Here is a 57671-nt window from a genome sequence, read left to right as displayed (position 1 = left end):
CGTGCCCGGGCGCTGATGGACGGCCTGGCCAAGAAGAACTTCCTGGTGAAGCACCAGGACGCCGAGCGGCGCTGCCACTTCGCGCTTGCCTCGACGGTGGGGGCCGCTTAGAAGCCCCCCTTTAGGCGACCGCCTCCCGCGTGCTAGCAAGGTTTGCAGGCCGGCGCTACACGCGCGGGGGCGGTCTCATACGACTCTCGGCCGTACCCCCACGTTACCGGTTCCTGGACGGGCAAAGGGTGGTTCGGCCTGCTTTTCGCCCGATCGGGAGGTCGAACCCCATGCACCAGACGCATCATCAGATTACTCCGGGCCGGATGATCCGGACGGGAACTAGCCCTCGCTACCGCGCCGATGCGCGGGAACTGGCTGGTGGCGGGCACCGTCGTCACCCGTCGGCCATTTCGTGTGCTGCGGCCAGAGCATCTCTTCGAGACTCTCCTCGAGGCTCGCGAGCGTAAACATGTCGGGCCACACAGTTCCAGCGAGGATGTTGGAGATGACCTGCCGGTTGACGCCGGAGGCGGTCGCCAAGGCATTGGCCGACAAGCCTCGCCGCTCCATCGCTTCCGACAGCGCCCGGGCAAGCGCCTGCCCGACCTGCGCCTGCCGGACGCTGTCCATCACCGCGTACGGCCATTCGCCGGCCACGGCGTAGTCGCGCGGCTTTTTTCCACGTCTTGTTCCTCCGGGCATGCGACCAGTGTGACGGACGGGATGCCGACTTGCGCACCCCGAACCACCATGAGTTGCTATCAGAGTAGCAACCATCGGGATGTGCGCCCCCTCTCTGCTGAAAGGTGTTGTGTCTAGTGTCGACTCGACAGGCGGGAGCACCACCGGTCACCGGCCGAGCCCGGCTGGCCCCCGGGGAGCGGCTGATGCCGGCGCCGAAACTGCCGGCGGACCAGTACCTCCTGGTGCTCGTTGCGGCCTGCTCGGCGGTCAACCCGGTAGGGGCGGCCGAGCTGGCGGCGGCTACCGGAGTCATCGCCAAGAACTGCGGGCTGGTACCGGTGTTCGCGATGGACTGTGGCCTGCTCGTCAAGGGGCACCGGCGGGCGACGTATCTGCCCAGCGGCAAGGGCCGGCACATCGCCCGGGCTTTCGAGCGCAGCGAGAGCGAAGGGCGGGCCGCGGTGCGGAACAAGTGGAAGGGCCGGTGGTTCGCACGGGCCGTGAGGGAGCGCTGCCGCTACGGACCGGTCTCACGCGAGGGTCTGGTGGCCAAGCTCATGACAGCCGCCCGTGCCGAAGAAGGGCGCATCAAGCAGGCTCACGTCCTGCTCGACCTGATGGTCGCCGTCGGCCTGGTCACCGTGGAGGAGTCCGGTGAACTCCACTGGTACGAGGGAGCCTCCCACTCGGATTCCACCCCCGGCCCCCCCGGCACCGACACCGCGCGCGAAGAGGCCACACAGGACGGGGTCCAGGAAGAGCTGCCCCAGGGAACGGACCCGCCACAGACTGAAGGGACAGACCCCGGCGACCGCAGCCAGGAGAGGCACTCCTATCAAGGCGAAGGTTCCCAACCGCCCGCGTCAGAGGTTCCCCGCCCACGCGGCAACGTGCCCGGCGGAGAACAGGCAGCCGAGGACGCAAACACTGAACAAGATCTTCTGTCTCTGCTGCTGCCGCCGATCCTTCTGGCAGACCTGACCCGCCTGACCTCGACGGAAGTCCTCGAGCTTCACCGCCACCTGAGAGCCGTCACAGCCCTCACCGCCAAACTCCGGGGCCATCGCATCACCTGAACCCGGAAGACAGAAAAGTCCGGCAGCGCCAGCTTCCTTGGCCGGTGCGGCGCTGCCGGACTCCCACCTCCACCCGACAACCCGCCCGGCAGAGCCGTGCGGGAAGGGAGCTTCGGCATGTCCTCACACAAGGCGAGGAACACCCACGGTAGCGCGGCCGATCACGTGCCCGCCCACGTTCACTTCAGTTCCGGACCCCTTCAGGAGGTGGTCCACCATGGCTAGGGCCACCATCCACCGGGCTCTGCTGGAAGTCAGCCGTCAGTGGCTGCAGCAGGCAGCCGACGGCGACATGGCCATCGAGACCGTCGACCTCTACATCCAGATCAGTGAACGGTTCGATGCCTTCGCCGCCGCCCACAGCATCCACCGAATGGATGACGTCACCGGACAGGTGGCCGAACTCTTCATCGACGCTCCCGGCCGCGACCGGCGCGACAACATCACCCTCGTCCCGACGGGCAGCACCCGCCGCCAGCGCCGCTCCGCCCTCGCCTCGCTCTTCGTGCACGCCCGGGCCCTCGGTATGACCCAGGCCGCGCCCCTGCTCGACTCTCCCCCCATCCCACGACCGCCTCGCAGCACCGGCGCCGAACTGAGCGACGCCGAGATCGAGGACCTCCAGTTCCACTCCGAACGCGGCATGCCTGTGACCCGGCATGCCGCCTTGTTGGCCTTGCTGCTCTCGGGTCTCGGCAGTGCCGAGACCTCTCAAGCAACCCCCGGCGATCTGGATCTCGCCCAAGCCACCGTGACCACCGAAGGCAGCACATACACAACCCCCAGGACCTGCTCGCTCAGCCCCTGGTCCGTGCGCGCCCTCCGTCTGCGCGCCGACTACCTGGCCGAGCACCGGCCCGGACAGAACCGCCTCGTCACCAGCGACTCCTCCACCCGGTACACAGCGCAGGCCAGCGTCGGCGCCGGCTTCAACGACATCGCACGCCTCTCGGGCCTCGCGACCGCCGCCCGGAGGGTCGAACCCCGCGACATCACCCGGTACGTCGCCCGCCAGGTGCTGCTGCAGACCGGCCAGATCTCTGAAGTCGCCCGACGGCTGGGCCTCTCATCCCTCGACAACGCAGCCGAACTCGCCGGACTGGCCTGGAAGACCGGCGGAGACCCGCGATGACAACCCGCAGAGCTGCACGCCCCAAGCCCACGTCCAAGGCCTCCCCCAAGCCCACGAACTCCCCACTGTCCTACGTCTACGGACCCGTCCCCGACGACGCCTTCGGAGCGAAGAGCGATCCACCAGAACCGCACGGGCCGCAAGCCCCGCACCTGATCACCGACCACCGTTTCGCCTACCTGATCAACAACCCGGACCTCTACACCGCGGCCGACACCCTGCCCGGGCCCCGACCGGTCGGGCGGCCCCCGCACCATCCGCCCGTCGTCTATCTGATCTTCCTTTGCTCGATCTCCGTCTTCGGATCCGCCCGCGCCACTGCCGCCCATTTTCAGGACGAGGACTGGTGGAACCGCGTCCGCTCAGCGATCCGCACGAACCTGGGCGACGAGGCCGCGGACGCACTGCGGCCGACCGGCCCCACCCGCAGCAACTGGAACCACTACTTCCGTAAGTACCTCAAGCCTGCTCACGACAAGATTCGTGACATCAGCGGCGACTTGTGGGTCGAACAGGCCCTGGCACACGGGATGCTCTGCGAAACCAGCAGGAGAGCCAGCCGCGTCCGCCCAGAGCGCCAGCAGGTCCTCCACGGCGACGCCACCGTCGCACGGCCCCCCTCCGGGCACTCCGAGCACGAGACGCCCGACAAAAGGACCGGCGAGATCCGCCGACACCGAGTGGACGAAGACGCGGGCATCTGCGTCGAAGGCGGTGGAAAGCAGGTCTACGGCAACAAATTCCTTTCCACAGCCGTACGCCTGGCCGCCACCCCTCACAGCCGCGTGATCCTCGCCCTGGAGTCCATCCGCCACAAGTCTCCGGCGGAAGACCCCCACCGCGAGTCAGAAGGGGTCGCGCTGGTCGCCATGGTCAAGCGCATCCTCAAGCGCGCCCGCGGCACCAAGGCCGTCACCTACGACGTCGCCCTCCGCGGCAGGCACCGCGCCCCCCTCATCGCCGAGGGCCTCGTCGTGTTCACCTCACAGCACGACGGACTCACGCCTCAATCCCTCATGCGCTACAAGAAGGGGACGTGCTCCCACGACCTCTACGTGGCCGAGGGCAGAGTGTGCGAACGGCGCCTCACCGACGGCAGCAAAACGCTCTACACGCCTCTGCCGGTCGAAGAGCTCGAGTGCCGTGGCGGTAAGAACAGCACGCGCTTCTACCACCGCATCACCATTCCCTGCCCCGCCGAGACTCACCAGCTCCGGGTTCGTGTCGACGAGACCGGCGAAGACCGGCAGGTCGACCCTAAGACGAAGAAGCAGCGCTTCAACCGCACCGAGCATCTTCGCCAGGTACCTCCCGACACCCCGGCCGGCCGCCGCCTGAAAGGCTTCCGCCAGGACAGCGAGTCCATCCACTCACGCTTCGACCAGGCCTACCCCCACGAGCGAGTCCCGGCATACGGCGCCAAGGGAGCCCTACTGATCTACCTGGGCTACGCCTGGCTGAACAACTCGATCACCCGAGCACTCAACCCCCTCCACCCCTGACACCCCAGGCCCCCCTGCACACCAGGACGCCCGGGCCAGATCCCCCAGCAAGCCACGCACCCATACGTCCAGCACACCACCCGCTACACTGGCGGCGGCGAGCAGACCCTCACCGGTCGATCACCAACCTGTCCAAAACATGTCAAAAACTGACTCCATACATGGCGTCTTTTTAGACACATTTTTGGGCAGATCCCCGCCTTCGTAGCTCAGGGGATAGAGCACCGCTCTCCTAAAGCGGGTGTCGCAGGTTCGAATCCTGCCGGGGGCACACGTACGACCGAGCCGACCTGGGGCTTCCCCTCCAGGAAGGCCCTGTGGCCGTCGGCTTCACTCTACGGAGTGGAGTCGGCCGCTCGCGGGGGAATGTCGGCCTCGCCTGCTTCGGCTCCATGGCGGCCTGCCCAACGATGAGCGCATGTCACTGCACCGTCTGCGTTCGCTCACCCGCCGCGCGGTTCCCGCGCTGCTGGTCGTCCAAGTCGCCCTGCTCCCTCTCCAGTCCGCCTCTGCCGCCGAGCACGGGGCGCCCCCCTGCCGGTCGTCCGACACCTGTGGTTCGGTCATCGTCGCCCCGGTCTCCCAGGCGGCTCCGGACGAGGGTGACTGCACCAGCCCGGAGCCGGTCGTGTGTCTGATCCGGAGTGAGACCCCACAGGAGCGCGAGGTCGCCCGGGATCAGCGGATGCGGTATCACGAGCTTCTTGAGGACATGGAGCGTACGGAGTGCGCGATGCGCGCCGAAGGGCGCTCGGAGGAGGAGATCGCCCGCACCCTGGTGCAGATGCGCAACGACGCCAAGGACGTCGTCCGGGCCGGTATGACCCCGGAGCAGGTCGCGGAGCTGGAGGCGCGTAACCAGAAGAAGTACGGCAACCCGCTCGGCCCGACGGCGGACCAGCTCCATCTGAAGTACGGCTCCTGGGAGAAGGTCACCGAAGCCGCCACGCGTTCGAGCGCGGCCGTGGACCGCGAACTCGGTCTGGAGTTCCGTCACTGCCCGTGTGACGTGCTCCAGGCCGCCTGACGCGACCCGCACGTCGGGTGGTCGTACGGGAGGGAGTGCCGCTGCGGCCCGCCCCCGCCTCGGCGAGGGTGGGGGCGGGCCGCAGCGGTGTGTCAGCCGTTCGGGGTGTTGTCCACCTGGAAGTTCATCTTGACGGTGCCGTTGACGGCCGAGGTCGCGGTGACCGTCACGCCGTACTGCTTGCCGTCCGCGGCCAGTTGGCAGCGGATGGTGGCGTTCACCCGGGCCGGCAGGTCCTGGGGGCAGGAGAAGGCGTCGGGGGCCTGGCCCGTCTGTGCCGTCAGGGCGGCCTTGCCCTGACGGGCGACCTCCGCCTTGTCCACCGTCTGTGTCCCGCCGCCGGCGCTCGGGGTGCCGGAGGGGTCGGGTGCCGCGGAGCCGCCCGCGCCGGGGGCGTCGTCGACCTTGAAGTCCATCTTGACCTTGTCGTCGTCGACCGACGTCGCGGTGGCCGTCATCCCCTGCTTCTGGCCGCCCACGGTCACCTCGCAGCGCGTGGTCTCGCCCGCCTCGGCCTTGAGGTCGCTCTCGCACGTGACGTCGTCGATCTCGCGGCCGATCTTCTTGCTCAGGGCCACCGACGCCTGCTTCGCGACCTCTTCCTTGCTCACCGCCTTGGGGCTGCCCACACTGACCGAGCAGCCTGCGACCAGCAGCGCCGCCAGCACCCCCACCGCCGCTCGCGCCACGATCCGGCTCCGTGCCGTCTGCCGCATCGCATTCCCCCGAGATATGTTCATGTCAATCGCTTGGGCGGCCAACGTATCACTCGGCTCCGGCCGCCCCGGCCCTTACGTGACGGCCTCCTCGATCACCCGCGCCGCGATCCGCGCCATCACCGGATGCGACTCCCGGTAGTGCGCGAGCTCCATCAAGGCGATCGACAGCGCCCAGCCCCGCCCCCGCGTCCAGGTCGCGTCGTCGGCCGCCACCGCCGTACGGAAGGTCTCCCTGGCCCCGGCCGTCAGCAGGTACCAGGCCGCGATCAGGTCGACGGCGGGGTCGGCCAGGCCGGTGCAGCCGAAGTCGACGACCGCGGTGAGGCGGCCGTCCGCGACCAGGACGTTGCCCGGCTGGAGGTCCCCGTGCACCCAGACGGGGTCGGCCGTGAAGGGCAGGGCGGCCAGGGACGCGTTCCAGGCGGCGGCGGTGTTCTCCCGGTCCACGACCCCGTCCAGGGCCGCCAGCGCCTCGCGGGTCGCCCGGTCGCGGGAGGCCAGGGGCTCGCTGCGGTAGGCGGGCGGGGCGTCCGCCGGGTCGATCCGGCGCAGCGCCAGCACGAACTCCGCCAGGTCCGCCGCGAGCAGCTCGGAGGACGAAGAGCCGTCGCCGGGGCCCGGGTTCGTGCCCTCCAGCCAGGTGCAGACCGACCAGGGCCGGGGGAACGCCTCGCCCGGAACGCCTTGGGCCAGCGGGAGCGGTACGGGGAAGGGCAGGCGTGGGGCCAGCCTCGGCAGCCAGCGGTGCTCCGTCGCCACATCCGCCGCGCTGCCTTCGGTACGGGGCAGCCGTACGGATTTGTCGGCGCCCAGGCGGTAGATCGCGTTCGCGGTCCCGCTCGCCTCGACCGCCTCCACGGGCAGATCCGCCCACTGCGGGAACTGGGCGGCGATCAGGCCGCGTACGAGCGACGGTTCAATGATCATGCGGCGATCGAACCAGGCGCGCCCGGCCCGCACAACGTGCACCACATCGCCGGTAATTCGGTGGGGCGCGGCGCACCCCGTACGGGAGGATCAGCGGCCATGACCCGCCCCCCGCGCACCCTCGTCCTTCCGCCCCGCCTCACCGCCTCCGCACGGACGTTACGTACCACCGCGCTGCGGCGCGGGCTGCGGATCGTGGAGGCCACGGCCTCCGCCGTCTCGGAATCGAAGGCGGAACTCGGAGGCCGTTCCGTGCATCTGCACGCCGGACCCTCCTTCGCCGACGTCGTGGCCCCCACGCTCGGCATCGCCCTCCTGGAGGCTCCCGCCGACTGGCTCGCCCGGCTCCCCCGGGCGCTCACCCAGCGGGACGTCCGGGCGATGCCCATCGGCGACGCGTACCGGCTGCGCCGTCCCGCCTTCGTCAAGTCGCCCAACGACAAGAGCATTTCGGCGCTCGTGTATGCGGACGGGTCCCGGCTGCCCGGACCCGATGCCGTGGACCCGGCGACCGTGGTGCTGGTGAGCGACGTGATGACGTTCGCCGTCGAGTACCGGCTCCATCTGCTCGACGGGGCCGTCCACGCGGCCGGGCAGTACGCCGAGGCCGGCCGGCTCCGGCTCGGGCCGCCGGACGGTGACGCGCTCGCCTTCGGGCGGGAGGTCCTCGCGGCCGCCGGGGCGAGCCTGCCCTCCGCGATCGTCGTCGACGTCGGCCGGGACGACGAGGGACGCTGGGCCGTGATCGAGGCCAACGCCGCCTGGGCCAGCGGATGTTACGAGGCCGAGCCCGGCCGCGCCCTCGACACCGTCCTCCGCGCCGCCGGGCCCGCCGCCGACCTGTCGCCGCGCGACCGTGCCTTCGTGCGGTGAGGGGCCACGGGCCCGTCGCCGCACGGCCCTTCGCCCTCGCGCGGTGAAAGCCCCGTCGCCGCTCAGTGGCAGGTCGCCCGCATCTGCGCCGCCGCGTGGTGCGCGCCGACCCGGCCCGCGTCGCCCCAGTCCCGGCCCCGGTCGATGAGCTGCACCGCGAAGACCTCGCCCTTGACCGGGTAGCTGCGCACCGGGACCGCGCTCCCCCGGTGTTCCGTCTGGCGTACGGCGAAGCCGGTGTAGGCGGAATCCGCGTCGTCCGGGTCCGAGAGCACCCGGTAGACCGTCGGGTCTCCGGCGGCGTCGCGCGGGCGGCCGCTGTCGGGGACGAAGACGGTCAGCGCGCACTCGCTGAACCCCCGGCCCAGCCGCCAGGCCCAGACGGCGGTGGAGCCCCGGTCCTCCGTCGGGCTGCCCGACATCGGGACCGCGCTGAACCGGCCGTCGCACCCGCCGCCGTCGAAGCCGCCGTTCTCGACCGTGTACCAGGCCGCGTCCCCGCTCTCGAAACGGCCGTGCTCCGTGTACGTACCCGCCGAGCAGCCGGGGCCGGCCCACTGCGTGAAGCGGTCCCCGTCGGCCGGGGGCTCCGACGAGGTCCCCGAGGGGGCCGGGGCGTCCGGACCTGTGCCCGGGACCGGGCCCGGCCCCGGGGCGATCCTCGTGGGGGCACCGCCGCCGATCCGGTCGGGCAGCGCGCCCGCCCGGCCCGCCGCGTCCGTCCGGCTGCCGCCCCCGCCGACCAGCAGCGAGGCGACGGTGACCAGGCCCCCGGCGGCCACCACGACGCCCGCCGCGATCAGGGCCTTGCGCCGGCGCGGCAGTGTGGAGATCCGGCCCGTCAGCGTCTCGCGCACGACCCAGGAACCGTCCATGCCGGGCGCGCGGGACGTACCCGCCCCACAGCCGGGGCAGACCATTCCGGGCAGCGGGCCTCGCCGCCCGCCGCCGCAGTGTTGGCACCTCATGGCAGGACACCTTGCCAGGGCGCCGCCCGCAGAGGGAGAGTCCGTACCCGATGGCCCGTACACGGGACGTACGGAAACGGCGCGACCAACGCCCTTTCCGTACCGGCCCGTTCGCCTTCGAAAAGCGGAATGCGGAGTGCGGAGCAGTCAGCTCAGCTCTTCGGGGCAGGGCGTGCCCGGCTGGAGCTGGTACGGGGCCGCCAGCCGGTACACACCCGGTCGTGGCGCGAGCAGTTCGGTCCACTCGTCGCCGTACGGGCCCTCCTCGACCTTGTTCAGGCAGCCGTGGGTGTTGACGTACGTCTTCGGCGCGGTCTCGTCCACCGCCGACCGCTCCTTCGACTCCTCGGTCTCCAGCGGGCGCTCCACGCTCTTGCCGTCCTCGTCGACGAGGGCCAGCCACCGCGTGTACGGGATCCGGATCAGCACCCGGCCCGCCGACTTCACGGTGATCGTCAGCTCGTCGGCGCCCGCCCGCTCCACCGTCGCCGGCGGGTCGGCCAGCGGCACCGGGTCCAGCACGCGGAAGAGCTTCCAGTTCGCGTCGCCCCAGATCTGGCGCAGATACGGCTGCCCCTGCTCGACCAGCTCCGCCTCCTGGACCGCCCCGTTGTCCGGCCGGTCCTTCGGCAGCACCACGTAGTGCACGGCCCAGCGGTCCAGCCACTCCCGGTAGTTCACCGGGTCCAGCGTGTCGTCGTAGAAGAGCGGGTTGCGCTTCATGTCCGCCTGGCGGTTCCAGCCGCGCGCCAGGTTGACGTACGGGGCGAGCGCCGATGACTCGCGGTGACTGCTCGCGGGCACCACCTCGACCCGGCCGCGCTCCGCCTCCACCTGCTGGAGCTGGTTGATCAGCGGGGCCAGTTCGCGGTTCCAGGACGCGGCGGGCGCGGTCCGGACGATGTCGTCCACGCCCTTGAAGCCGATCCAGAAGTTGAGGCCCACGAAGGCCAGGACCAGCGCGTACCAGCGGCGGCTGCGCGGCGCCGTGTACGGCAGGGCGGCGAGCAGCGCCACCCCGGCGAACAGCATCGCCATGCGCGTGATGTTCGACCCGATCTGCGAGTCGATGACGTACGTGAGGAGCGTGCCGAGCCCGTAGACGGCGGCGGCGGTGCGGACCGTGCTCCAGTCGCGCGGCACGAGGAAGAAGACCAGCACCGAGAAGATGAACGGCAGCGACAGCGTCCCGAGCGACATCGGCTGCGTACCCGAGAACGGGAACAGCCAGGCCGACAGACCGACCACGGCGACCGGGGCGAGGCCGATCGCGTACGCGCCGGGGCGTCGTTTGTGGAGGAACAGCGCCGCCGCGACGACGCCCAGGAAGAGTCCGGCGACCGGGCTGGACGCGGTCGCGAGGGCGGCGAGCGGGGCGGCGACGGCGGCCTTGGCCCACCGCTTGTACCGCCACCGGTAGGGCCAGCAGAACACCGCGGCCACCGCGCCGACGGCGAACATCATGCCGAGCCCGAACGTCACCCGGCCCGACAGCGCGTTGCACAGGAACGCGAAGACCCCGGCGAGCGAGCAGGCCAGCGGATTGCGGACGGCCGGCACCCGGACCAGGATCAGCGCGGTCAGCGCGGAGGAGACCGTACCGACGATCATCATCGTCGTACGGACGCCGAGCAGCGACATCAGATAGGGCGAGACCACGCTGTACGAGACGGGGTGCATGCCCCCGTACCAGGCCAGGTTGTACGCGGTGCCGGGGTGCCGGCCCACGAACTCGGCCCAGGCGTCCTGCGCGGCGATGTCACCGCCGGTGTTGGCGAAGAAGAAGAACCAGAGGAGATGGAGGACGGCGGCGGCCGCCGTCGCGACGGTGACCGGGTGGCGCAGCAGCCGGCGGGCCCGGACCTGCGGCGCCCCGGCCTCGGTGAATCCTGCGGCCGGTCCCTCGGCGGGAGATTCCGGGAGGCGGGGGGACGGCACGCGGACGTGCAGGGCGTCGCCCTCGGCACCCGTGGTCCCGTCCGCCTCGCGGCCGGGTTTCGGCTCCGCGGTGGTCACTACGGCTCTCCCCGTCTCCGCCGGCCCCGTACCTCCTCTTGGACGCGTCCCGGCGTCCTTGAGTTGTCCGGGGACGCTAACACGTACCTCCGACACGTTTCTCTGTCATAACCGTCGCAGGACGGGGAGGGGCGGGCGACGTCGCCCGCCCCTCCCACCTGGTGTCTCAGCCGATCCTGGTCAGCTTGTCGCCGAAGGCCGGCTGGGCCAGGTCGGACTGCAGCACCACCGGCGCCGTGACCCTCCCGGTGCCGGTGCCCACGGTCACCGAACCGACCTCGCTCCCGGCCTTCGCCTCGCGGTCGATGCCCTTGCCGTTGTCCGTGACCTTGAGCTCGACCTCCAGGCCGGACCAGCCGACCGCCTTGAGGTTCTTGGTGGCGATCACCGGGGTCTGCCCGCCGAATCCGTTGTCCACGTACCCGACGACATCGCCCTTCTTCACCACCGTCGCCGAGGTGGCGGCCTCCTGCGCGTCCTTGATCAGCTTCAGGCTGTTCTGGAGCGACAGCTCCAGGCTGTCGTAGACCCGGCCGGTACCCGCCTGCTGCCCCATGACCGCGCCGTAGATCCACAGCATCTTGCCGTCGACCTTGGTGTTCGCGGACCAGAGCAGGTTGCCGCCCGCCGGGGTGGAGGAGCCGGTCTTGATGCCACTCACGCCCGGCTGCAGCAGCAGGTTGTTGTTGTTGTAGATCTTGCCGTCGATGCCCTCGATCTCGACCTCGGGCATGTCCACGATCTCCCGGAAGACCTCGTTGCGCATGACCGCCTGCGCCAGCTTCAGCTGGTCGGTGGCCGTGGAGACGGTGGTCTTCTCCAGGCCGCTCGGGTCGGTGTACGTCGAACCGGTCATGCCGAGGTCCTTGGCCGCCTCGTTCATCTTCTCGAGGAACGCGTCCTCGGAGCCCGCGTCCCAGCGGGCGAGCAACCGCGCCGCGTTGTTCCCCGAGGGGATCATCAGCAGCTGGAGCATCTGCCGCTGGGTGAGCTCCTGGCCCTTGGTCAGCGGGGCCGTCGACTCGTCGGGGCGCTTGGACTCGTCCTCCGCCTTCTGGTCGACGGTGATCTTCTCGCCCTCCTCGTCGCCCTTGAGGGGGTGCTCCTCGAGGATCACGTAGGCGGTCATGACCTTCGCGACGCTCGCGATCGGGGCGGGCTTCTGCGCACCCTCGGAACCGAGCGAGCCGACGCCGTCCACCATCACGGCCGACTGCCCCTGGCCCGGCCAGGTCAGCTTCGTCGCCCCGCCCTCGAAGGTGTACGTCGGCTTCGCCGTGAGCTCCAGCGAGGGCTCCGGCAGCGGGCGCATCACCTGCACGATCGCAAAGACGATCAAGAGGAGGAGCACCAGCGGGGTCCAGATCTTGACCCGTCGCACCGCGGTCCGGACCGGGGTCTCCGGGGGCGGCGGGGTGTTCGTCAGCTCGGCGAGCAGGTCGAGCGGCGGCCTCGGCGGCAGCGGCTGCTGCCGGGTCCGCTCGGCCGCCGCCCAGGAGGGGGCGGCGGGCGCCGGAGCGGCCGGAGCGGAGGTCTCCGGGGTGCGCGCGGACGCGTCGGGCCGGGCGTCGGGCCCGGTGCCGGGTCCTGCCTCGGACTCGGACTCGGGCTTGCGGGGTGCGGGGGCCGGTCGTAGGTCGTCGGAGCGCAGCGGCACGAACGTGCTCGTGCGCTCGGCGTCGCTCTCGGGCTTGCTCCCGGACTCGTCGTCGGGCTTGCCCTCCGGCTCGCTCTCGCGGGGCGGGAGCTTCAGCGCGGTCGTCGCCTGGTCGACGCGCTCGGCCGGCTTGACCGCCTTGAAGATGGCCGTGGGCTGATCGATTCCTCGCAGGTCGGAGGCGTCGGCGGCGGCAGGCTCGGCCTCCGCGTCGGGGCCGGGCTTCGCCTTGTCGTCCGGCTCGCCGTCCGGCTCCGGCTCCGGCTTCGCGTCCGCCTCGGGCTTGGATTCCGCCTCGGGCTCGGCCTTCGTCCCGGCCTCGGGCTTCGGTTCCGCCGTCGCGGAGGGCGCATCCGTGCCGACGGCCTCGGACTCGGGCTCCTCGTCGGAGTCCGCGGCGTCCTCGGAATCCGCCGCCGGCTCGCCCTCGGCCGCGGCATCGACCCAGGCGGCCACCGCGGCCCGCAGACGGCCGTCCCCGGCGTCCGCGTCCACGTCGGTGTCGTCAGCCGGCCCCTTCGCCGATTCCTCGGCAGGCGCCTCCGCGCCAGGCTTCTCCTCGCCGGACACCCGCACGCCGGACGCCCCCGCGTCCGTGTCCGGGCTCGTACGGCCCTCAGCGGCTCCCGCGCCCTCCGGACGCGTGGTGGCCTCCTCGGGGGCCTCGGAGGCCGTCACAGCCGCGCTCTCCGGCTCGGGCTCGGGCCGGGCGGCGTCCCGCGGAAGCCGGGGCCGGAACACCGCGGTCGCCGTGTCGGACGTGGGCCGCGCGCCAGCACCCGAGCCCGAGTCCGTATCCGCACCCGAATCCGCACCCTCGTCCGCTGCGTCCGCGTTCGCGTCGGCGTCGGCGTCGGCGTCGGCGTCGGCGTCGGGGTCACGGAACACGGCGAAGCGCGGGTCGCGTTCCTCCGCAGCCGTCCCCGACGACTTCCGCTGCTCCGTTTTGTCGGGGGACTCGCCCGCCACCGATGCCTCCTCATGCGCTGCGGGGCCACCCCGCGCTGTCCGAACCATCTACCAGTGTCCTGTGTGAACCCCTGGCCGAGCTGCTAGACGAGAACGACATAGCTACTGGTTCCCGTACAAAGCAGTCAGGCACTCTCGACAGATGAATGTGAGAGGGGTCACCCTGTCAGACATCCACGCGGGGAGGCATGGATGGGCAGGAGCCGCAGAACAATCCCGGAGGAGCTTCTGTTGCTCGCTCTGGACCCGACCACGGGTACCACAGCGCAGCCGCAGTCGCTCGACCTCGGCCTGGCCGGGGCACAGCTAGTGGAGCTGGCTCTGGCAGGACGGATAGCCCCTGACGGGGATCGTATCGCCGTGGTGATGCCACGGCCGACAGGAGATCCGACTCTGGACTCCGCACTGGAACTGCTGCGCCGTCGTGGCAGTCCGGTCCGGGCGGTCCACTGGATCGGCGGACCCCGGCTGGGGCTGCGCCAGATCTATCTCGCTCATCTGGAGCGGTGCGGCATGGTTCATGCCGTGGCGGGCCAGATGTGCGGAGTGCTGCCGACGACTCGCTACCAAGCGACGGAGACGGCGATCAGCCGGGACATCAGGAACCGGCTGGACAGCGCGATCCGCACCGGCGTACCGCCGGACCCGCGGACCGCGGCGCTCGCCGCACTGGCCCACGCGGTCGGACTCGGCAAGCACCTGTACCCCGGGAACGAGGGGCGCTCATCGCGCTCCCGGCTCCGGGATCTGATCAGGCACGACCCGATGGGCGGTCTCGTGGCGCACGCCGTGATGGACGTCCAGAACGGAGTGGCAGTCCAGCCACGCCGTACGCAGCAGGCAGCGGGTGTTCCGTTGCAGCCGCAAGCGCAGGCCCGCCGAGGCAGCATGGCGCACACCGCCGCGAGCTGACCGCACGGACCTGCGAGCAGCACACAACAGCACACCGCCGTACCGTCGTCGGTCATCACAGGACCCGGTCCGGGAGCCGCACCACGCACGGGGCAGCCGGTAGTCACCATCACCGGCTGCCCCGTGCGCTTGCGCGCCGTCCCGCGCGCCGGTGCGCACGCCCCCGTGGCCTGCGTGTGGCCGTTTCCCAGCGCGGCCGGGGCAAGGGGTGGCAATCTGCTGAGCAGTAGATACGCACAGCTACATAGCCGGAGGTGCCGTTTCCGTGCCGTCCAACGTCAATCCCACTGTCAGGCGACGCAGGTTGGGCCAGGAATTGCGCCGCCTGCGCGAACTCAAAGGCATGACGGCCGAGGAAGTGGCGGAGCGGCTGCTGGTCTCGCAGTCGAAGATCAGCCGCCTCGAGAACGGCCGCCGCTCCATCAGCCAGCGCGATGTGCGCGACCTCTGCGGGGTGTACGAGGTCGAGGACCACCGCATCGTCGACTCGCTCATGCAGATGGCGAAGGACTCCCGTCAGCAGGGCTGGTGGCACGCCTTCGGCGACATCCCGTACAGCGTCTACATCGGCCTGGAGACCGACGCGGAGTCGCTGCGGGTGTACGAGCCCCAGATGATCCCGGGCCTGCTCCAGACCCGGGCGTACGCCGAGGCCCTGATCAGCGGCGCGCTTCCCGAGGCGCCGCCGTCGGACATCGAGAAGCGGGTGAACGTACGGTCGCGGCGGCAGGACCGGGTCAACGCCCCGGACAATCCGCTGCGGCTGTGGGCGGTGATCGACGAGTCGGCGCTGCGCCGGGTGGTCGGCGACAGGCAGGTGATGATCGACCAGCTGGAACACCTCGTCGAGCAGTCGCATCTGCCGCATGTCACCGTGCAGGTGCTGCCGTTCGAGATGGGCGCGCACCCGGGGATCAACGGCCAGTACGCGATCCTGGAGTTCCCGGACGCCGCGGACTCCAGCGTCGTCTACATCGAGGGCGTCACGAGCGATCTCTATCTGGAGAAGGCGAACGACGTGCAGCGCTACAGCGTGATGTACGAGCATCTGCGGGCGCAGGCGCTGAACGTGGAGCAGACCCGGGAGTTCATCAGCAAGATCGCCAAGTCGTACACGAGCTGACACGTCGCGCACGGGCCGGCATGTCGCCGTCGTGGCCGCCGTCGGTGGCCGCCGTCGTGGCCGACATGCCGCCGTCGCATACGAGCCAATCCGGGAGCGGCTGGAAGTGATGGGGCGGCGGGATGGTACACCGCCGCCCACTCTCCTCGGAAGGCGTACCAGGGAAAGACCATCCGGTCGAGTGAACGGCCATCTCATGGACGGAGCTTGGCGAGTAGCGTCGATCACGCCAATCGGAATCAGGTTGGTGCGACTCACCCAACTCTCTGAACCGGAGTGAACATGGCAATTCTTCAGGGTGCTACGGACCAGTGGACGAAGTCGTCGTACTCCGGGGGCAACGGCGCGTGCGTCGAGGTCAAGTCCCCGGTCGCGCTGTCCATCGCCGTACGTGACTCGAAGGCCCCCGAGGGCCCCTCGCTGACCTTCGTCCCCGGTGCGTGGAACGCCTTCGTGCGCGATGTCGCCACCGGCGCTGTCGACGCCTGATCACACATCACCGCAGCACAACAGCGCAGAGCAGCACCACTGCACCACCTGATGGAGCCCTCTCGACCGGTTCGCCGTCCTGGCCGAGGGGGCTCGGCACGATCCGGCACCGCGCTCCGGCGTCACCGCAGCCGGTCGACGTACAGATCCGTCCCCGGCACCGTCGGCACGAACGGGGCGACCAGCTCGACCCTCCCGAGCCCGGCCTCCGCGACCGCCGTGTCCAGACCGGTGAAGCGCTCCTCCCAGCAGGTCCGCGGGTCCTCCTGGAGGAACCACAGCAGCGTCAGCCGACGGTCGACCCCCTCGACCTGCTTGACGTACGTCATCCGGTCGCCGGGCAGCGGCGTCGGCCGGAACACCGTGACCATGGCCGCGGGCGACCCCTTCAGCCGCTTCGGGAGATGGCGCGATCGCAGCCATTCCAGCAGCTCCGCCCGCTGTTCGGGCCCCTCGGCGTCGACGACCTGGAGGACGAGACCCGCGTACGGGTGGTCCAGCGCGTGGAAGTCCCGGGGGCCGGCGGCCCCGTCGCGGTAGACGGTCGCCTCGTGGTCCTGGAAGGCCGTGAAGACATGGGTGCGGTCCTGGTAGACCCGGCCGTCCCGGTTCAGCCGCTTGTTGATGGCGACGGTCCACTTCATGTGGTCGTCGTAGCGCCCCTCGGTCACCCAGTACGTCGACAGGTAGCAGCCCGCGGAAACCGGCCGGGCCACCGCCGACTCCTCCGGATAGCGCAGCTCCTGGAGCTCCTTGGTGGCCACCCAGCGCCGCCCGGCGAACATCCACGGCATCGCCGTCGCACCCGCGTAGTAGTGGTCGTCCTCGTACCAGCGGTTGTAGGCGTACTCATGGCCCGGATGCGGTTCGACCATGGTGATCAGGGCATGCCCCGGCCGCACGCCGTACGGTCCGGTCGCCGCCAGCTCCGCATACCTCTCGCCGCTCCTCTCGCCGTACCCCTCGCTCCGTGTCCCGTCGTCGCCCACCGGGTCTCCCTTCCTCTTCCATCGGCTCGCGCGTCCCACTACTCTGACGGTCCGTCAGATAAACTGCCAGGGCCGGGAGGCGCCGATGTCGCTCGCAGGGAAGACCGTCATCGTGTCCGGCGTCGGACCGGGGCTCGGGCACCGGGTCGCGGAGACCGTGGTGCGCGACGGCGGGCGTGCGGTGCTCGGTGCGCGTACGGCGGCGAACCTGGCCAAGTCGGCGGAGGAGATCGATCCGGAGGGCCGGCACACGGCCCACCTGCCGACCGACATCACGGACGAGGCGCAGTGCGAGTCGCTGGCCGCGCTGACGGTGGAGCGGTTCGGCGGTATCGACGCGGTGGTCCATGTGGCCGCCTGGGACAGCTACTTCGGCGGGCTCCGGGACGCGGACTTCGCCACCTGGCAGTCGGTCATCGATGTGAACCTGCTCGGTACGCTGCGGATGACCCGGGCCTGCCTGCCCGCGCTCAAGGAGCGGGGCGGCTCGGTGGTGGTGATCGGCACGCAGTCCGCGGTGGCCGCCCCGTCCCAGGTGTGGCAGGCGGCGTACGCGGCGTCCAAGGGGGCGCTCACCTCGGCGATGTACTCGCTCGCCCGGGAGCTGGGGCCGGACCGGATCCGGGTCAACACGGTGCTGCCGGGCTGGATGTGGGGGCCGCCGGTGCAGGCGTACGTCCGGTTCGCCGCGCACTCCGAAGGCGTACCGGAGTCCGAGGTACTGGCCCGGCTCACCGAGCGGATGGCGCTGCCGGAGCTGGCCACGGACGGGGATGTGGCGGAGGCCGTCGCCTTCCTCGCCTCCGACCGGGCCCGGGCGATCACCGGCCAGTCACTGCTGGTCAACGCGGGCGAACTGATGCGCTGACGCGTTCGCGCACGAGCCACCCCCCCTCTCTCGGACTTCTCGAACCTCTCGGACTTCTGGATCTCTCGGCCGCACGGGACCCGCATCCCGTGCGGCCTTCGCGCGTTGCCGCACGCTCCCTGACTTCTGCGAACTTCTCTTCTGCACAGCCTGACGAAGTGCCCGCCCATCGTGTGGCCGCCGTCACGTTCGCGACAACGCCTCACAAGGTCAAGAACTAGTCAAATCGTTCGTCTTGCTGATTGGTGTTCACATCTATGACCACGGACAGTCTTGACCGTGGCCCCCCGCAGGGGGTTCAATCCCCGAAGTCCCCGCTCCCGCAAGGGGACGCCGCTGAACGGCCGTACCGACGAAGTGCGTTCCCGTTCACAAGGCGGACCCCTGGAGGGGGACATGAACAGTCTCGACTGGGCTGTGCTCATCGGCTACTTCGGCGTGATGGTCGCGATCGGACTCTGGTCGCACAAGCGCGTGGACAACGTCAGCGACTTCTTCACCGCCGGCGGCAAGATGCCGTGGTGGCTTTCGGGCATCTCGCACCACATGTCCGGCTACAGCGCGGTGATGTTCACCGGTTACGCCGGTATCGCGTACCAGTACGGGGTCACGTCCTTCGTGACCTGGTCGCTGCCGATCGCCATCGGCATCTTCATCGGTGCGAAGCTCTTCGCGCCCCGGCTGAACCGGCTGCGCTCGCGGCTCCATGTCGCCTCGCCGCTGGAGTACCTCAAGAACCGCTACAACATCCAGACCCAGCAGGCGCTCGCCTGGTCCGGGCTGCTGCTGAAGATCGTGGACGTCGGCGCCAAGTGGGCGGCCATCGCCACCCTGTTGTCGGTGTTCACCGGCCTCTCCATCACCCAGGGCATCCTGATCACCGGCGTGGTCACCGGGATCTACTGCACGGTCGGCGGGCTGTGGGCGGACGCCCTCACCGAACTGGGCCAGTTCATCATCCAGTTGTTCGCCGGTCTGGCGATGCTGCTCGCCGTGATGAGCAAGCTCGACGGCTTCTCCACCCTGTGGACGGTCTGGGACAGGCTTCCCGACGGGCACGCGGACCCGACCGCCGGGCCGTACACGGTGACGTTCCTGATGGCGTTCCTGTTCATCAAGACCTTCGAGTACAACGGCGGCATGTGGAACCAGGCCCAGCGGTACATGGCGACCGACTCGGCCGCCTCCGCGACCCGCTCCGCGCGGCTCTCGGCACTGCTCTGGCTCGTCTGGCCGGTCGTGCTGTTCTTCCCGATGTGGTGCGCCCCGCTGCTGGTCGACGCGCAGAAGCCGGACGCCTCCGACAGCTACGCCCTGATGACCGAACAGCTGCTGCCGCACGGCCTGTTGGGCCTGGTCATCGTCGGCTTCTTCTCGCACACGATGGCCATGTGCTCCTCGGACGCCAACGCCATCGCGGCCGTCTTCACCCGGGACATCGCGCCGACCCTCTCCAAGGCGGCGCGCGGCTGGAGCGAGCGCGCCGGGCTGATCGCGGCCCGCTGGACCACGGTCGCCTTCCTGGCCCTGTCGATGGCCATCGCCACGCAGATCAACTCGCCCACGTTCAAGGACATCATCACCGTCGTGATCAAGTGGGTCGCCGGGCTGATGGGTCCGATCGCGATCCCGTTCATGCTGGGTCTGCTGCGCCCGTTCCGGAAGTCCGGGCCGACGGCGGCGCTGGTCAGCTGGGCTGCGGGCCTGATCGCCTTCTGGCTGGTCAACTACCCGGTCAACTGGGCCGTCGAGGGCGGCGTGCCGCTCCAGTACCAGGTGTCCGTACCGCTGGCCGTCTCGCTCGTGCTCTACATCCTGATCGGCTTCGTGAAGCCGGAGGACACCCCGGAGCGCGACGCGATCCTGACGAAGATCAACGAAGGCGACGGCGACGACGGCGGTGACGGTACGGCGACGGCCGCCACGATCCCCGCCCAGGACGGAGGCCCGACCCCCGCGCCTCAGCCGCGCGGGTAGTCGGCGGACCGCGCCTCAGCCGCGCGGGTAGCGGGCCAGCCAGCCCGGGGCGACGGCCGAGGGGCTGTGCAGGGCGGGGCCCTGGGTCATCTCCATCGCGAAGTCGTCGGCCAGTTCGAGGAGTGTGGACCGCCCCTCCAGCTCCGCGAGCCAGGCCGGCGGCAGCGCGGTCTCGCCGTGCAGCGCCCCGAGCAGCGCCCCGCAGACCGACCCGGTGGCGCGGGAGGGGCCGCTGTGGTTCACCGCGAGCCGCAGACCGTGCCGGATGTCCTCGCTGACCAGCGCGCAGTACACGGCGACGGCGAGGACTTCCTCGGCGGCGTCGCTCGCGCCCAGCGCCTCGATCAGCGCCGGTCCCGGGATGCCCTGCCGCACGGAGCCCAGCGCCTGCCGCAGCGCCTCGGTCACCGGCTCGTGGCCGGGGCGCTCCGTGAGCAGGGCCAGCGTGTGCTGCACGGCGCCGTCCAGGCTCTCGCCGCGCGCGAGCCCGTGCACCAGTACGGCGAAGGCTCCGGCGGCCAGCTGGGCGGCGGGGTGGCCGTGGGACTGGGCCGCGCACTCGACGGCGAGTTGCAGCACGAGACCGGGTTCCCAGCCCACCAGGAGCCCGAACGGCGCGGACCGGGTGAGCGCGCCGGCGTCCCGGGCGGTGGGGTTCTTCGGCCGGTCCAGGGTGCCCATGACGGCGTCGCCGAAGCCGCCCAGGCATTCCCGGGCGGGGTCGCGGCGGGCGTAGAGCCACTCCTCGGCGGCCAGCCAGCCGTTGTCCTCGCGCCGTTCGTCGGGCCCCCAGTGGTGCTGGGTGGCGGCCCAGCGCAGATGGGCCCGGTGCACGTCGGTGGGCGGGTGCCAGGCTCCGGTGTCGCGGCGGACCTGGGCGCGGATGAGTCCGTCGACGGTGAACAGGGTGAGCTGGGTGAGGGCGGTGACGGCGCCGCGTCTGCCGTGCGCGGGAACGTAGTCGGTGACGCCTTCGACCCCGTGGGCGGCGCGGATCTCCTCCAGCACGAGCTCGCTGACCCCGGCCCCGAGCGCGTCCCCGACGGCTCCGCCGAGCAGGGCCCCGCGGACCCGGCTGCGGAAGTCCTGCTGCTCGGCCCGGCCCCAGACCGCCGTGGTCCCTGTGCTCACCCCGCCCCCTCCCCGTCGCCGCTCCCGGCACCACGTGCTCGCCTCTGCGGGCCGCTGCGGGCGACCGCGCAAGCACTGTAATCGAACGGGGACGGGCGGTAGAGGGCGCGACCTGGGTACGTACGGGTATGTCGACGGACGTCCCGCAGGTCGTTTTTGGGCGATGGGGCGGCCTTGGGGAGATCAGTGGCCGGGGCGGCTAGAAGTCGTCCGGCAAGATCCGGAAGTGCGTACAGCGGCCTGCAAGCGGCCGCAGCTCACGGAAGTCCCGGATGTCCCGGATGAGCACGGCGCCCGTGTCGCACTCGGACACACCCAGGCGTCTCGCCGCTTCCTTGATCAGGCAGAGGTCTTCGTCGTCCGCGTACACATGCGTCCCTTTCAGCCCCATACGTCGATGGTGCAGGACCTGTACCAGGTGCGCGGCCTTACGGTCGCGCCTCCCCCAGCCGCTCCCGCTGCGCTCGGGCCCACGCATACCCCGGGTCCAGTTGCAGCGCCCGGTCCAGGTCCGCGCGCGCCTCCGGGATCCGGCCCAGGGCCTCCTGCGCGAGGGCCCTGCTGCCGTGCGCCCAGGCGTAGTCGGGGTCCAGGGCCAGCGCCCGGCCGTAGCAGGCGACGGCCTCCTCGTGGCGGCCCGTCGCCCGGTACACCTCGCCCCGCTCCCCCTCCGTCCCGGCGAGACCGGGGGTCAGCTCCTCGGCCCGGTCCAGGTCGGCGAGGGCGCCCACCGGGTCGCCGAGCGCGGTGCGGACCCGGGCCCGCCGGACCAGCGCCCAGGTGTACTCCGGCCACAGCGCTATCGCCCGGTCGAAGTCGTCGAGCGCCTCCTCGTGCCGGCCCAGCACATGGCGGACCAGACCCCGGCTGCCGAGTGGCACCGCGTCGGCCGGGTCCATCGCGTGCGCCCGGTCCAGTACGGTCAGGGCCTCGTCCAGCCGCCCCATCCGCCGGTACGTCTCACCCCGCTCCCGCACCGCCCAGGCCCAGGAGGGCGCGATCTCCTCGGCCCGGTCCAGGTCGGCGAGGGCCTCCTCGTACCGGCCGAGCGACCGCAGGATCACCGCCCGTCCCTGGTGGGCGCGTTCGCTGCGCGGGTCCACGGCGATGGCCCGCCCGTGGTCGGACAGCGCGGCGTCCAGCTCCCCGGCCCGGAAGCGGTCCCAGGCCCGCACCACCAGGGCGGCCGCCCGGTCCCGGTCGGTCAGCTCGGCCCGGGTCAGCAGCAGTCCGAGCGCGGCGGTGGGGCGAGGCCCGTGGTCCGTCACGGCGGCGAGCAGGTCCCGGCCCCACTCCCGCAGTACGGCGTCGTCGGCGTCCTCGCCCGCCTCCACGAGGGTCCGGGCCCAGTGCCGGGCCCGGGACGGCCGCTGGTCGCACAGCGCTATCCCGGCACGCAGGGCCTCGGGCAGCGCGGTGCGCGGGCGGGCGCAGAGCCGGTGGTAGAGCACGTCCAGGGCCGCCCGGCGCCACGGCTGCGAGGCCCAGAGACGTTCCGGGTCGAGGCCCTCGGCCGCCGCGTCCCGCCGGGCGGCGAAGGCCTCGGCCAGCCGGTCGTGCGCCGCCTTCCAGCGCCGTGGCGATCCGGTGCGCTGGAGGCGGAGCATCGGGGCCCGGACGACGGCGTGATAGCGGGAGCGCCCGCTGTACGGCTCGGCGACGAAGGGCAGTTCGTGCAGCCAGTCGTAGAGCTCGGGCACGGCGTGCGACCCGTGCGGTACGGCCACGGCCACCAGGTCCTCGTCGAACCGGCGGGGCAGCGCGCAGGCGAGCGCGGCCGCCCGGCGGACCGGGTCGCTCTCGCCGGCCAGGAAGCGTTCGACGGCGGTGGCGTTCGCCTCTCCGGCCGCCCCGGGGTTGGCGGCGAGCGTCGACACCAGGACCGGCAGCCCGCCGGAGAGCCGCAGCACCTCCCGCACCACGGGCTCCGCCACCACCCCGCGCCCGTACAGGAGTTGGCGCGACTCCTGCTCCGTGAACGGCCCGAGCGGTACGTCGGCGACCAGCCGGCCCCGGTCGCCCCAGTGCACGGGGTCGAGGCGGCGCTGACCGGCCAGGGTCAGGACGAGGTTGGCGGGCAGTTCGCCGTACCGCCCGGGGGTCAGCAGGTCCGCCAGCCACCGGTCCAGCTGGGGCGCGGTGCGCTCGTAGGTGTCCAGGAACAGGACGACCCAGGGCACCGCGTCCGCGACCCGGTCGATCTCGGCGACGAACACCGGCGTGAGGACCCGTACCGGCTCGGCCAGCAGCCGGGCCTCCTCCTGCTGCCGGGCCCGCCCGCCGAACACCGCCCGCAGCCCGCCCGCGCCCCGGGCCAGGACCGCCGGGTCGATGCCCCCGGCCAGCGCCCCGACGACCGGTATCGCCCCGGCCGCGATCAGCCCGGCCTGCGCGGCGGCGAGCGCCCCGGGCGAAGGGCCGCCGGCCGAGCTCTCGTTGTCCGCCGCGAGCCGCCCGGCCATGTCGTGGAGAGCCCGCCGGTATGTGTCGAGCAGCCGGTCCAGCGCCTTGAGCGGATATCCCTGCTCGGCGAACTGCGCCGCGATGGCGGCGAGTACGTCGGGCACGGAGTCGGCACTCTCGTCGACCGACGCGGTCAACGCTCCGAACTCCCCTGCCAGCTCTCGCCATTCCCGTACGAGCGAGGTCTTGCCGACCCCGGCGTTGCCCCGCACATGGAAGACGAACCGGTGCCGGGGGTCTTCGGGCGGCAGCGCGAAGTTGGCACGGAACAGACCGAGTTCGGCCTCCCGCCCGACGAAGGCGGCCCGACGCTGCCCTTCGACGATCTGCTGGAGGGAGAGGCGGCGGGGGCTGGACGGAGGCATGGGCCCAGTCTGTCAGCGCTCCCCGGGATCCGGCAGCCGCCGCCCCGGCCGGACCGGGGCACGGGCCTCGTGCCTACTCAACCGCCCCTGAGTACCGACGCTCATGATCACGCGCGGGCGGCCGCCTAGCGTGGTCGGCATGGACACGGAAGAAGCCGCCGCGGCAGAAACGTCACCCGCCGCGAGCTCGCGGGGGTTCTACGGCTGCGCGATCGCCCTGATCGCCTTCTTCACGCTGATCGCGCTGGGAGCGCATGCCTTCACGGAGTTCGAGAAGGGCCTCGACGGAGACGGGCAGCTGGAACGGCCCGGCCGCTCGGGCAGCGCGTACCAACCGCTCGGTCCCGGTACGACGGCACGGTACGAGGACGGGCTGCGGGTCACCGTCGGCTTCCCCGAGCGGCATGACGACGGCACCTACCGCCTCACCGTGACCTTCAGGAACGGCACCGACGAGGAACTGCTCCTCGGCGAGGAGGCGTACTCCGACACACTCGACGTCGAGCCCGGCGCGTCCGGCCAGGACTCCGCCCCCGGCCGGGACGTGAACTGGCTGAACGGGGACGAGGTCGCCTCCGCCCTCGCGCCGCCCCTCCCCGAGGGCGAGGAGCGCACCGTCCCGGTCCGTCTGCAGCCGGACCGGGAGGGGGCGCCGGTCACAGTGGACGTCACCCCTCCGCACCCCGGCTACCGGGAGACGGCCCGCTTCCGGCTCACCCTGGGGTGACGGGCCGCCCGCGACCGGCCGGGCTCAGTCGCCGGCCCGCTCCACCGGGATCCACACCTCCGCGTCCGCGTGCGTACCGTCCTCGGACACCCGGGTGCGCGAGAGCGACGGGCCCGGCCGGCTCCGGTACGGGTTCGACGGGAACCACTGCGTGTACACGTCCCGCCAGAGGTACTGGACCGCCTGCGGGAACTCGCCCGAGGACTCGAACACCGCCCACAGGCCCGGCCCGATGTCGAGGACATCCGAGGCGCCGGGGACCTCCGTATCGCTCACCAGCCCGTGGAAGTAATCGAGTTCGGTGCCTTCCGCGTCCTCGGCGGAATGGTTGCTGACGGCGGCCACGACACCGTCGGGCTCCCCGGTCGCATGCTCCTCCCAACGGCCCAGAGTCTCCTTGCCGATGCTCTTGACGAACTCCACGATGGCCGGGTTCATCCCCTCGTAGACCAGCGGGATCCGTGTCCCCCTGCCCACGAGCCGGAACCTGTCCTTCTCCACCACCCGGTACCGCATGCTGCTGCTCCCTTCGACGATCAGACGGAAGGACATCCGGGGCTGGGAGTGCAGCGCCGCACCCGTCCGCCGCGCCTCGCCGGGGCCGACCCCGTGCACGGCGCGGAAGGCACGCGCGAACGCCTCGCCCGAGCTGTACCCGTACCGCACCGCCACGTCGAGCAGCGTCCGCTCCCCGGCGAGCACTTCGGCCCCGGCGAGCGTCAGCCGCCGGCGGCGGATGTACTCGGAGAGCGGGATGCCCGCCAGCGCGGAGAACATCCGCCGGAAGTGGTACTCCGACGTCATGGCGATACGGGCCAGCTCGGCCGCTTCGACGGGCTCATCGAGATGGTCCTCGATGTGCTCCATGGCCTGATTCAGCCGCTCCAGCACTCCTGGCCGTCCTTCCCTTTGCTGATCTCCACGCTAGGAAAGGCCCACTGTGCCGGACCCGACATCCTGTGCCCGGTACGGTCGGGTCGAGTCGCCGACCGGGCCCGAGGCTGCTCAGCCGTGCCCGGCCCGCAGGCTCGCCACCGTGCTGAGCAGCAGTTCGCCGAGGAAGGCGTAGAGCTGCGCGATCCAGGCGCTGGTCGCGGTGCGCAGGGGCCGATGACCGGTCCGTTCGAGGCCGAGGAAATCCGCTCTGCGCCGGCTGCCGCGCGCGTCCGTGCGGCAGCCGACGCAGAGCACCTGGACCGCTCGACGGCGGAGTGATTCTGACCGGGAGTCGGGAACCCTCAGGCCCAGGGGTCGAAGGGGATTCCGGCGGGCTTGGAGTTGTTGAGGAGGTTGCGGAAGCGGTCGTCCTTGTCGGTGACCTTGATGGTCGCGGAACCGAAGTCGGCGTTCATGAGCTTGTCGCGCAACTCCGTGCTGGGGAAGCCGTTCCAGTCGACGACCGGCGGGTAGCGCCAGTCGCCGTAGTGGTTCTCCGGCGGCTCGTCGTTGCCGTTGGCGAGGCGGAAGAAGTGCGTGCTCGGACCGTCCTTGTGGTAGACGGCCTTGGGGTGCGAGCCGTCGAACCGCACCTGCGAGCGCGGGTAGGTCCTGACCGTGCTGTGCTGCGTGGTCGAGACGTAATCGACCTGGTTGGAGCCCTGGTTGACCCAGGAGATCACATGCTCGAAGTCGTGCCGGTGGCCGCCGAGTCCGCTGCCGTGGACGGCCTGGTCCTTCTCGAAGTAGCTCGCGTAGACGATGCCGCACCAGCCGTTGTTGCACTTCGATCGGGCGTACGTCTGGGAGTTGTCCAGGTCCCACTGGTCCCGGCAGCTGCCGTTGATCGCGCCGCTCGTCTTCAGACCGGGTGCGAGGGTGCCGTCCGGGCCGATGGCGGGGGTGGCGTAGCAGCCGTCGCCGTCGTAGTCGTAGGCGGGCGAGAAGGTCTGCTCGTAACCACCCGCGTTCTGCGGCAGGTTGCCCGGCGGATCGGCATGGGCGGCGGAGCCGGTGCCCAGGACGAGGAGGCCGGCGGCGGCGAGGACGGCTGCGGTGCGGGCGGCGGCCCGGCGCCTGCCGGGAGGACCACTCGGAACCGATGAAGCAGGTGAGATGGATGTGGCGGGTGAGGCGGGTGTTGGTATCAGCTGCTTGCGCACAGGTGGCTCTCCTGGCTCGTCGGCACGGGACGGTGGGGTGGCATCGCGCATGAGTTGCCCGGAGCATGACAGAACGAAACAGGGTCACCCTCGATTCGAAGGCCTTGGCCTGGAGCGCACTCGACGTTCTACCGGGCTCCGCCCGACCGGCCTCCGGCCTCCGGCTTCTGGGCCAGGAAGCCGGCGACCGGCCGCTTCGCGCCCGCCTCGGGTTCCTGCAACGTCCGCCCCGTGACGACGAACCCCGCCCCCTCCAGCAGCTCCGCGATCCGGTCCGCGGGCAGCCGGTAGCTGTCGAACGCGGCGGGTTCGCCGCCGCCGTAGCCGTACGTCCGGCGCTGGTGCCCGGTGTCGCCGACCCGGGTGACGAGCAACAGGTGCCCGCCGGGCGCCAGCGTCCGGTGGAACTCGGCGTACGCGCCGGGCAGCGACTCCGGCGGCAGATGGTGCGTGGAGTAGAACGCCAGGACGCCGCCGAGTTCACCGTCGTCCGCCGCCAGCGCGGACATCGAGCCGACGTCGAAGCGCAGCTCCGGGTGGGCCGCGCGGGCCAGCCCGACCATCCTCGGCGACAGATCGACCCCGAAGGCGGAAACGCCCAGCCGGGTCAGGTACGCGGTGACCTTGCCCGGTCCGCAGCCCACATCGGCCGTCGGCCCGAGGCCCGCCGACGTGACGAGCTCGGCGAACGCGGCCAGCACGGCGCGCGACAACGGGTCCAGCCGGGCGGGGTCCTTGACGGACCGGGCGTAGTCGGCGGCGACGGCGTCGTACGACTGCCGGATCGCGGCCAGGTGCGGAGCTTCCCTCACACCGCAACGTTATGACGCCCGGGGCGGGAAGAGGTGTGCGGGGCGGGGGAACAGCCCCGCCCCGCACCTCTCCTCCGCCCTCAGCTGGGCAGCACCGGCAGCAGTTCCGGCAGATGGCCGTCCGAGGCCGTGGCCGCCGCGACCCGTTCGGCCGGGACCTCCCCGTACAGCGTCGTACGCGGGCGGGACGGGCGGCCCGCCAGGTCGGCGATCGCCTTCAGGTCCTGGATCGAGCGGTACGAGCCGTAACCCGACCCGGCCATCCGGGAGATGGTCTCCTCCATCAGCGTGCCGCCCAGGTCGTTCGCGCCCGAGCGGAGCATCTCCGCCGCGCCCTCCGTGCCCAACTTCACCCAGCTGGTCTGGATGTTGGTGATGTGCGGGTGCAGGAGGAGCCGCGCCATCGCCGTCACCGCCCGGTTGTCGCGGTCGGTCGGGCCCGGGCGGGCGATGCCGGCGAGGTAGACCGGGGCGTTGGTGTGGATGAAGGGGAGCGTGACGAACTCCGTCAACCCGCCCGTCTCCTGCTGGAGTCGGGACAGCGTGCGGAAGTGGCCGAGCCAGTGGCGGGGCTGGTCGACATGGCCGTACATCATCGTCGAGGACGAGCGCAGGCCCACCTCGTGCGCCGTTCTGATGACCTCCAGCCAAGTGGCGGTGGGCAGTTTGCCCTTGGTGAGGACCCAGCGGACCTCGTCGTCCAGGATCTCCGCCGCCGTACCGGGGATCGAGTCGAGCCCGGCCTCCTTGGCGGCGGTCAGCCAGTCGCGGATCGACATGCCGGTGCGGGTCGCGCCGTTGACGACCTCCATGGGCGAGAAGGCGTGCACGTGCATGCCGGGGACGCGCTCCTTCACCGCCCGCGCGATGTCGAAGTACGCGGTGCCCGGCAGGTCCGGGTGGATACCGCCCTGCATGCAGACCTCGACCGCGCCGACGTCCCACGCCTGCGCCGCCCGGTCCGCGACCTGGTCCAGCGAGAGGGTGTACGCGTCGGCGTCGGTGCGGCGCTGGGCGAAGGCGCAGAAGCGACAGCCGGTGTAGCAGACGTTGGTGAAGTTGATGTTCCGCGTGACGATGTACGTGACGTCGTCGCCGACCACGTCCCGGCGCAGCGCGTCCGCGATCCGGCACAGCTCGTCCAGCGCCGGGCCGTCCGCGTGGAGCAGGGCGAGGGCCTGGTCGTCGGTGAGCTTCGTCGGGTCGTCGGCGGCCTGGCTCAGCGCCTGGCGCACGTCGGCGTCGATACGGGACGGGACCATGCCGGGGGCCGCCGCCTCGCGGAGCGCCTCCCAGTCCCCGTACACCTCGTCGAAGTCGTCACGCCGGTCGCCGGTTCGGCCCTCGGTGTCGATCGTGGCGTGCAGATCGGTGCGGCCGGAGGAGGTGAACCCCTCGTCCGGCTCCTGCCAGGGCAGGCCGACGGGCAGCGCGTCCTCGCGGGCGAGACCGGTCTCCGGGTCGGCGAGCGCGCGGACGTGCGGAAGGAGACGGGGGTCGAGCCAGGGCTCGCCGCGCTGGATGAACTCGGGGTAGATGGTGAGGCGTTCGCGGAGCCGGAAGCCCGACTCCGCCGTCCTGGCCGCCAGTTCGTCGATGTGGGGCCAGGGGCGTTCGGGGTTGACGTGGTCGGGGGTGAGCGGCGAGACCCCGCCCCAGTCGTCGATGCCCGCACCGATGAGGAGCGCGTACTCGGCGTCCACCAGATTCGGCGGGGCCTGGATCCGGGCGGAGGGACCGAGGATGTGCCGGGCCACGGCGATCGCGGCGGCCAGCTCCTCCAGCTCCGCGTCGGGCATCCCGCGCATCGCCGTGTCCGGCTTGGCGCGGAAGTTCTGCACGATGACTTCCTGGATGCCGTGGTAGGCGCGGGCCGTCTTGCGCAGCTCGAAGAGCGAGTCGGCGCGCTCCTCGTACGACTCGCCGATACCGATCAGGATGCCGGTGGTGAAGGGGACGTTGGAGCGCCCCGCGTCCTCCAGGACCCGCAGCCGGACGGCCGGTTCCTTGTCCGGGGAACCGTGGTGCGGGCCGCCCGGCTCGGACCACAGACGGGTCGCCGTCGTCTCCAGCATCATCCCCATGGAGGGCGCGACGGGCTTCAGCCGCTGGAGGTCGGTCCAGGTCATCACGCCCGGGTTGAGGTGGGGCAGCAGGCCCGTCTCCTCCAGGACCCGGATCGCCATCGCCCGGACGTACGCGAGGGTGTCGTCGTACCCCTCCGCCTCCAGCCACTCCCGCGCCTCGGGCCAGCGGTCCTCGGGGCGGTCGCCGAGGGTGAACAGCGCTTCCTTGCAGCCCATCGCCGCACCCTCGCGGGCGATCTTCAGCACCTCGTCGGGCGAGAGGAACATGCCGTGGCCGGCCCGGCGGAGCTTGCCGGGGACGGTCACGAAGGTGCAGTAGTGGCACCGGTCGCGGCAGAGGCGGGTGAGCGGGATGAAGACCTTGCGGGAGTACGTGATCACGCCCGGCCGGCCCGCCGCCTCCAGGCCCGCGTTGCGGACGCGGGCGGCGGAAGCGGCCAGATCCGTCAGATCGTCGCCGCGCGCCTGGAGCAGGACGGCGGCCTCGGTGACATCGAGGGCGACACCGTCACGGGCACGTTTGAGCGCGCGCCGCATGGCGTTGGAGGTGGGACGTCCGCTCTGAGGATCAGGATCGGTCATGAACCGAGCATACGAGCGAGGCGCGTGCGCCGGACCAGGGCCTGGGTACGCGATGCGCAGGCCGCGGGGTGTATCCGGTCACCCGGTGGTCACCCGTGCGGGCCGACTCACCCGGATGAGACCCCGCCGACGGTGTCCTCCCGCTTAGTGTCGGAACGGTGATGGAAACGATCGTCCTCGACATCGGCGAAACCCTCGTACGCGACGACCGGCACTGGGCGTCCTGGGCCGACTGGCTCGGCGTACCACCGCACACGCTCGGTGCGCTGGTGGGCGCGGCCGTCGCCCAGGGCCGCGAGGCCACGGACGCGCTGCGGATCCTGCGGCCCGACATGGACGTCGAGGAGGCGTATCGGGCTCGGGCCGCCGCCGGGCGCGGTGAGCACCTCGACGAGTCGGACCTCTACCAGGACGTCCGGCCCGCGCTGGCCGAACTGCGGGCCGCGGGCATCCGGGTCGTGGTGGCGGGCAACGGCACGGTCCGGGCCGGGGAGTTGCTGCGGGCCTTGGACCTGCCCGCCGACCTGGTGGTCACCTCGGACGAGTGGGGCGTACGGAAGCCGGACCCGGAGTTCTTCGCGCGGGTGGCCGAGGTGGCGGGCGCGGCCCCGGAGGCGACGCTGTACGTGGGCGATCACCCGGCGGACGACCTGTTCCCGGCCGCGGCGGCGGGGATGCGGACGGCGCATCTGCGACGCGGGCCGTACGGGCACTGGTGGGCGGAGCATCCGGACGTGGTGGGGACGGCGGACTTCCGCATCGACGCGTTGACGGAGCTGGCGGGGCTGGCGGACCCGGCCGGGGACGACGAGCCGCGGGCGGAGCGGCCGAGGACACTGCGGGCGGTGCGCTAGGGGCGCCTTGCCGGGCGCCTCCCGCGGGCCGGCCAGCGTGCCCGCGCCCCGGGGCGGTGCGCTGGGAGAGGGCCTTGCCGATCGCCTCCCGGGGCCCGACGTACTCGCGGCAGCCGAGCCGGCCCCGGAAACCACGGCGGCCTCCCACCGGATGTCCGGTGGGAGGCCGCCCCTGGTCGCGGTCCGGCCGAGCCGCCTAGGCGGCGACCGCCTTCGTCGCCTTGCTGACCGCCGACCCGCTGGCGTGGCCGGTGAGGTGCGCGGTGACCTTCACCGTGATCGTCCGGCCTCGCTGGGCCGCCTTGAGCGGCAGCGTGGCGGCGGTGGCCCCGGAGATGGCCGCGCCGTTGGCGTACCACTGGTAGGCCCACGACGACGGCTTCGGCGCCCACGCGCCCCGGCCGACGGTGAGCGTGGACCCCACCTTGACCGTGCCGGAGATCACCGGCGCGATCGTCGCCTTCGGGGCGTCGCCCTTGGCGACCGTGACCGCCGCGCTCGTCGCGCTGCCGTCGGCGTGCCCCGTCAGCCGGGCGGTGACGGTGACGGTGATCTTCTTGCCGAGCAGCGACGCCGGCACCGTGTACGTGGTGGCCGTCGCGCCGGAGATCGCCACGCCGTCCGCCTTCCACTGGTAGGCCCACGAGGTGGGCTTCGGCGCCCAGGCGCCGCGGCCGACCCCGACCGTCGCGCCGACCTTGGCGGTGCCGGAGACGACCGGCGCGACCGTGGCCTTCGGGGCGTCGCCCTTGGCGACCGTGAGGGCCGTCGAGGTCCCCTGGGCGTCCGGGTCGCCGGTGCGGCGGGCGGTGACGGTGACGGTGATCTTCTTGCCGAGCAGCGACGCCGGCACCGCGTACGTGGCGGCCGTCGCGCCGGAGACCGCCGCACCGTCCGCCTTCCACTGGTACGCGTACGAGGACGGCGGCACCGTCCAGGAACCGGTGCTCGCGCTCAGCGTCCCGCCGACCTTGGCCGCCCCGGTGATCACCGGCGGCCGGGTGGACGCCAGCCGCGCGGGTGTGACGGTGAACGAACCCCTCGGGTGGGCAACGGCGTTGTGCGTGACGACGGTGACGCTCCAGGTGCCGGTCGCGACGCCCGTCAGGTCGAGGACCGCCGTAAGCGTCCTGCGGTCGGCGGAGACGGCGGTGGTCGTCGACTCCACCTCCTTGCCGCCGAGACTGAGGCGGACGGTGTCGTCCTCGTGCAGCGCCGTGCCCGTGAGCGTCACCGTGGCTTTGCCACCGGCAGCGGCGGTGGTCGGGCTGACCGTCCCGATGGTGACCGTCTCCGCGCCGCAGCGGATGCCGGAGCAGACGGCCTCCGCCGAGTACGAGGTCTTCGCGGCGGTCTCCGGCAGCGACAGGACCAGGGTGCGGTAGGGGCCGTCGCCCGGGAGCACGCAGCCCTCGCTGTCGTCCTCGTTGAAGTGCGGGCAGATCCGGGCACCGGTCTCGTCGGTGATCCAGGAGAGGCCGTAGCCGTACTTCGTGGTGGTGATCTCGTCGGTGAGCCGCTCGCCCTGCTTCGCCTCGATCCGCACGCACTGCACGGCCGTCGGGCCCGCGGTCAGGGCCACGAGGGGCGGGGTGTCCCAGCCGGTCGGGATCGGGGCGGCGCAGCCCTCGTCCGTACCGATCGGGACCAGTCCGAAGGTGAACTTACTGGTGTCCGCCCAGTTGTTGAACAGGCGCAGCGTGTACGTGCCGGTGCGCTCCAGCCGGCACCAGCCCTCGCCCCACTCCGGGTCGTGGCAGTCGACCTGCTCCTCGCCGTCGTAGACCGTGGTGTACACGTTGTGGCTTCCGGTGCCCGACTCCAGGAGGCGGTGCAGGCCGGGCTTCGCGACGGTGAAGGTGTAGCAGGCGGTCCCGTCGGCGGGAAGGGTGAGCGTGTTCCCCTCGGGCGCGGCCTCGCCGTACGCGGAGAGCGGGAAGGACGGGCAGTCCTCGGCGGCGGCGGCCGGAGCGGCGGTCGTGGCGGTGGTGGCGTCAGCGGTGCTCGCCCGCGCCGCCCCCACCGGGACCAGCAGCGTGACCAGAACGGTGAACGTGAGCAGAAGTGCGGTGTACGCCGCAGATGTGCGTGCCGGCCCCCGCGAGCCCGGCATGATCCAAACCAAAGGCCCTAGTCCCCCAGCACCGCCTGCATCACGCTCTTCGCGATCGGCGCGCCCAGTCGGCCGCCCGAGATGTCGGAGCGGGAGATGTCCATGTCCGTCGGGTCGATGAACACCGCGACCGCGACCGAGCGGCCGTCGTCCTTCTTGCCGTAGCTGACGAACCAGCCGTACGGCACCTCGTCGCGGACGTCCACACCGCGCTGGGCGGTGCCCGTCTTGCCGCCGACCGTGACACCGTCGATCAGGGCGCGCTGGGCGCTGCCCTCCTTCGCGGTGTGCTCCATCATCTCCTGGACCTTCTTCGCCGTCTCGGTCGAGACGGCCTGGCTCATCTCCATCGGCTCGTTCTTCTCCAGCGTGGAGAGGTCCGGGCCGCGCAGCTCGTCGACGATGTAGGGCTGCATCAGCTTGCCGTCGTTGGCGAGGGCCGCCGTGACCATCGCCATCTGCATCGGGGTGCTGGTGAGGCTGCCCTGGCCCATGCCGGTGAGGGCCGTGCCGGGCTTGTCGAGCTTCGGCGGGTAGAGGCTCTTCGTGGCGAGCAGGTCGCCGAACTCCTCCGCGTACACGTCCTCGTTGAAGCCGAACTTCTCCGCCGTCTCCCGCATCCGGTCCTCGCCCAGTTCGGCGGCCGCGTCGAGGAAGACGTTGTTGCACGAGTACTGCATGGCGGTCTTCATCGACGCCTTGTTGCAGACCGCGTCACCCGCCTCGCTGCCGATCTTGTTCGAGGAGAGCGGCAGCGGGTAGGGCGAGACCGCGTCCGTCCGGGCGTCCACATCGGTGACCACGCCGTGCTCCAGCGCCGCCGCGGCCGTGAGGATCTTGAAGGTGGAGCCGGGCGGGTAGGTCTCGCGCAGCGGGCGGTTGGCCAGCGGCTTGCCCTTCTCCTTCTCCAGCGCGGTGAAGCGGTCGCTCTCCTTGAACGAGATCCCGGCGAAGACCTCCGGGTTGTACGAGGGCGTCGAGACCAGGGCCAGCACCTTGCCGGTGCTCGGGTCCAGGGCGACGACCGCGCCCCGGGCGCCGAGGTCGGTCAGCCCCTTGTAGCCGGCCTTCTGCGCCTTGGCGTCGATCGTGGTGATCACGTCGCCGCCGCGCCGGGGCTGCCCCATCAGGACGTCCTTGGCGTGCCGGAAGGCGAAGCGGTCGTCCTGGCCGCTGAGGATGCTGTCGTAGGTCCGCTCCAGCAGCGAGGTGCCGCGGGCCTGGGAGGCGTAACCGGTGACGGGCGCGTACATCGGGCCGTCCTTGGAGGTCCGGCGGAACGCGTAGTCCTTGCTGTCGGTCTCCTTCGACCCGGTGATCGCCTTGCCGCCGACGATGATGTCGCCGCGCGGGGTGGCGAAACGCTCGAACCGCACGCGGGCGTTCTTCTCGTGCTGGGCCAGTTCCTGGCGGTCGACGTGCTGGAGCCAGTTCGCCCGCAGCAGCAGGGCCAGCACCAGCAGCCCGCAGAAGATGGCTATGTGCCGCAACGGCCTGTTCATTCCACTCCCCACCCGGGCGGGCCTCCGGCCCGCGTATGCGATCCCCGGTGAGTAAGGATGCCTTGTACGCGGGCACGGTTGCACCGGCGGCCCCGGGCCGCCCTTTCTCACAGATACGCCGCGTGAGCGTCGGAGATACGCGGCGTAGAGGTCAGAGGTACGCGGCGTACGCGTCCAGCGTCCGCAGGACCTCCGGTTCGTCCGCCGGGGGCAGCTGGAGCACGACCTCCTCGATACCCAGATCCGCGTAGTGGCCGAGCTTCCCCGGGCTGGGCAGGACCGCGTACGGCACCACCTGGAGGTCCTTCGGGTCACGCCCGGCCTCCTCCCAGGCCGCCCGCAGCTTCGGCAGCGACTCCGTGAGGCCCCCGCCGCCGATCGGCAGCCAGCCGTCCGCGTACTCCGCGATGTGCGCGAACAGCTTCGGGCCCGCCCCGCCGCCGATCAGGGTGCGCGGGCCGTTGACCGGGCCCCGGGGCCGCTGGGCCGGCTTGGGGTGCGCCTCGCTCGGCTGCACCGACCCGAACGCACCCTCGTAGCCGGTCGGTTCGTCCGCCCACAGGGCCCGCATCAGAGACATCCGGTCCCGCCCCAGGTCCCGGCGCGTCGCCCACTCCACCCCGTGGTCGGCCGCCTCCTCGACATTCCAGCCGTAGCCGATGCCGAGCGTGAACCGGCCGCCCGAGAGGTGGTCCAGGGTGGCCGCCTGCTTGGCCAGGTCGATCGGGTCGTGCTGGGCGACCAGCGTGATGCCGGTGCCCAGCGTCAGGCGCTCGGTGACGGCGGCGGCCTGGCCGAGGGCGACGAACGGGTCCAGCGTGCGTCCGTACTCGCGGGGCAGGTCACCGCCCATCGGGTACGGCGTACGGCGGCTCACCGGGATGTGCGTGTGCTCGGGCAGATACAGCCCGCCGAACCCCCGCTGCTCCAGCTCGCGGGCGAGCCTGACCGGGGTCACCGTCTCGTCGGTGAGGAAGATCGTGGTGGAAATCCGCATCGAAGCCACCTCTGTGACACCTCCGTGGTCGTCGTTCCTCTGTCAGTACGTCGCTCTTCCGTCTGTACGTCGTCCTTCTGTACGTCGTCCGTGCGAAGCGCCAACGTAAGCCGTATGTCGGCAGAATCCGAGACCGTGACGGCCATGAACACCGCCATGAAGCGGCGCGGCCTCCTCGCCGCGACCGCCGCCACCGGCTTAACGTTGGCCACCGTGAGCTTCGCCCGAGCCGAGGACCGCCCCGGGTCCGGCCCCGACGGTCCCCACCGCACCCGGACCGTGCGCGGGACGCTGCCCGTCGGGGCTCCCGACTACGTGTACCTGCCCGTCGAAGTGCCGGACGGGGTCGCCGAGTTCGCCGTCTCGTACACCTACGACAAGCCGCCCGTGCCGCCCGGCGCCCAGGGCAACGCCCTCGACATCGGCCTCTTCGACGAACGCGGTACGGAGCTCGGCGGGCGCGGCTTCCGCGGCTGGTCCGGCGGGGCCCGCACCTCGTTCTCCGTCCGGTCCGACACCGCGACCCCCGGTTACCTCCCCGGCCCCGTACGCCCCGGTGTCTGGCACATTGCCCTGGCCCCCTACACCGTCGCCCCCGAGGGCCTTTCGTACGAGGTGACCGTCACCCTCCGCTTCGGCCCGACGGCCCCCTCCCCCGCACCCGTCCACCCTCCCGAGCGGGCGAAGGGGCGCGGCCGGGCCTGGTACCGGGGCGACTGCCATCTCCACTCCACGCACTCCGACGGGCGGCGCACCCCGGCCGAGGTCGCCGCCGCCGCGCGGGCCGCCGGGCTCGACTTCATCAACAGCAGCGAGCACAACACCACCTCCGCGCACGCCGCGTGGGAGGGGCTGTGGGGCGACGACCTGCTGATCCTGACCGGCGAGGAGATCACCACCCGCAACGGGCACGTGCTGGCCGTCGGCACCGATCCGGGCGTCTTCGTCGACTGGCGCTACCGGGCCCGCGACGACCGCTTCGGCCGGTACGCGCGCCAGGTGCGGCGGGCCGGCGGGCTCGTCGTGCCCGCCCATCCGCACGCCACCTGCATCGGCTGCAACTGGAAGTTCGGCCTCGCGGACGCGGACGCGGTCGAGGTGTGGAACGGGCCCTGGACACCGGACGACGAGATCGCCCTCGCGGAGTGGGACAACACGCTGGTGGCCGCCGTACGGAACCCGGGCGGCAGCGGCGACGGGCCGGGGCGCTGGCTTCCCGCCCTGGGCAACAGCGACGCGCACCGCGAGCCCGACCGCGTGGGCCATCCGCAGACCGTCGTCCTGGCCGACGCGCTGTCGCGGCGGGAGGTCCTCGCCGGAATCCGGGCCGGGCGCTCCTACCTCGCCGAGTCCGCCGCCCTCTCCCTCTCCTTCGGCGCGACGGACGGGCGGGGCCGGCACGCGGGCATCGGCGGCCGGCTGCGGGCGGCGGCGGACGCCCCGGTGACCGTGCGGCTGGAGGTGACGGGCGCGTCCGCCGACTGCACCGTGCGCCTGGTCACCGATCAGGGGCCCCTGCTGACCACCCCGCTGCCCGCATCCGGCGCGGGCGTGGTGGAGTGGCGTACCACTCCCGCCCACGCCGCGTACGTGCGCGCCGAGGTCCGGCACGCTCCGGCCGTGCCGGGGCTGCCGGGCGCGTTCGCGGCCCTCACCAACCCGGTCTTCCTCGACGCGGAGGCCGGTACGGAAGGCTGAGAAGGGGGAAGGGACGAAGCACGCGCGGCGGGAGCCGGACGGAGAGGAGCGGGCATGGGACCGGGACAGGGCCCGACCCTGGGGCTGGGGTACTTCCTGCTGCCGGCGGGCGGCGCGCTGAGCCTGACCGGGGTCTTCACCGGCAACGGCACGCTGATCAGCCTGAGCTGGATCATGTGGGTGCTCGGGATCCTGCTGGTCCTGCGGAACCGTTCCCGCCGTCCGGCCGATCCGCGCGAGCTCGCGGCGGCGGCCGCGGCCGGGGACGCCCGGGCGGTACGGGGGCTGCGCACGCTCGCCCTGACCGCGCGGGCGGAGGGGCGGCCCGACACGGCCGAGCGGCTGCTGCGGCAGGCGGTGAAGGCCGGCGACGTGGAGTCGATGTGGGAGCTGGGCCGTCTGGTCGAGCAGCGCGAGGGCCTGGCGGCGGCGGAGCCGTGGTTCCGGAGGGCGGCGGAGGGCGGGCACGCAGTGGCCAAGCGGCTGTTCCGGCCGGGCGGCGCACTGCACCCGGACGGGGCGGACCCCCCACCGTAGGAACACCGTGGGGACGCCGTGGGGTCACGGTCGGGCCCGCCCCGCCTGTGCGTGCGCTGCTCCGCTACGCCAGTCCCAGCGCCGCCCTCGTCAGGAACGCGAGCCGGGCCGTCTTCTCCGGCTTCACGATCTCCGGACCCAGCTCGAAGCCGATCCGGACCATCCGGGCGAGGGCCTTATCGTTGCGGGCGTCGGGCTCGACGACGACCCGCAGATGGGCCGGTTCGCTGAAGACGAAGCCGATGAACGCGGTGAGGAGCGCGTCCGTGTACCCCTTCACCGCGCCCTCGCCCTCGGCGGGCGCGATCAGCAGGTGGATGCCGACGTCGCCGGGCTGTACGTCGTAGCACTCGCCGACCGGGTCGGCGCCCGGCTCGTACGTCTGGAAGAGCGCGGCCGGAACACCGTCGCGCAGGGCGAGGTAGGCGTGGTGGGTGGGGAGCGAGTCGACGAACTCGTAGATCTCCCGCACCTGTTCGCGGGTGTGCTCGCTCATGCCCCAGAAGCGGGCCCGCTCCTCGGTGACCCAGCCGTGCAGCAGACCGGCATCGGCCGCCGGGGCGACCGGGACCAGCCGGACCGTTCCGAAGCCCTCGACCTTCTGTTCGTGAACGGCGGCGCGGAGGGCGGGGGCGACGGGTTCGTCAGTGGTCACGGCGGGGTTCTCCTCGGGATGGCGCGACGTGCGGTGCAGCAGGTTCCAGTCGGTGACCACCGGGGCGAACGCGCCCCGGGCCCACAGGGGCGTCTGGTCGCGGTGGTGGGCGGATCCGGGGACTCCGGACGCGCCGAACGGGACCACCCAGCGGCTGTTCTCGCGGCGGGCCAGGTCCCAGACGTAACGGGCGGCCGGGCCCCGGGCGAACAGGTCGGTGACGCCCGGGACGCTGGAGGTGGACAGCACACAGTCGTGGTCGCCCGCGAGCCCCGGCCGGATCCCGTCCGCGCCGGAGCCGCCGGGTCCGTCGGGCGTGCGGTCTGCCAGCGCCTGCCAGGGCGACAGCCGGTGCAGCTCGCCCCACGGGCCCGGCGGGGCCTCCTCGGCCGCCGCCGCGACCGCCTCGGCCGAGGCCGCGACCACCGCCAACCGGTCCTCGTACGGCAGGAGTCCGGCCGAGAGCAGGCTCTCCAGGGCATAGCCGATCCGAGGCACGGCGGCGAGCCAGGGGCGGAAGAGCGCCGGGTACGCGGTCGAACGCCAGGGGTCGTCCGCGCCCGTGACGCCCTTCAGGGCCGGGTGGCCGGCCAGCCGGTGGACGACGTCGGTGCGCAGGCGGGCGTAGAGGGCCGCGTCGGTGCTGTCGGCGTCCATGTGGCGGTCCCAGCGCAGCAGCCGGTCCCGGAGGCGGTCGGCGGCGGGCCCGAGGCCGGGGGCCCAGGCCAGCAGGGAGAGCAGCGGGCGGGAGGAGGCGAGGCGGGTGTCGGTGTGGACGACGGCCTGGGCGTCCGGGGTCCAGTCGGTGTCCGCGCCGAGCAACTCCCTTATCCGGCGGGCCCGGTGCCGGGGCGCGAACTCGACGCCGAGCGGGGCGGCGAGGCCGCGCTCGTTGGCCATGACGGCGATCCCGTCGCCGTCCACGTCGGTACGGGGCAGGGGGACGGTCTCGCCCTCGCGCCAGGCGTACGCGGGGTCCTCGGCCGGGACGACCCGCAGCCGGTTGACGTACGGGCGCACCGGGACGTGTCCGGCGACCCGGTGCAGGGTGCCCCCGGCGGTGTCGGCGGCCAGGACCACGTTGACGGGCTCGGCCCAGCGGTCGAGGGCGGCGTCGAGGTCGGCGACCGTACGGGCCCGGAGCAGAGCGGGCAGCACGTCGAAGCCGAGCTCGCCGGTGACGCGGGGCGGGTGGCGGAGGCTGATGAAAGTGTCACCGCCGGGCTCACCGGGCTCGGGGCGGGTACCGTCGGCAGGCTCACCGGGCTCGGGGCGGGTACCTTCGGCAGGCTCACCGGGCTCGGGGCGGGTACCTTCGGCAGGCTCACCGGGCTCGGGGCGGGTACCTTCGGCAGGCTCACCGGGCTCGGGGCGGGTACCGTCGGCAGGCTCACCGGGCTCGGGGCGGGTACCGTCGGCAGGCTCACCGGGCTCGGGGCGGGTGCCTTCGGCAGGCGGCCCGGCCCCGGGGTCGCTTCCGATGATCACCGGCCCCCGTTCCGTCTCGATCACCTCGACCGGCTCCGGGTCCGCGCCCGCCACCTCGATCGTCTCGGTGTGGGCGTGGGCGCGGTACCAGCCGTCCGGGCCGAGCGCCTCGACCCCGCCGTCCGGGGTGCGGCGCAGCTGCTCCCGGTAGAGGTCCTGGTAGTCGGCCATGGCGTTGGTGATCGCCCAGGCGACGTGGCCGGTGTGCCCGAAGTGGGCGATGCCGGGGATGCCCGGGACCGCGAGGCCGACGACGTCGAACTCGGGGCAGGCGAGGCGGATCTGCTGGTAGACGCCGGGGTCCTCGATGAAGCGGTGCGGGTCGCCCGCGACGATCGGGGCTCCGGTGGCGGTGCGGGCGCCGGTGAGCAGCCAGCCGTTGCTGCCGGCGGTGCCGGGGCCGTCGGTGGCGAAGAGGTTCGTGCGGTCCTCGCCGAGCCGGCGGGCGACCTCCTCGCGCCAGAGTTTGGTCGGGAACCCCGCGAACAGGATGTGCGTGGAGAGCCAGACGCCGAGCGGGGTCCAGGGCTCCCAGCGGCCGGGGGCCAGGCCCACCGCGGCGAACTCGGGTGCGTGGGCGGCCCCTTCGGAGAGGCCTTCGTTGACGCCGTCGACGTACGCCCGGACCCAGGCGGCGGTCTCCGGCGCGAGACGGTCGTAACAGCGGCGGGCGGTGTCGGCGATCCGGGCCCGCCGGACGAACCGGTCCCAGTCGACGGCTTCGGCGCCGAGGTGGGACGCGGAGGTGCCGAGGACCCGGTGCCGCTCGGTCTCCAGTTGCCAGGCCCGGTCGAGGGCGGTGACATGCCCCTGGGCGCGGGCCAGCGCGAGGGCGTCGGCGGCCCGCAGATGCGGGATCCCCCAGTCGTCGCGGAACACCTCGAAGGCGTCGCCCGCCCCCCGGCCAGGCCTCTCACCGGGTCTCCCGCCGGCTCTCTCGACCGCTCTCCCGCTGTCGACGTCGGAGGTCATCGCCTGCCCATCCCCACTTCCGGTGCTTTTCAGCCACTCCCCAGCCCTTGAAATTTAGGTTAGCCTAACCAAAGTGACCCTTTGGGCAGTGGGCCGGGGCACGGGGGCGAGGCAGGAGACACCGTGGGGCATGGCTGGGAAGGCGTCGTTCTCAAACTGTTCCGGGGGCGCGATTTCACGTTCACGGTGACCGGCGCGGAGCAGGTGACGGACCGCTTCCGCCGGGTGCACGTGACCGACGGCGGGCTGCTCGCCGCGACCGGCGGGGCCCATCCGACGATGTGGGTGCGGCTGTGGTTCGAGAAGGACGGCAAACCGCATCAGCGCGCCTACACCCTGGTCAACCCGGACCCGGAGGCCGGCACCTTCAGCCTGGAGTTCGCCCTGCACGAAGGGGCCGCGTGCACCTGGGCGCGGGAGGCGAAGGCCGGCGACACGATCGACGCGACGCTCCAGGGCACCGGCTTCACGCTGCCCGACCCGGCGCCCTCGCGGCTCTTCGTGATCGGTGACGCGGCGGCGCTGCCCGCGATCAACTCCCTGCTGGACGCGATTCCGTCGACCCCGGCGACGATCTGGTTCGAGACGGCGCACGAGGAGGACCGGAAACTGCCGTTCCGCCTCGACGAGGCCCACCACACCCTGCACCACGTGGAGCGCCGCGAGGCGGGCGGGCAGCTCGTCACCGAGGTGAAGGCGGCCCTGCCGGCACTGCTGGGCGACGACCACTCCGACGCGTACGTCTGGGTCGCCTGCGACACCTCGACCACCCGGACCCTGTCGGCGTACCTCCGCAAGGAGCTGGGCCTGCCCAAGGACCGCGTGAACGCCCTGGGCTACTGGCGGCCGTAGCACCTGACGGCACCACCCACGTAAGGGCCCCGGCAGCCGGGGCCCTTACGCGTTACGCGTTCCCGGACCGCGACGACCTGCGGCCTCAGTCCTCGACGACCAGCGCCGGGGTCTCCTTCGTCAGGACCTCGCCCCGGAAGAACGCCGGGCTGCGGCGCTCCATCGCGATCATCAGGACCAGGCCGAGGAGCAGCAGCCCCACCCCGATGACGAACACCGAGCCGACGCCGAACACCGAGGATCCGGAGCCGTACGCCGGGTCCCACATGTCGTAGAGGGTCTTGGCGAAGACGGCGGCGAGCAGGATGCCGCCGACGACCGGGAAGAGGCCCTTGAAGACCAGATCGCGGGCGGAGCGGGTCAGTTCGGCGCGGAAGTACCAGGCGCAGGCGAAGGCGGTCAGCGCGTAGTAGAAGCAGATCATGAGGCCGAGCGCGTAGATGGTGTCGACCAGGACGTGCTCGCTGACCAGGGTCATCACGGTGTAGAAGACGCCGGTGCCGATGCCGGCCGTGATCGTGGCCCGGCCGGGCGTCCTGAAGCGGGGGTGGACCTTGGCGTACGAGGCCGGCATCGCCTCGTACGCGGACATCGCGAGCACCGTGCGGGCGACCGGGATGAACGTGGTCTGGAGGCTGGCGGCGGCCGAGGCGAGGACCGCGAGGAAGAGCAGGACGCCGAGGCCGGGGCCCATCACCGGTCCGGCGAGGGCGGCGAAGACGTTGTCGGAGGTGTCCGGGTTGGCGAGGCCGAGCCCGGAGCTGCCGGAGCCGACGGCCATCTGGGCGGCGATGCCGGTGGCGAGGTAGGAGCCGACCAGGACGACCATCGCGATGAGGGCCGCGCGGCCGGGGGTCTTCTCGCTGCCGGTGGTCTCCTCGTTGGCGGTCAGACAGGCGTCCCAGCCCCAGAACATGAAGATGGAGAGGGAGAGTCCGGCGGTGAAGGCGGCGAAGGACTGGACGGCGAAGGGGTTCAGCCAGGACCAGGAGAAGTCGAGCGAGGACGCGAAGTCCGGTCCGCCGCTGCCCGCCTTGCCCAGGGCCATCGTCACGAACAGCGCGAGCACGACCAGTTGCAGCCCGACCAGGGCGTACTGGATGCCCTTGGTGGCGGTCATGCCCCGGTAGCTGATCGCGGTGGCGACGGCGATGAGGGCGAGGCAGGTGATGATGTGGACGGGCTTGCTGTCGTCCAGGGCGGCGACCGAAGCGCTGCCGGTGATCTCGCCCGCCAGCAGCCAGAAGTACGAGGTGGCGACGCCCGCCAGGTTGGACAGCACGATGATCGTCGCGATGACGAGGCCCCAGCCGCACATCCAGCCGACGCGCGGGCCGAAGGCCTTCACCGTCCAGGTGAAGGAGGTGCCGCAGTCCGGCATCGCCTTGTTCAGCTCGCGGTAGGCGAAGGCCACGAGCAGCATCGGCAGGAACCCGGCCAGGAAGACGGCGGGCATCTGTACGCCGACCTCGCCCGCGGTGGAGCCCAGGGTGGAGGTCAGGCAGTAGACGGGGGCGACGGTGGAGACGCCGATGACGGCACTGCCCATGAGGCCGACGGAGTTCCCGCCGAGCCCCTTGCTCCGTACACCGCCGTCACCGCCGTCGGCCGGGGCGCTTCCCCGTACCGTGTCTCCGGCCCGTGGCCGCGCGTCCAGCTGAGTCATGAGAAGGACGCTATGCGCTGCGATATCCACATCCGGAGGATGAGACTCCCGCGTCTCACCCTTGGATATGCCAGCCGTTCCTCCATGAACACTTCATCAATTCAAGGTCACGCTCGCATGAAACCTTGCAATGCATGCCACTCCGTCGAGCGCGACGACGTACGGTAATCGCAGCACTGTCCGTTTTGCGTAGGTTCAAAATTTTCCCGCGGTGCTCGGACCAGAACCCCGCAGTGTCTCAGCCGGGCCAGACGATCGCCTGCGTCTCGCTGTAGGCGTGCAGCGCGTACGAGCCCACGTCCCGCCCCACCCCGCTCTTCCTGAACCCGCCGAACGGGGCCTCCATGTTCCGCCCGACCGTGTTGACGCCGACCCCGCCCGCCCGCAGCCGGCGGGCGATCCGGAAGGCGCGGGCCACATCGCCGGACCACACGTAGTCGATGAGGCCGTAGTCGCTGTCGTCGGCCAGCGCGACGGCCTCCTCCTCGTCGTCGAACGGGACGACCACGACGACCGGGCCGAAGATCTCCTCGCGCACGACCCGCATGTCGTGCGTGCAGTCGGCCAGGAGGGTCGGGGCCACATAGAAGCCCCGGTCGGGATGGGCGGGGCGGACGCCGCCGGTGACGACCCGTGCGCCCTCCTTCCGGCCCAGCTCCACATACGCCTCGACGCGGTCGCGGTGGGCGGCGGAGATGACCGGGCCGACCACGGTGGCCCGGTCGGCCGGGTCGCCGACGGTGAGGCGGCTCGCGTACGCGGCGAGCGCGGCGATCAGCTCGTCCTGGCGGGACCGATGGACCAGGACGCGGGTCGGAGCCGTACAGATCTGCCCACTGTAGAAGGAGAAGGTCGTGCCGATGCCCGCGACCGCGGAGTCCAGGTCCGCGTCTTCGAGGACGATCGCCGCCCCCTTGCCGCCCAGCTCCATCAGCTGCCGCTTCATGCCGCGCCCGCACACCTCCGCGATGCGCTGCCCGACCGCGGTGGAGCCGGTGAAGCTGACCATGTCGACGTCCGGCGAGTCGACGGCGGCCTCACCGGACGGTGCGCCCGACCCGGTGACCACGTTCACCACGCCCGGCGGTACGCCCGCCTCCGCGAGGGCGGCGGCCATCCGGTAGACGGAGAGCGGGTCCTGCGGGGCGGGCTTCACCACGACCGTGTTGCCCATCGCCAGCGCGGGCGCGACCTTGCCCGCCGGATTGGCCCAGGGGTTGTTGTACGAGGTGATGCAGGTGACCACGCCGACCGGCCGGCGGACGGCCAGCGCCCCGAAGACCCCGGCCCGCCCCATCGGCCCGGCCTCGTTGATCTGCGGCGCGATGGCGTCCTCGACGGGCTCCAGGGCGCCCTTCGCGTACCGCCGGAAGCGGGCGATGCCGACTCCGACCTGCAGGGACCGGGCGGTGGAGGCGGTGGCTCCGCTCTCCCGCCGGGCGATCTCCGCGTGGGCGGGGAGGTCGCGCCGGATGATGTCCGCCGTACGGTCCAGCATCGCGGCCCGCTCCTCGGGCTGGGTCCGCGACCAGGCCGGGAAGGCCGCTTTCGCCGCCGCCGCGGCCTCGTACACCTGGGCCCGGCTCGCCTCGGGGGCGAGGCCGACGACCTCCTCGGTGGCGGGGTCGATGACCTCGTAGTGCCCGTCGGCGGGTTCGGTCCACTCGCCGCCGATGAACAGCTTCGCGGGTCGGTCGGGGCTCACGCCGTACTCACCGTCCGGGTGTCACGGCCCGAGCGCAGCACCGTCCCCGGCACCGCCCCCGTCACCTTGTCGTCGCGCAGGGTCTCGACGCCGTTGACGCGTACGGAGACGATCCCGATGGCCTTGGAGTCCAGGCGCGGGCTGTCCCCGGGCAGGTCGTGGACGAGCGTGGCGGGTCCGGCGTCGATCCGCTCGGGGTCGAAGAGGACGAGGTCGGCGTGGAAGCCCTCCTCGACCCGGCCTCGGTCGCGCAGACCGAAGAGCCGGGCGGGGTCGTCGGTGAGCATCTTGACGGCGGCGGTGAGCGGGACGAGTTTCCGCCCGCGCAGACAGTCGCCGAGGAAGCGGGTGGTGTACGGGGCCCCGCACATCCGGTCCAGGTGCGCGCCCGCGTCGGAGCCGCCGAGCATGACGTCCTCGTGCTCCCAGGTCCGCCGCCGCAGCGCCCAGGAGTCCGGGTCGTTGTCGGTGGGCATCGGCCACAGGACCGTCCGCAGATCGTCGGCGGCGCAGATCTCGACCAGGCAGTGGAAGGCGTCCTGGCCGCGCTCGGCCGCGATGTCGTCGACGACCCGCCCGCCGAGTCCTTCGTTGGCGGCGCTGTAGGTGTCCCCGATGACGTACCGGCCGAAGTTCGCGAGCCGCCGGAAGACCCCGGCCTCCTTGCTGTCGGCGCGGCGCAGCATCTCGGCGCGGGTGGCGGGGTCCCGGAGCCGTTCGATCCGCTCGGGGACGGGCAGGGCCAGGATCTCGCCCCAGCCGGGGATGAGGTTGAGGGCGCAGAAGGTGCCGAGCGACATGTTCATGGGGGTGAGGATCGGCATCGTGAGGGCCACGATCCGGCCTCCGGCCGCGCGGGCACGTTCGCTCGGTATCAGCTGGCGCGGTACGCGTTCGGGGACGGCGGCGTCGATGGTGAGGACGTTCCAGTTGAGCGGGCGTCCGGCGGCGGCCGTCATGTCGACGAAGAGGTCGATCTCCTCGTCGGAGAACTGGTCCAGGCACCCGGCGACGATCGCCTCCAGCTGTGTCCCCTCGTGCTCGCCGACCGCCCGGGAGAGGGCGAGCAGCTCCTCCGGGAGGGCGTGCCGGGAGGCGACGGGTTCGCCGTCGCCGTCGGAGTGCGTGGAGGACTGGGTGGTGGAGAGCCCCCAGGCGCCCGCGTCCATGGCGTCGTGGAAGAGGGCGAGCATGGCGTCCATCTGCGCGGGGGTCGGCTGCCCCCCGACCGCGTCCGCGCCCATCACGTGCCGGCGCAGGGCGCAGTGCCCGACCATGAACCCGGCGTTGACGGCGATGCGCCCTTCGAGGGCGTCGAGATACTCGCGGAAGGTGGACCAGGTCCAGTCGACGCCCTCCTCCAGGGCTTTGAGGGCCATGCCCTCCACCCGCGACATCATCCGCCGGGTGTAGTCGGCGTCCTCGGGCCGGTCGGGGTGGAGCGGGGCGAGGGTGAACCCGCAGTTGCCGCCCGCGACGGTGGTGACGCCGTGATTCATGGAGGGGGTGGCGTAGGGGTCCCAGAACAGCTGGGCGTCGTAGTGGGTGTGCGGGTCGACGAACCCGGGGGCGAGGACGAGCCCGTCGGCGTCCTCGCGGGTGACGGCCTCTTCGGTGGTCGTCCCCGGCTCGGCGATGACGGCGATGCGGCCGTCGCGGATGCCGACGTCGGCGATGTACGCGGGTCCGCCGGTGCCGTCCACGACGGTCGCGCGGCGGATGAGGTGGTCGAGCATGACGGTTCCCTTCTGGGGTTCCTTGCTTCGGCCCGGCTGGGACAGCCGGGGTACGCACGCTCGGGCCGCGGTACGTACCCCGGCTCACAGGGCGACGGTCCGGGAAGACGCCGCCCGGCTCACCGGCGGGGGCTCCGCCCCCACACGCCCGCTCCTCCATCGCCGGAGGGGCTTGAACACCCGGCCTCGCCGGCGTTTGAGGCGCGGGGTTCGGGGCGGAGCCCCGACGTGAGCCCGAGGGTTCAGTTCGCGGCGGCCCGGAACCGCGAGGTCCGGTGCACGGGATCCGTATCGATCTGCGGAATCACGTGCTCCCCGATCAACCGGATCGTGTTCATCGTGTCCTCAGGACTGATCCCGATCGGCAGCCCGAAGCTCAACTGATCCGCCCCCGCCCGATCCCACCGCCGGCACTGCTTCAGCACCTCGTCCGGGTCTCCGCAGATCATCAGCTCCTCGGCGATGAGCAGTTCGACGATCTCCTCGGTGTACTCCGGCAGCAGCTGCGGCCACTCCGGAATCCCCTCCGGCCGCGGAAACGTGTCGTGGTAGCGGAACAGCAGCGACTGCAGGTAGTTCAGCCCGCCGCCCACCGCGATCTCCACCGCCTTGGCATGCGTCTCGGCGCAGATCGCCGTGGACGTCACCATCACGTTGTCGTTGACGAACGCCCCCACCGGCTCCGCGTCCTTGACCGCGTTCTTGTAGGACTCGACGACCCACTCCATGTCGGAGACCTTCTGCACGCTGAAGCCCAGCACGCCGAGCCCCTTCTTGCCCGCCATGGCGTACGAGGACGGCGACCCGGCCGCGTACCACATGGCCGGGTGCGCACCCCCGTACGGCTTCGGCAGGATCTTTCGCGGCGGGAGCGACCAGTGCTTGCCCTGGAAGCCCACGTACTCGTCCTGGAGCCACATCTTGGGGAACTCGGCGATCGTCTCCTCCCACAGCTCCTTCGTGTGGTTCATGTCGGTGATGCCCGGCATGAACCCGAGGATCTCGTGGCTGCCCGCCCCGCGCCCGGTGCCGAACTCGAAGCGCCCTTCGGAGAGATGGTCGAGCATCGCGACCTTCTCGGCGACCTTCACCGGGTGGTTGACCGGCGCGAGCGGGTTGAAGATGCCGGAGCCGAGGTGGATGCGCTCGGTGGCGTGCGCGAGGTAGCCGAGGTAGACGTCGTTGGCGGAGAGGTGCGAGTACTCCTCCAGGAAGTGGTGCTCGGAGGCCCAGGCGTACTTGAAGCCGGACTTGTCCGCCTGGATGACGTACTCGGTCTCCTCGATCAGCGCCTTGTGCTCTGCCTCGGGGTCCACCTTGGCACGCGCGGCGGGCACGTACCCCTGAACAAAGAGCCCGAATTCCACGGAGGTTCACCGTCCTCAAGTTTTCCCGACGACGTATCTGACGATCCGTCAGATAGCGATGCGACCGACTGTTCCACCACGGCCGGACCCCGTCAATACCTGACGCCCAGTCAGGCAGGCTGCTTCAGAAGGGGCTGACCCCCGCCAGCCACCCCCCGTCCACGACGAACGGCTGGCCGGTGATGTACGAGGAGTCCTGCGAGGTCAGGAACAGCACCAGCGCGGCGACCTCCTCGGGCCGGCCGATCCGCCCCATCGGCACGAGCTTGCGGTAGTACGCGTCCAGCGCGGCGCTCGACGTCGTCAGGTCGGCGTCCGGGTCCAGCAGGGCCGGGTTGCTCATCGCGGTGTCGACGGCCCCCGGACAGACGGCGTTGACCCGGATCCCCTTCGCCGCCAGCTCCATGGCGGCGACCTTGGTGAGCCCCAGCACCGCGTGTTTGGTCGCGGCGTACGCGCCGACCAGCGGCATGCCGGTCAGTCCGGTGTACGAGGACGTGTTGACGATCGTCCCGCCGCCCGCGGCCTCGATCTCCGGCGCGACGGCCCTGATCCCGAGGAACGCGCCCGTCATATTGACCCGCACCACCTGCTCGAACTCCGCCGGCGGGGTGTTGACCAGCTCGTTGAAGCGCAGGATGCCCGCGTTGTTGACCAGTCCGTCGATCTTCCCGAAGGCGTCCTTGGCCACGGCGACGGCGGCGTCCCAGTCCTCCTCGCTCCCGACGTCCAGCCGCACGAACCGGGCGACGTCCTCTCCGGACCCCGCACCGAACTCCTCCCCCAAATCCTCGGCCAGCGCCTCGCCTTGCTCGACCAGCACATCCGCGACGACGACCCGCGCACCCTCGGCCGCGAAGAGCCGCGCCTCCTGCTCGCCCTGCCCGCGCGCCGCCCCGGTGACGAGGACGACCCGTCCGTCCAGCTTGCCCATGAGGCTCTCCCCTACCTGTCGAGATGAGGGGCCACGTCCGCACCGAACGCCGCCATCTGATCGGTCAGTTCGTCCACGCTCCGGCTCCGGAAGCGGACCTGGATCTGGTGCACGCCGATCGCCGCGTACTCCCGCAACGACTCGGCCAGCTCCTCCGGCTTCCCGGCGAGCGTCCGCCGCCCCACGGACCACGCCGGCGCACCCACGTACAGCGGCTCGGTGATCGCACCGATGACGATCGGCGCACCGACCCCCGCCTCCTCCCGCAGGGCGTGCACCCGGGCGATCTGCGCGGGCAGCCGGTCCCGGGGATCGCCCTGCGGCAGCCACCCGTCGCCGCGTACGGCCGCCCGGCGCACGGCGGCGGGCGAGGAGCCGCCCACCCAGACCGGCACCCGTTCCTGGGCGGGCCGGGGCAGCTGCCCGAGCCCGCTGAACGAGAACCGCTCCCCCGCGAACTCCGGGTACTCCTCGGGCCCGAGCGCGGCCCGCAGCGCGTCGATGCTCTCGTCGAGGACACCCCCGCGCCCGTCGAAGTCCGCCCCGACCGCCTCGAACTCCTCCCGGACGTGCCCGGCCCCGACCCCGAGGATCAGCCGGCCGCCGCTGAGGTGGTCGAGAGTGGCGTACTGCTTGGCGGTGACGAGCGGATGGCGCAGCCCGACCACGGCGACATGGCTCATCAGCAGCACGCGCTCGGTGACCCCGGCGAGGAAGGAGAGCGTGGCGACGGGGTCGTACCAGACGGTGCTCATGCCCTCCGCCAGCCGTCGCGGGATGGCGACATGGTCGCAGCCGGCGACGTAGGCGAAGCCGCCCCGATCGGCGGCGCGGGCTATGCGGACGAGATCGGCGGGGGTCGCCGCCGCCTCCCAGGGTTCCGCGTAGATGACGCTCTGCGACTGGACCGGCAGCTGCATCCCGTACGACAGCGGCCCGTTGGGCAGTACCGGCACGGCGGCCTCCTTCCCCTCCGGCCCGGAACGGTCCCGCCCCGGGCGACGGCCGCCATCGTCGTACCTGACGGGCCATCAGACAAGAGCACGGACGCGTCCGCGAACCCGCCGGGCCGCCATCGCCGCACCAGCGCCGCGCGGGCGGGCGAGCGGCGGACCGGGCACTTCCGCCGGCGATCGGGAGGAGAAAATGGGAGCGCTTCCATACGGGCGCTTCGACCGGCACTCCCCGAAAGCACGCGCACCCCCGGCGGCGCACGGCGCACCCGGCGCACCGCACGCCCCGACCGGCCTCCACTCCAGCGAACGATCGCACCAGCATGCCGTCTGACCAGCTGTTTCAGCGATCGCCAATGCGCCGCGCGGCGCGAGAATCCGACTGCCGCACGCACCTTGCCAGAGCCGTGGACCCCCTCTATGTTCACTGGACAGGAACAGGGAAAGCGCTTTCTAGCAGCAGCGGAAAACCCCCTGAACGATGGACCGCGAGGACATGCGCGGAAGCGCTCCCGACATGTCATGCACCTGACATTCAGGCAGCATCCCACCACCCGAAGACACAGGGAGACGAACATGAGGCAACCCGTCACACGACGGCTGCAGGCGGCACTGGCCACCCTGGCCCTCGCGGCCGCGGCCGGCGGCATCGTCCTGACGGCGCCCGAGGCGTCGGCCGCGGCCGGCAGCGCCACGGGCTACGCCACCCAGAACGGCGGAACCACCGGCGGTACCGGCGGACAGACGGTGCGGGCCACCACCGGCACCGCGATCCACGCGGCCCTGTGCGGCCGCGCCGCCGCCGGCACGCCGATCGTCATCGAGGTCGAAGGCACCATCAACCACGGCAACACCAGCAAGGTGTCCGGCAGCAGCTGCAACACGGCCGACGGCGTGATCGAGCTGAAGCAGATCAGCAACGTCACGATCGTGGGCGTCGGCGGCGGCGCCGTCTTCGACCAGATCGGCATCCACATACGCGAGTCCAGCAACATCATCATCCAGAACGTGACCGTCAAGAACGTCAAGAAGTCGGGGTCCCCCACCTCCAACGGCGGTGACGCCATCGGCATGGAGTCCGGCGTCCGCAACGTCTGGGTCGATCACACGACCCTGGAGGCGTCGGGCGGCGAGTCCGAGGGATACGACGGCCTCTTCGACATGAAGGCCGACACCCGGTACGTGACCCTCTCCTACAGCATCCTGCGCAACTCGGGCCGCGGCGGTCTGGTGGGCTCCAGCGAGAGCGACGTCTCCAACGGGTTCGTCACGTACCACCACAACCTGTACGAGAACATCGACTCCCGCGCCCCCCTGCTGCGGGGCGGCGTCGGCCACATGTTCAACAACCACTACGTGCGGCTCAACTCGTCCGGCATCAACTCCCGGGCCGGCGCCCGCGCCAAGGTGGAGAACAACTACTTCGAGGACTCCAAGGACGTCCTGGGCACCTTCTACACCGACGCCGCCGGCTACTGGCAGGCCGACGGCAACACGCTGGACAACGTGACCTGGTCGAGCCCCGGCGAGGACAACAACCCGGCCGGGCCCGACATGAAGTCCACCACCACCGTCAGCATCCCCTACGCCTACTCCCCCGACGCGGCCGGCTGTGTGCCGGACGTCGTGAGCCGTACGGCGGGCGCCGGCAAGGGCCTGAAGGTCTCGGACGGCAACTGCACGGTCCAGCCGCCGACCGAGCCCACGCCCGGCCCCACCGACCCGACCCCCGACCCCACCGACCCGACCCCGGGGCCCACCGACCCCACGCCGCCCGGCGGGACCAACCTCAGCATCGGCGCCGGATCCGACGGATCGAGCAAGGCCTCCGGGACCAGCTTCGGCCATCTGCGGGACGGTGACCTCACCACCTACTGGTCGCCCGCCGGTTCGACCGGCCACGCCTCGATCAAGTGGGACTCCGCCACCGCCGTGTCCTCCGTCGTCATCCGGGAGGCGACGGGATCCGCGGGCTCCATCGGGGCCTGGCGGCTCCTCGACGCCGACGCCGGAACCGTCCTGGCCTCCGGCGACGGAGCGGGGACCATCTCCTTCCCGCGCACCACCCTGCGCAAGATCACCTTCGAGATCGTCAGCTCGACCGGCTCCCCGAGGATCGCCGAGTACGAGACCTACGCCGGCTGACGGGTGCCGCCGCCCGGCGACCGGCCGTGCGACGCCCCACTCCGGCACCCCGTACCCCACGCACCGGCAAAGGCCCGCGCCCCCCGCTCGGCGGGGGGTGCGGGCCCTGCTCGGTGCCGGGCGCACGGCGGCGGCGCGCCGGATCATCCGAGCGGCCGCCAGTCGCCCAGCCAGCGGGCCGGTGTGTGGGCACGGGCCTCGGACGCGCTGAGCTGGGGCCGGTTCGCCGGGACGGTGACCCGGGCGCCGGGACCGGTGTTGCGGTGTTCGGCGAAGCGTTGTTCCTGCCACGGATGGCCGGCGGACATGGTGGCGTACGGCGCGGACGCGTCGATGCCCGCGCCGAGACGGCTCTCGCGGACGGTGAGCATCGGGCGTGCGGTGGGGTCGGAGGACGGCACCCAGGGACGCGCCAGCTTGTAGTACCCGTCGGGGGCCGTGCTGCTCACGCGGGAGCGCAGGACCAGAAAGCCGTGCCGGCCGGCCCCGGCGGTGCTGGGCGCGAAGACGAAGCCGTGGGGCGCGGCTGCCAGGCCGGGGCGGACGAGGCCGCGGAAGTGGCAGCGCTCGTAGACGGCGGAGGCCCGGCCGAAGACGAAGTCCACGTCGCCCTCCACGTAGCAGTCGCGGTAGTACTGCCGGGCGAACACGGCGAGGGAGGGCGAGTCGGCGTACAGCGTGTCCTGGTGGCCCAGGAACCGGCAGCCGTAGAACGCCGACCGGTCGCCCTGGACCTTGACCGCCACCGCCTGGGTGCCGGTGTACTCGGGGTTGTCGGAGCGCAGCCAGTCGTTGGCGAAGGTCAGATCGCGGGCGGTGAAGCCCTCCGCCCCGATCGTGACGGAGGCCGATCCGCTGGTGCCCAGCGTGCCGGTGCCGTCCGGCCGGGGCGTGCCCGCCGCGTTGCCGTACACCAGGACCGTGTCGCGGGCGTCGGAGCTCGCGCCGATCAGCGTGAGGTCGCGGTGGGCGGCGCCGACGACGACCGTGGCCCGGTGGACGCCGGCGGCGATCACGATGGTGCGGCCGGTTCCTGTGGCCGCGTCCACGGCGGACTGGACATCGGTGTGGTCGCCCCGGCCGTGTGCGTCGACGTACAGCGTGCGCGGGTCGTGGCGGCGGGCCGGTGAGCCGTAGCGGCCGAAGGGGCGAGGGTCGGCGGCGGACCGGGCGAGGGCGGCCGGTGCGCCGAGGGCGAGCGTGGCGCCCGTGCCGGCGATCAGGGACAGGGCGGTGCGTCGAGTGGGCATGGCGGTACTCCTCCGGACGAACGGTGAACGGGCGAACGACATCAGGCGGCAGGCGAAAGGCCGCGGGTGAACGGCGAAGGGCCGCAGCCGAGAAGGGCCGGAGCGGCGAAGGGCCGGAGCGGCGCTCTCCGGGGTGATGGAAAGCATGCGGTGCCGCTCCGGCCGGTTCATCGGGGGTACGCGCCGGTCATCGGAGGCCGGACACCCTGCCCGCCCCGGCCTTGAGGCCGACCAGCACGGGTACGGCCCAGGGGTGGTGGACCGTCGTGCGCAGTCCGGGGGTCCAGCCCGCACCCTCGGTGAGCTGCTCGCCGGGAACTCCGGCGTTGTGCACGGCGATCAGATCGGTCCTGCGTCCGTTGACGTAGTTGTTCTCCGCCGTGAGCGGGGCCTCCGACCACTTCTTCAGGACGGTGGCCCGGTCCACGTCTCCGGCGAGGGTGAACGCGTTGTGCTCGGCGACCAGGCGGGACTCGGCGCCGATGCCGTAGGAGTAGCCGTAAAAACTTCCGCGCGTGGCGACGAAGTGGTTGTTGTACGAGTCGACCTGGCCGAAGCGGACGCGCGGAGCACGTTCCTTGACGTCCTTGAACAGGTTGTGGTGGAGCGTCACGCGGAGCTTGCCGCGGTCGGTCGCGCCGGCGCCGTCGCTGTTGCCGATGAGCATCGTCTTGTCGTGGTCCTTGAGGACGTTCCACGACACGGTGACCAGGTCGGCACCGCGCACGATGTCGAAGAGGCCGTCGTGCTGCTGGTACAACTGGCCGTAATAGCGCGGCTGTTCGGCGTCGGGCCGGTCGCCGTCGCTGAAGGTGTTGTGGTCGACCCAGACGTTCCGGGAGCCGTAGACGACGAGGTTGTCGTACTCCGAGTTCCAGGCGCCCTCACTGCCGTCCGTGGGGTCCCACTGGGGGAAGCAGTCGTAGGTGTCCTCGAACGAGATGTTGCGGACGATGACGTTGGAGACGTCCCGGACCTGGAGACTGGCGCCGATGATCTCGGGGTTCGCACCGACCCCGATCAGGGTGGTGTTGGACGGGACCCGGACGTTCACGGCGGCCTGCTGGAGCTTCGCCGAGGCCACGCGGGCGTCCTCCAGCGGGCCCTCGGGAACGCGGTCGCCGCCCCACACCTCCGGGTCGTAGGCGGCGAGGTACTTCTCCAGGGTGTAGCCGTCGGTCTCGTACTGCTCGCAGCCGATCGGGGTGCCGTCGGCGTCGGAGTTGCCGTGGACGGTGCCGGCGACTCTGACGATCTTGGGCGCGTCGCCCGCCTCCTCGAAGGCGGCGACGAGCTCGGCCCGGTCGGTCACCGTGTAGACGTGCTCGGGTGCGGCGTCCGAGCCCCCCGTGGTGGAGCCTTCCGCGGCGGCCCAGCCGTCCCCGGCGGGCAGTACGGCGCGCTCGATCCCCGTGCCGTGCGGGCCCGGCCGGGGGGCGGCCTGGGCGGGGACGCTCAGCGCGAGGGCCAGCGAGGCGCAGCCCAGGGTGACGGCGACGGCCCGGGTGTGACGCGTGCGTGCGGGCATGGCGAAACCTTCTCTGTAGTCGGAGGAAGCGGAGAAAAGGGGCGAGAGGAGAGGGGGAAGAAGAGAGGGGAGGAGAGAGGGGAGGGGGAAGGAGAGGAAGCGCGGTGCGGTGGGGCGCCGGTCAGGCGGGACCGGCAGGCCAGACAGGCCGGACAGGTCCGTCCCAGGTGATCCACTCGTCCGGGACACGGTCGCCGAGGCGGCGGAGGTCGCGGGCCGCGAGTACGCCTTCGTCCAGCAGGGCGCGTGCCGTCATCCGGGCCGCTTCGATCGCGCCCGGCGGCCTGAAGTGCGTGTTGTCCTGCGCGCCGTCCGGGTGGCCCGGCGACTCGCCCGGCTTCAGCCACAGGAAGAGCGGCAGGGTGCCGTCCGGCCCCAGCTGCTGCCAGCGGGCGAGGGACAGCGCCTGGATGTCGAGCAGCGGGACGCCCTCCTCGGCCGCCAGGGCGCGCATCGCGGCGGGGTACTCGCCGTGGGTGGGCCGCGCGGCGCCGTCGGGGCCGAACCGGCGCCGCTCGACGGAGGTGAGGAGCACGGGCCGGGCCCGTCGTGCGCGGGCTCCCCTGACGTACTGGCGCAGGTACTCCGGGTAGGTGGTGGAGGGGTCGGTGCCGCGGGACGGGTCGTCGGTCTTCTCGTCGTTGTGCCCGAACTGGACGAGGAGCAGATCGCCGGGGCGGACGCCGCCCAGCAGTGCGGCGAGGCGGCCCTCGTCGACGAAGCTCTTGGAACTGCGTCCGTTCACCGCGTGGTTGGCGACCCGGAGGTGGTGGGCGAGGAAGAAGGGGAGGGCCATGCCCCAGCCCGTCTCGGGCGCGGCGTCGGCGGATTTCGTGGCGGCCGTGGAGTCCCCGGCGATGTGGAGCGTACGGGGGCGGGGGCCGCCGGCTCCGCCGCCGTGGGCGAAGGCCGGCGTGGCGGTGAGGGCGAGGGGAAGGGTGAGCAGGGCGGTGGCCGTCTGTCTGCGGGTGAGTGACACGAGGTGCTGCCTCTCTCGAAGGGCGTGCTCGCGTACCGGGGGGAGAGAGCGGCGGTCGGGCGGCGGCCGGGCCGCCGCCGGTCCGTCATCGGGGCCGGAGAGGGCGGGGCCTCAGCCGTTGCCCAGTTCCTTCCACTCCTTGTTGGCGGCGTTCAGCTCCTCGGCCATCTTGTCCAGGAACTGCTTCGCCGTGGTCTTGCCGAGGAGCACCTTCTGGAACTCCGGCTCGTTGTCCGCCTTGCTGATGTTGTTCCAGTCGGGCAGGTAGTACGGCAGGTCGACGACCTTGGTGGAGCCGTCGGTCAGCGCCTTCGCGGCCAGCGCGGTCGACTCGGTCTTGTTGATCCAGGGGTCCTTCGCCGCTTCGGCGTTGGCCGGGATGGCGCCCGCCGACTCGTTCCACTTGCTGTTGGACGCGTGGGAGGCGGCGAACTCGATGAACTTCCATGCCGCGGTCTTGTTGTCGCTCGACCGGAAGAGGCCGAGTCCGTCGACGGGGTTGGAGACCTGCACGCGGGTGCCGCTGTCCCCGATGGGAGCCGGGATGCCGGCGAACTTGCCGTCGCCCAGGGCCTTCGCGTGGTCCTGGTAGGAGCCGAGGTTGTGGCTCAGCATGCCGATGGTGCCGGTGTCCCACTGGGCGACCATCTTGGTGAAGTCGTTGTTGACGTCGGCGGCGGGCGTGGTCCGCTTGAAGAGGCCCGCGTACTTCTCCAGCGCGGCGACGTTCCTGGGGTCGTTGAGCGTCGTCCTGTCGCCGTCCCAGAACTCCGTGATGCCGGACTGGCCGTAGACGGCGTCCAGCGCCTGGGCGATGGAACCGGCGCCGCCGCGGATGGTGTAGCCGAACTTGTTGTTCCCGGCGTCGGTGAGCTTCTCGGCCGCGGTGTAGAAGTTGGCCCAGGTGTCGGGGGCCTTCAGCCCGGCCTGCTCGAACAGGTCGGTGCGGTACCAGAGCACGCCGTTGTTGGCGGAGGTCGGGACCGAGTAGATGTCGTCGCCCCGGCCGGCGGCCGCTCTGACGCTCTCGACCATGGAGTCGACGAGCTTGCCCTCCAGGGCGGATCCCTTCAGCCGCTTGTTGACCGGCTCCAGGGCTTCCTGCGAGACCATGTTGGCGAGGTAGGCGGTGCCGACCCCGCCCACGTCGGGCAGTCCGCCGCCGGCGATCGCGGTGTCGTACTTGGACTGGACGTCGGCGATGGGGATCGGGACGTACTTCACCTTGATGTCCGGGTGCTGCTTCTCGAAGTCCTTGATGATCTCGGTCCAGATGGCGGTGCGCGGACCGCCGTTGTTGTCCCAGAAGGTGATCTCGCCCTTGCCGCTCCCCTCCGTGCCGGCTCCGCTGCCGTCGTCACCGCACGCGGCGGCCGTCAGCGCGAGCGCTGCTACGAGGGAGACGGCGGACGCGGTACGCCCCCGCCGGGTCTTCGAGATGGTCATGGTCGGCTCTTCCCTGTCGGATGTGTCGGGGTGGTTCTGCACGTCTGCACGTCTGCGCTTCCGTACGTCTGCGCTTCCGTACGACTGCGCTTCCGTACGACTGCGCTTCCCTGCGTCTGCGCTTCT

46 protein-coding genes and 1 tRNA gene (1 of these 47 running past the window's edge) are annotated in these 57671 nt (G+C 71.7%); 18 read left to right on the top strand and 29 right to left on the bottom strand.

Translation table 11 applies throughout. From position 1 onward, the window contains the following. A protein-coding gene (locus AC0VY3_RS03335; protein ID WP_475548882.1) for a hypothetical protein crosses the window boundary here: on the top strand, positions 1–111 show its 3' portion. Its footprint begins 561 nt before the window's first position; the window shows 111 of its 672 coding nt (coding positions 562–672); its start codon lies beyond the left edge, outside the window; it ends in the stop codon at positions 109–111. A gap of 222 nt (positions 112–333) precedes the next feature. On the opposite strand, the gene AC0VY3_RS03330 is transcribed toward AC0VY3_RS03335, so the two are convergent. After that, on the bottom strand, positions 334–696 hold the full coding sequence (locus tag AC0VY3_RS03330) for a helix-turn-helix domain-containing protein (RefSeq protein ID WP_475548881.1): 363 nt from the start codon (positions 694–696) through the stop codon (positions 334–336). A 185-nt stretch (positions 697–881) separates the two neighbouring features. Between AC0VY3_RS03330 and AC0VY3_RS03325 the strand changes: the two genes are divergently transcribed. The 5 genes from AC0VY3_RS03325 (at position 882) to AC0VY3_RS03305 (ending at position 5415) form a co-directional block, all read left to right on the top strand. Beyond that, a complete protein-coding gene (locus AC0VY3_RS03325; RefSeq protein ID WP_475548880.1) occupies positions 882–1754 on the top strand; it encodes a hypothetical protein in 873 nt (290 codons plus the stop codon). A gap of 217 nt (positions 1755–1971) precedes the next feature. Continuing rightward, positions 1972–2886 carry a hypothetical protein gene (locus tag AC0VY3_RS03320; protein WP_475548879.1) on the top strand — a complete coding sequence of 305 codons (915 nt, stop codon included), beginning with the start codon at positions 1972–1974 and terminating at the stop codon, positions 2884–2886. Beyond that, positions 2883–4388 carry a hypothetical protein gene (locus AC0VY3_RS03315; RefSeq protein WP_475548878.1) on the top strand — a complete coding sequence of 502 codons (1506 nt, stop codon included), beginning with the start codon at positions 2883–2885 and terminating at the stop codon, positions 4386–4388. The genes AC0VY3_RS03320 and AC0VY3_RS03315 overlap by 4 nt, the downstream gene beginning before the upstream one ends. 198 nt (positions 4389–4586) lie before the next feature. Further along, positions 4587–4659: transfer RNA gene (locus tag AC0VY3_RS03310), tRNA-Arg, on the top strand. 147 nt (positions 4660–4806) lie between these two features. Further along, positions 4807–5415, top strand: a complete 609-nt coding sequence (locus tag AC0VY3_RS03305) for a hypothetical protein (RefSeq protein ID WP_475548877.1) — start codon at positions 4807–4809, stop codon at positions 5413–5415. 92 nt (positions 5416–5507) lie between these two features. Here the strand turns inward: AC0VY3_RS03305 and AC0VY3_RS03300 are convergent, their stop codons facing one another. Further along, positions 5508–6131, bottom strand: coding sequence for a DUF4333 domain-containing protein (locus AC0VY3_RS03300; RefSeq protein WP_103508181.1), 624 nt, complete (start codon positions 6129–6131; stop codon positions 5508–5510). Between the two features lie 75 nt (positions 6132–6206). Beyond that, a complete protein-coding gene (locus AC0VY3_RS03295; RefSeq protein ID WP_475548876.1) occupies positions 6207–7061 on the bottom strand; it encodes an aminoglycoside phosphotransferase family protein in 855 nt (284 codons plus the stop codon). A gap of 99 nt (positions 7062–7160) precedes the next feature. On the opposite strand from AC0VY3_RS03295, the gene AC0VY3_RS03290 reads away from it, so the two are divergent. After that, the gene (locus tag AC0VY3_RS03290) at positions 7161–7934 is read left to right on the top strand and encodes an ATP-grasp domain-containing protein (RefSeq protein ID WP_242742570.1); all 774 of its coding nucleotides are present in this window, start codon (positions 7161–7163) and stop codon (positions 7932–7934) included. A 62-nt stretch (positions 7935–7996) separates the two neighbouring features. On the opposite strand, the gene AC0VY3_RS03285 is transcribed toward AC0VY3_RS03290, so the two are convergent. From AC0VY3_RS03285 to AC0VY3_RS03275, 3 genes are all read right to left on the bottom strand, one after another. Beyond that, on the bottom strand, positions 7997–8854 hold the full coding sequence (locus tag AC0VY3_RS03285; RefSeq protein ID WP_475551628.1) for an adhesin: 858 nt from the start codon (positions 8852–8854) through the stop codon (positions 7997–7999). 195 nt (positions 8855–9049) lie between these two features. Then, positions 9050–10918, bottom strand: coding sequence for an MFS transporter (locus AC0VY3_RS03280; RefSeq protein ID WP_475548875.1), 1869 nt, complete (start codon positions 10916–10918; stop codon positions 9050–9052). Positions 10919–11084: 166 nt separating this feature from the next. Then, positions 11085–13544, bottom strand: a complete 2460-nt coding sequence (locus AC0VY3_RS03275) for a serine hydrolase (protein ID WP_475548874.1) — start codon at positions 13542–13544, stop codon at positions 11085–11087. Positions 13545–13736: 192 nt separating this feature from the next. On the opposite strand from AC0VY3_RS03275, the gene AC0VY3_RS03270 reads away from it, so the two are divergent. The 3 genes from AC0VY3_RS03270 to AC0VY3_RS03260 all read left to right on the top strand — a co-directional run bounded on the left by AC0VY3_RS03270 (position 13737) and on the right by AC0VY3_RS03260 (position 16068). Then, positions 13737–14456: a GOLPH3/VPS74 family protein gene (locus AC0VY3_RS03270; protein WP_003968450.1), complete on the top strand. Its 720-nt coding sequence runs from the start codon at positions 13737–13739 to the stop codon at positions 14454–14456. Positions 14457–14721: 265 nt separating this feature from the next. Beyond that, the gene (locus tag AC0VY3_RS03265) at positions 14722–15579 is read left to right on the top strand and encodes a helix-turn-helix domain-containing protein (RefSeq protein ID WP_103513250.1); all 858 of its coding nucleotides are present in this window, start codon (positions 14722–14724) and stop codon (positions 15577–15579) included. A 282-nt stretch (positions 15580–15861) separates the two neighbouring features. After that, positions 15862–16068, top strand: a complete 207-nt coding sequence (locus AC0VY3_RS03260; protein ID WP_030078613.1) for a DUF397 domain-containing protein — start codon at positions 15862–15864, stop codon at positions 16066–16068. A gap of 122 nt (positions 16069–16190) precedes the next feature. Here the strand turns inward: AC0VY3_RS03260 and AC0VY3_RS03255 are convergent, their stop codons facing one another. After that, on the bottom strand, positions 16191–17057 hold the full coding sequence (locus AC0VY3_RS03255) for a hypothetical protein (RefSeq protein ID WP_475548873.1): 867 nt from the start codon (positions 17055–17057) through the stop codon (positions 16191–16193). A gap of 85 nt (positions 17058–17142) precedes the next feature. Between AC0VY3_RS03255 and AC0VY3_RS03250 the strand changes: the two genes are divergently transcribed. After that, positions 17143–17925, top strand: a complete 783-nt coding sequence (locus AC0VY3_RS03250; protein ID WP_475548872.1) for an SDR family oxidoreductase — start codon at positions 17143–17145, stop codon at positions 17923–17925. A gap of 396 nt (positions 17926–18321) precedes the next feature. Then, positions 18322–19902, top strand: coding sequence for a sodium:solute symporter family protein (locus tag AC0VY3_RS03245; protein ID WP_475548871.1), 1581 nt, complete (start codon positions 18322–18324; stop codon positions 19900–19902). Between the two features lie 15 nt (positions 19903–19917). On the opposite strand, the gene AC0VY3_RS03240 is transcribed toward AC0VY3_RS03245, so the two are convergent. From AC0VY3_RS03240 to AC0VY3_RS03230, 3 genes are all read right to left on the bottom strand, one after another. Next, positions 19918–21033, bottom strand: a complete 1116-nt coding sequence (locus tag AC0VY3_RS03240) for an ADP-ribosylglycohydrolase family protein (RefSeq protein ID WP_475548870.1) — start codon at positions 21031–21033, stop codon at positions 19918–19920. A 199-nt stretch (positions 21034–21232) separates the two neighbouring features. Beyond that, positions 21233–21424 carry a hypothetical protein gene (locus tag AC0VY3_RS03235; RefSeq protein WP_475548869.1) on the bottom strand — a complete coding sequence of 64 codons (192 nt, stop codon included), beginning with the start codon at positions 21422–21424 and terminating at the stop codon, positions 21233–21235. A 37-nt stretch (positions 21425–21461) separates the two neighbouring features. Further along, entirely contained in the window at positions 21462–23861 is a 2400-nt protein-coding gene (locus AC0VY3_RS03230) for a tetratricopeptide repeat protein (protein ID WP_475548868.1), read from the bottom strand. Positions 23862–24000: 139 nt separating this feature from the next. Between AC0VY3_RS03230 and AC0VY3_RS03225 the strand changes: the two genes are divergently transcribed. After that, entirely contained in the window at positions 24001–24588 is a 588-nt protein-coding gene (locus tag AC0VY3_RS03225; RefSeq protein ID WP_475548867.1) for a hypothetical protein, read from the top strand. A gap of 24 nt (positions 24589–24612) precedes the next feature. Here the strand turns inward: AC0VY3_RS03225 and AC0VY3_RS03220 are convergent, their stop codons facing one another. From AC0VY3_RS03220 to AC0VY3_RS03200, 5 genes are all read right to left on the bottom strand, one after another. Next, positions 24613–25479 (bottom strand): GyrI-like domain-containing protein, encoded by an 867-nt coding sequence (locus tag AC0VY3_RS03220; protein ID WP_475548866.1) that lies wholly within the window; start codon positions 25477–25479, stop codon positions 24613–24615. A 114-nt stretch (positions 25480–25593) separates the two neighbouring features. Then, complete coding sequence (locus tag AC0VY3_RS03215; protein ID WP_103513243.1) at positions 25594–25779, bottom strand: hypothetical protein; 186 nt, start codon at positions 25777–25779, stop codon at positions 25594–25596. A 47-nt stretch (positions 25780–25826) separates the two neighbouring features. Continuing rightward, on the bottom strand, positions 25827–26642 hold the full coding sequence (locus AC0VY3_RS03210; RefSeq protein ID WP_475551627.1) for an NPP1 family protein: 816 nt from the start codon (positions 26640–26642) through the stop codon (positions 25827–25829). A gap of 173 nt (positions 26643–26815) precedes the next feature. Further along, positions 26816–27499: a class I SAM-dependent methyltransferase gene (locus AC0VY3_RS03205; protein WP_475548865.1), complete on the bottom strand. Its 684-nt coding sequence runs from the start codon at positions 27497–27499 to the stop codon at positions 26816–26818. Positions 27500–27579: 80 nt separating this feature from the next. Further along, a complete protein-coding gene (locus AC0VY3_RS03200; protein WP_242742579.1) occupies positions 27580–30168 on the bottom strand; it encodes a bifunctional FO biosynthesis protein CofGH in 2589 nt (862 codons plus the stop codon). Positions 30169–30329: 161 nt separating this feature from the next. Here AC0VY3_RS03200 and AC0VY3_RS03195 point away from each other — a divergent pair, with 161 nt between their 5' ends. Continuing rightward, positions 30330–31022: an HAD family hydrolase gene (locus tag AC0VY3_RS03195; RefSeq protein ID WP_475551626.1), complete on the top strand. Its 693-nt coding sequence runs from the start codon at positions 30330–30332 to the stop codon at positions 31020–31022. 196 nt (positions 31023–31218) lie between these two features. Here AC0VY3_RS03195 and AC0VY3_RS03190 read toward each other — a convergent pair whose 3' ends face one another. The 3 genes from AC0VY3_RS03190 to AC0VY3_RS03180 form a co-directional block, all read right to left on the bottom strand. Further along, entirely contained in the window at positions 31219–33135 is a 1917-nt protein-coding gene (locus AC0VY3_RS03190) for a hypothetical protein (RefSeq protein WP_475548864.1), read from the bottom strand. A gap of 17 nt (positions 33136–33152) precedes the next feature. After that, positions 33153–34637 carry a peptidoglycan D,D-transpeptidase FtsI family protein gene (locus AC0VY3_RS03185; RefSeq protein ID WP_103513238.1) on the bottom strand — a complete coding sequence of 495 codons (1485 nt, stop codon included), beginning with the start codon at positions 34635–34637 and terminating at the stop codon, positions 33153–33155. 151 nt (positions 34638–34788) lie between these two features. After that, positions 34789–35634, bottom strand: coding sequence for an LLM class F420-dependent oxidoreductase (locus tag AC0VY3_RS03180; RefSeq protein WP_475548863.1), 846 nt, complete (start codon positions 35632–35634; stop codon positions 34789–34791). Between the two features lie 114 nt (positions 35635–35748). Here AC0VY3_RS03180 and AC0VY3_RS03175 point away from each other — a divergent pair, with 114 nt between their 5' ends. Both AC0VY3_RS03175 and AC0VY3_RS03170 read left to right on the top strand, forming a co-directional pair. Then, positions 35749–37332 carry a CehA/McbA family metallohydrolase gene (locus tag AC0VY3_RS03175; protein WP_475548862.1) on the top strand — a complete coding sequence of 528 codons (1584 nt, stop codon included), beginning with the start codon at positions 35749–35751 and terminating at the stop codon, positions 37330–37332. A gap of 54 nt (positions 37333–37386) precedes the next feature. Further along, the gene (locus AC0VY3_RS03170; RefSeq protein WP_103513236.1) at positions 37387–37869 is read left to right on the top strand and encodes an SEL1-like repeat protein; all 483 of its coding nucleotides are present in this window, start codon (positions 37387–37389) and stop codon (positions 37867–37869) included. A 64-nt stretch (positions 37870–37933) separates the two neighbouring features. On the opposite strand, the gene AC0VY3_RS03165 is transcribed toward AC0VY3_RS03170, so the two are convergent. Beyond that, on the bottom strand, positions 37934–40984 hold the full coding sequence (locus tag AC0VY3_RS03165) for a GNAT family N-acetyltransferase (protein WP_475548861.1): 3051 nt from the start codon (positions 40982–40984) through the stop codon (positions 37934–37936). A 123-nt stretch (positions 40985–41107) separates the two neighbouring features. Between AC0VY3_RS03165 and AC0VY3_RS03160 the strand changes: the two genes are divergently transcribed. Continuing rightward, entirely contained in the window at positions 41108–41836 is a 729-nt protein-coding gene (locus tag AC0VY3_RS03160; protein WP_475548860.1) for a siderophore-interacting protein, read from the top strand. An 85-nt stretch (positions 41837–41921) separates the two neighbouring features. Here the strand turns inward: AC0VY3_RS03160 and AC0VY3_RS03155 are convergent, their stop codons facing one another. From AC0VY3_RS03155 to AC0VY3_RS03130, 6 genes are all read right to left on the bottom strand, one after another. Next, complete coding sequence (locus tag AC0VY3_RS03155) at positions 41922–43502, bottom strand: APC family permease (protein WP_475548859.1); 1581 nt, start codon at positions 43500–43502, stop codon at positions 41922–41924. A 238-nt stretch (positions 43503–43740) separates the two neighbouring features. Continuing rightward, a complete protein-coding gene (locus AC0VY3_RS03150) occupies positions 43741–45207 on the bottom strand; it encodes an aldehyde dehydrogenase family protein (protein ID WP_103513232.1) in 1467 nt (488 codons plus the stop codon). Further along, positions 45204–46943 carry an N-acyl-D-amino-acid deacylase family protein gene (locus AC0VY3_RS03145; RefSeq protein ID WP_103513231.1) on the bottom strand — a complete coding sequence of 580 codons (1740 nt, stop codon included), beginning with the start codon at positions 46941–46943 and terminating at the stop codon, positions 45204–45206. The genes AC0VY3_RS03150 and AC0VY3_RS03145 overlap by 4 nt, the downstream gene beginning before the upstream one ends. A gap of 242 nt (positions 46944–47185) precedes the next feature. Next, a complete protein-coding gene (locus AC0VY3_RS03140; protein WP_103513230.1) occupies positions 47186–48310 on the bottom strand; it encodes an LLM class flavin-dependent oxidoreductase in 1125 nt (374 codons plus the stop codon). A 124-nt stretch (positions 48311–48434) separates the two neighbouring features. Beyond that, positions 48435–49244: an SDR family NAD(P)-dependent oxidoreductase gene (locus AC0VY3_RS03135; protein WP_103513229.1), complete on the bottom strand. Its 810-nt coding sequence runs from the start codon at positions 49242–49244 to the stop codon at positions 48435–48437. 11 nt (positions 49245–49255) lie between these two features. Beyond that, the gene (locus AC0VY3_RS03130; protein ID WP_242742587.1) at positions 49256–50200 is read right to left on the bottom strand and encodes a TIGR03619 family F420-dependent LLM class oxidoreductase; all 945 of its coding nucleotides are present in this window, start codon (positions 50198–50200) and stop codon (positions 49256–49258) included. Positions 50201–50773: 573 nt separating this feature from the next. Here AC0VY3_RS03130 and AC0VY3_RS03125 point away from each other — a divergent pair. After that, a complete protein-coding gene (locus AC0VY3_RS03125) occupies positions 50774–52342 on the top strand; it encodes a pectate lyase family protein (RefSeq protein WP_103513227.1) in 1569 nt (522 codons plus the stop codon). A gap of 143 nt (positions 52343–52485) precedes the next feature. Here the strand turns inward: AC0VY3_RS03125 and AC0VY3_RS03120 are convergent, their stop codons facing one another. From AC0VY3_RS03120 to AC0VY3_RS03105, 4 genes are all read right to left on the bottom strand, one after another. Then, positions 52486–53592, bottom strand: a complete 1107-nt coding sequence (locus tag AC0VY3_RS03120) for a pectinesterase family protein (RefSeq protein WP_475548858.1) — start codon at positions 53590–53592, stop codon at positions 52486–52488. Positions 53593–53779: 187 nt separating this feature from the next. Further along, on the bottom strand, positions 53780–55120 hold the full coding sequence (locus tag AC0VY3_RS03115) for a pectate lyase family protein (protein WP_475548857.1): 1341 nt from the start codon (positions 55118–55120) through the stop codon (positions 53780–53782). A gap of 121 nt (positions 55121–55241) precedes the next feature. Further along, positions 55242–56099, bottom strand: a complete 858-nt coding sequence (locus AC0VY3_RS03110; protein ID WP_475548856.1) for a rhamnogalacturonan acetylesterase — start codon at positions 56097–56099, stop codon at positions 55242–55244. Positions 56100–56210: 111 nt separating this feature from the next. Beyond that, entirely contained in the window at positions 56211–57545 is a 1335-nt protein-coding gene (locus AC0VY3_RS03105; protein ID WP_103513223.1) for an ABC transporter substrate-binding protein, read from the bottom strand. Between the last annotated feature and the right edge of the window lie 126 nt (positions 57546–57671).

The organism is Streptomyces sp. iso_384 (assembly GCF_056172905.1).
The sequence above is the reverse complement of the archived record's forward strand: the minus strand, read 5'-3'. Positions and strand labels throughout refer to the sequence as shown.

Bases quoted from the DNA above. Each gene is read 5' to 3' on its own strand.
- AC0VY3_RS03330 (WP_475548881.1), bottom strand. From the start codon at position 696: ATGCCCGGAGGAACAAGACGTGGAAAAAAGCCGCGCGACTACGCCGTG.
- AC0VY3_RS03325 (WP_475548880.1), top strand. From the start codon at position 882: ATGCCGGCGCCGAAACTGCCGGCGGACCAGTACCTCCTGGTGCTCGTT.
- AC0VY3_RS03320 (WP_475548879.1), top strand. From the start codon at position 1,972: ATGGCTAGGGCCACCATCCACCGGGCTCTGCTGGAAGTCAGCCGTCAG.
- AC0VY3_RS03315 (WP_475548878.1), top strand. From the start codon at position 2,883: ATGACAACCCGCAGAGCTGCACGCCCCAAGCCCACGTCCAAGGCCTCC.
- AC0VY3_RS03305 (WP_475548877.1), top strand. From the start codon at position 4,807: ATGTCACTGCACCGTCTGCGTTCGCTCACCCGCCGCGCGGTTCCCGCG.
- AC0VY3_RS03300 (WP_103508181.1), bottom strand. From the start codon at position 6,131: ATGCGGCAGACGGCACGGAGCCGGATCGTGGCGCGAGCGGCGGTGGGG.
- AC0VY3_RS03295 (WP_475548876.1), bottom strand. From the start codon at position 7,061: ATGATCATTGAACCGTCGCTCGTACGCGGCCTGATCGCCGCCCAGTTC.
- AC0VY3_RS03290 (WP_242742570.1), top strand. From the start codon at position 7,161: ATGACCCGCCCCCCGCGCACCCTCGTCCTTCCGCCCCGCCTCACCGCC.
- AC0VY3_RS03285 (WP_475551628.1), bottom strand. From the start codon at position 8,854: ATGGTCTGCCCCGGCTGTGGGGCGGGTACGTCCCGCGCGCCCGGCATG.
- AC0VY3_RS03270 (WP_003968450.1), top strand. From the start codon at position 13,737: ATGGGCAGGAGCCGCAGAACAATCCCGGAGGAGCTTCTGTTGCTCGCT.
- AC0VY3_RS03260 (WP_030078613.1), top strand. From the start codon at position 15,862: ATGGCAATTCTTCAGGGTGCTACGGACCAGTGGACGAAGTCGTCGTAC.
- AC0VY3_RS03250 (WP_475548872.1), top strand. From the start codon at position 17,143: ATGTCGCTCGCAGGGAAGACCGTCATCGTGTCCGGCGTCGGACCGGGG.
- AC0VY3_RS03245 (WP_475548871.1), top strand. From the start codon at position 18,322: ATGAACAGTCTCGACTGGGCTGTGCTCATCGGCTACTTCGGCGTGATG.
- AC0VY3_RS03235 (WP_475548869.1), bottom strand. From the start codon at position 21,424: ATGGGGCTGAAAGGGACGCATGTGTACGCGGACGACGAAGACCTCTGC.
- AC0VY3_RS03230 (WP_475548868.1), bottom strand. From the start codon at position 23,861: ATGCCTCCGTCCAGCCCCCGCCGCCTCTCCCTCCAGCAGATCGTCGAA.
- AC0VY3_RS03225 (WP_475548867.1), top strand. From the start codon at position 24,001: ATGGACACGGAAGAAGCCGCCGCGGCAGAAACGTCACCCGCCGCGAGC.
- AC0VY3_RS03200 (WP_242742579.1), bottom strand. From the start codon at position 30,168: ATGACCGATCCTGATCCTCAGAGCGGACGTCCCACCTCCAACGCCATG.
- AC0VY3_RS03195 (WP_475551626.1), top strand. From the start codon at position 30,330: ATGGAAACGATCGTCCTCGACATCGGCGAAACCCTCGTACGCGACGAC.
- AC0VY3_RS03190 (WP_475548864.1), bottom strand. From the start codon at position 33,135: ATGCCGGGCTCGCGGGGGCCGGCACGCACATCTGCGGCGTACACCGCA.
- AC0VY3_RS03185 (WP_103513238.1), bottom strand. From the start codon at position 34,637: ATGAACAGGCCGTTGCGGCACATAGCCATCTTCTGCGGGCTGCTGGTG.
- AC0VY3_RS03180 (WP_475548863.1), bottom strand. From the start codon at position 35,634: ATGCGGATTTCCACCACGATCTTCCTCACCGACGAGACGGTGACCCCG.
- AC0VY3_RS03175 (WP_475548862.1), top strand. From the start codon at position 35,749: ATGTCGGCAGAATCCGAGACCGTGACGGCCATGAACACCGCCATGAAG.
- AC0VY3_RS03170 (WP_103513236.1), top strand. From the start codon at position 37,387: ATGGGACCGGGACAGGGCCCGACCCTGGGGCTGGGGTACTTCCTGCTG.
- AC0VY3_RS03165 (WP_475548861.1), bottom strand. From the start codon at position 40,984: ATGACCTCCGACGTCGACAGCGGGAGAGCGGTCGAGAGAGCCGGCGGG.
- AC0VY3_RS03155 (WP_475548859.1), bottom strand. From the start codon at position 43,502: ATGACTCAGCTGGACGCGCGGCCACGGGCCGGAGACACGGTACGGGGA.
- AC0VY3_RS03145 (WP_103513231.1), bottom strand. From the start codon at position 46,943: ATGCTCGACCACCTCATCCGCCGCGCGACCGTCGTGGACGGCACCGGC.
- AC0VY3_RS03135 (WP_103513229.1), bottom strand. From the start codon at position 49,244: ATGGGCAAGCTGGACGGACGGGTCGTCCTCGTCACCGGGGCGGCGCGC.
- AC0VY3_RS03125 (WP_103513227.1), top strand. From the start codon at position 50,774: ATGAGGCAACCCGTCACACGACGGCTGCAGGCGGCACTGGCCACCCTG.
- AC0VY3_RS03120 (WP_475548858.1), bottom strand. From the start codon at position 53,592: ATGCCCACTCGACGCACCGCCCTGTCCCTGATCGCCGGCACGGGCGCC.
- AC0VY3_RS03115 (WP_475548857.1), bottom strand. From the start codon at position 55,120: ATGCCCGCACGCACGCGTCACACCCGGGCCGTCGCCGTCACCCTGGGC.
- AC0VY3_RS03105 (WP_103513223.1), bottom strand. From the start codon at position 57,545: ATGACCATCTCGAAGACCCGGCGGGGGCGTACCGCGTCCGCCGTCTCC.